This is a genomic window from Streptomyces sp. NPDC088157 (assembly GCF_044741545.1).
Classification (GTDB): Bacteria; Actinomycetota; Actinomycetes; order Streptomycetales; family Streptomycetaceae; genus Streptomyces.
The window spans coordinates 1-56,099 of sequence record NZ_JBIUSU010000014.1 but is presented as its reverse complement, the minus strand read 5'-3'; the positions used below and the strand labels follow the sequence as shown (position 1 = coordinate 56,099).

Annotated in this window: 49 protein-coding genes and 5 tRNA genes (1 of these 54 running past the window's edge); 21 read left to right on the top strand and 33 right to left on the bottom strand. The window is 70.9% G+C overall.

All coding sequences use genetic code 11. The annotated features are described in order from the left end of the window. The 5 genes from ACIPFH_RS39785 to ACIPFH_RS39765 all read right to left on the bottom strand — a co-directional run. Positions 1-295, bottom strand: partial view of a YceD family protein gene (locus ACIPFH_RS39785; RefSeq protein WP_401834394.1) — the beginning only. It extends 359 nt beyond the left edge of the window; the window shows 295 of its 654 coding nt (coding positions 1-295); it begins with the start codon at positions 293-295; its stop codon lies beyond the left edge, outside the window. A gap of 184 nt (positions 296-479) precedes the next feature. Continuing rightward, positions 480-1,547, bottom strand: a complete 1,068-nt coding sequence (locus tag ACIPFH_RS39780) for an ATP synthase F0 subunit B (RefSeq protein ID WP_401834391.1) — start codon at positions 1,545-1,547, stop codon at positions 480-482. A gap of 111 nt (positions 1,548-1,658) precedes the next feature. Next, a complete protein-coding gene (gene coaD / locus ACIPFH_RS39775) occupies positions 1,659-2,138 on the bottom strand; it encodes a pantetheine-phosphate adenylyltransferase (RefSeq protein ID WP_401834548.1) in 480 nt (159 codons plus the stop codon). A 26-nt stretch (positions 2,139-2,164) separates the two neighbouring features. Next, positions 2,165-2,749, bottom strand: coding sequence for a 16S rRNA (guanine(966)-N(2))-methyltransferase RsmD (gene rsmD, locus ACIPFH_RS39770; protein ID WP_401834389.1), 585 nt, complete (start codon positions 2,747-2,749; stop codon positions 2,165-2,167). A 452-nt stretch (positions 2,750-3,201) separates the two neighbouring features. Then, positions 3,202-6,363 (bottom strand): helicase-related protein, encoded by a 3,162-nt coding sequence (locus tag ACIPFH_RS39765; RefSeq protein ID WP_401834387.1) that lies wholly within the window; start codon positions 6,361-6,363, stop codon positions 3,202-3,204. A gap of 167 nt (positions 6,364-6,530) precedes the next feature. On the opposite strand from ACIPFH_RS39765, the gene ACIPFH_RS39760 reads away from it, so the two are divergent. Both ACIPFH_RS39760 and ACIPFH_RS39755 read left to right on the top strand, forming a co-directional pair. Continuing rightward, positions 6,531-8,387: an HSP90 family protein gene (locus tag ACIPFH_RS39760; RefSeq protein WP_401834384.1), complete on the top strand. Its 1,857-nt coding sequence runs from the start codon at positions 6,531-6,533 to the stop codon at positions 8,385-8,387. After that, the gene (locus ACIPFH_RS39755; RefSeq protein WP_401834381.1) at positions 8,387-11,371 is read left to right on the top strand and encodes a tetratricopeptide repeat protein; all 2,985 of its coding nucleotides are present in this window, start codon (positions 8,387-8,389) and stop codon (positions 11,369-11,371) included. The genes ACIPFH_RS39760 and ACIPFH_RS39755 overlap by 1 nt, the downstream gene beginning before the upstream one ends. A 160-nt stretch (positions 11,372-11,531) precedes the next feature. Here the strand turns inward: ACIPFH_RS39755 and ACIPFH_RS39750 are convergent, their stop codons facing one another. Further along, a complete protein-coding gene (locus ACIPFH_RS39750) occupies positions 11,532-13,238 on the bottom strand; it encodes a DAK2 domain-containing protein (protein WP_401834379.1) in 1,707 nt (568 codons plus the stop codon). 280 nt (positions 13,239-13,518) lie between these two features. Between ACIPFH_RS39750 and rpmB the strand changes: the two genes are divergently transcribed. Further along, on the top strand, positions 13,519-13,704 hold the full coding sequence (rpmB, locus tag ACIPFH_RS39745) for a 50S ribosomal protein L28 (protein WP_013000438.1): 186 nt from the start codon (positions 13,519-13,521) through the stop codon (positions 13,702-13,704). A gap of 296 nt (positions 13,705-14,000) precedes the next feature. Then, positions 14,001-14,213: a hypothetical protein gene (locus ACIPFH_RS39740; RefSeq protein ID WP_401834377.1), complete on the top strand. Its 213-nt coding sequence runs from the start codon at positions 14,001-14,003 to the stop codon at positions 14,211-14,213. On the opposite strand, the gene thiD is transcribed toward ACIPFH_RS39740, so the two are convergent. Next, complete coding sequence (gene thiD / locus ACIPFH_RS39735; RefSeq protein ID WP_356254668.1) at positions 14,194-15,003, bottom strand: bifunctional hydroxymethylpyrimidine kinase/phosphomethylpyrimidine kinase; 810 nt, start codon at positions 15,001-15,003, stop codon at positions 14,194-14,196. The two genes, ACIPFH_RS39740 and thiD, sit on opposite strands and share 20 nt — an antisense overlap. Beyond that, positions 15,000-15,965: a thiamine-phosphate kinase gene (locus ACIPFH_RS39730; protein WP_356254665.1), complete on the bottom strand. Its 966-nt coding sequence runs from the start codon at positions 15,963-15,965 to the stop codon at positions 15,000-15,002. Before ACIPFH_RS39730 ends, thiD begins: the two co-directional genes overlap by 4 nt. A gap of 206 nt (positions 15,966-16,171) precedes the next feature. Between ACIPFH_RS39730 and ACIPFH_RS39725 the strand changes: the two genes are divergently transcribed. Together ACIPFH_RS39725 and ACIPFH_RS39720 are read left to right on the top strand one after the other, a co-directional pair. Next, positions 16,172-16,405, top strand: a complete 234-nt coding sequence (locus ACIPFH_RS39725; RefSeq protein WP_020128743.1) for an Lrp/AsnC family transcriptional regulator — start codon at positions 16,172-16,174, stop codon at positions 16,403-16,405. A gap of 20 nt (positions 16,406-16,425) precedes the next feature. Beyond that, a complete protein-coding gene (locus ACIPFH_RS39720) occupies positions 16,426-16,908 on the top strand; it encodes a DUF3515 domain-containing protein (protein WP_401834375.1) in 483 nt (160 codons plus the stop codon). A gap of 31 nt (positions 16,909-16,939) precedes the next feature. Here the strand turns inward: ACIPFH_RS39720 and ACIPFH_RS39715 are convergent, their stop codons facing one another. The 3 genes from ACIPFH_RS39715 to ACIPFH_RS39705 are packed head-to-tail and all read right to left on the bottom strand — an operon-like array spanning position 16,940 to position 20,054. Continuing rightward, positions 16,940-18,094 carry a D-alanine--D-alanine ligase family protein gene (locus ACIPFH_RS39715; RefSeq protein WP_401834373.1) on the bottom strand — a complete coding sequence of 385 codons (1,155 nt, stop codon included), beginning with the start codon at positions 18,092-18,094 and terminating at the stop codon, positions 16,940-16,942. Positions 18,095-18,153: 59 nt separating this feature from the next. After that, entirely contained in the window at positions 18,154-19,164 is a 1,011-nt protein-coding gene (locus ACIPFH_RS39710; RefSeq protein WP_401834370.1) for an NAD(P)H-dependent glycerol-3-phosphate dehydrogenase, read from the bottom strand. Next, on the bottom strand, positions 19,161-20,054 hold the full coding sequence (locus tag ACIPFH_RS39705) for a lysophospholipid acyltransferase family protein (RefSeq protein WP_401834369.1): 894 nt from the start codon (positions 20,052-20,054) through the stop codon (positions 19,161-19,163). Before ACIPFH_RS39705 ends, ACIPFH_RS39710 begins: the two co-directional genes overlap by 4 nt. 164 nt (positions 20,055-20,218) lie before the next feature. Between ACIPFH_RS39705 and cofC the strand changes: the two genes are divergently transcribed. Together cofC and ACIPFH_RS39695 are read left to right on the top strand one after the other, a co-directional pair. Beyond that, complete coding sequence (gene cofC / locus ACIPFH_RS39700; RefSeq protein ID WP_401834366.1) at positions 20,219-20,857, top strand: 2-phospho-L-lactate guanylyltransferase; 639 nt, start codon at positions 20,219-20,221, stop codon at positions 20,855-20,857. Positions 20,858-20,866: 9 nt separating this feature from the next. Then, a complete protein-coding gene (locus tag ACIPFH_RS39695; RefSeq protein WP_356254647.1) occupies positions 20,867-21,070 on the top strand; it encodes a hypothetical protein in 204 nt (67 codons plus the stop codon). Between the two features lie 71 nt (positions 21,071-21,141). On the opposite strand, the gene ACIPFH_RS39690 is transcribed toward ACIPFH_RS39695, so the two are convergent. The 4 genes from ACIPFH_RS39690 to leuC all read right to left on the bottom strand — a co-directional run bounded on the left by ACIPFH_RS39690 (position 21,142) and on the right by leuC (position 24,483). Continuing rightward, positions 21,142-21,807 (bottom strand): HU family DNA-binding protein, encoded by a 666-nt coding sequence (locus tag ACIPFH_RS39690; RefSeq protein WP_356254644.1) that lies wholly within the window; start codon positions 21,805-21,807, stop codon positions 21,142-21,144. Positions 21,808-21,944: 137 nt separating this feature from the next. Further along, positions 21,945-22,175 carry a hypothetical protein gene (locus ACIPFH_RS39685; RefSeq protein WP_356254641.1) on the bottom strand — a complete coding sequence of 77 codons (231 nt, stop codon included), beginning with the start codon at positions 22,173-22,175 and terminating at the stop codon, positions 21,945-21,947. Between the two features lie 277 nt (positions 22,176-22,452). Continuing rightward, positions 22,453-23,046, bottom strand: coding sequence for a 3-isopropylmalate dehydratase small subunit (leuD, locus tag ACIPFH_RS39680; RefSeq protein ID WP_401834362.1), 594 nt, complete (start codon positions 23,044-23,046; stop codon positions 22,453-22,455). A 6-nt stretch (positions 23,047-23,052) separates the two neighbouring features. Then, positions 23,053-24,483, bottom strand: coding sequence for a 3-isopropylmalate dehydratase large subunit (gene leuC / locus ACIPFH_RS39675; RefSeq protein WP_401834360.1), 1,431 nt, complete (start codon positions 24,481-24,483; stop codon positions 23,053-23,055). A 189-nt stretch (positions 24,484-24,672) separates the two neighbouring features. Between leuC and ndgR the strand changes: the two genes are divergently transcribed. Beyond that, positions 24,673-25,389 carry an IclR family transcriptional regulator NdgR gene (ndgR, locus tag ACIPFH_RS39670; RefSeq protein WP_007384919.1) on the top strand — a complete coding sequence of 239 codons (717 nt, stop codon included), beginning with the start codon at positions 24,673-24,675 and terminating at the stop codon, positions 25,387-25,389. 155 nt (positions 25,390-25,544) lie between these two features. Here the strand turns inward: ndgR and ACIPFH_RS39665 are convergent, their stop codons facing one another. Further along, the gene (locus ACIPFH_RS39665) at positions 25,545-26,039 is read right to left on the bottom strand and encodes a DUF4188 domain-containing protein (protein ID WP_401834357.1); all 495 of its coding nucleotides are present in this window, start codon (positions 26,037-26,039) and stop codon (positions 25,545-25,547) included. Positions 26,040-26,077: 38 nt separating this feature from the next. Here ACIPFH_RS39665 and ACIPFH_RS39660 point away from each other — a divergent pair, with 38 nt between their 5' ends. Further along, on the top strand, positions 26,078-26,722 hold the full coding sequence (locus tag ACIPFH_RS39660) for a MerR family transcriptional regulator (RefSeq protein WP_401834355.1): 645 nt from the start codon (positions 26,078-26,080) through the stop codon (positions 26,720-26,722). A gap of 105 nt (positions 26,723-26,827) precedes the next feature. Here ACIPFH_RS39660 and ACIPFH_RS39655 read toward each other — a convergent pair. The 9 genes from ACIPFH_RS39655 to ACIPFH_RS39615 all read right to left on the bottom strand — a co-directional run bounded on the left by ACIPFH_RS39655 (position 26,828) and on the right by ACIPFH_RS39615 (position 30,857). After that, a tRNA-Glu gene (locus ACIPFH_RS39655) sits at positions 26,828-26,900 on the bottom strand. 28 nt (positions 26,901-26,928) lie between these two features. Continuing rightward, positions 26,929-27,000, bottom strand: a tRNA-Gln gene (locus tag ACIPFH_RS39650). Positions 27,001-27,020: 20 nt separating this feature from the next. Next, positions 27,021-27,093 (bottom strand) — tRNA-Glu (locus tag ACIPFH_RS39645). 62 nt (positions 27,094-27,155) lie between these two features. After that, positions 27,156-27,228, bottom strand: a tRNA-Glu gene (locus tag ACIPFH_RS39640). 42 nt (positions 27,229-27,270) lie between these two features. Continuing rightward, positions 27,271-27,342, bottom strand: a tRNA-Gln gene (locus tag ACIPFH_RS39635). Positions 27,343-27,434: 92 nt separating this feature from the next. Next, complete coding sequence (locus ACIPFH_RS39630; RefSeq protein ID WP_401834352.1) at positions 27,435-28,163, bottom strand: HAD family hydrolase; 729 nt, start codon at positions 28,161-28,163, stop codon at positions 27,435-27,437. A 96-nt stretch (positions 28,164-28,259) separates the two neighbouring features. Then, the gene (gene gltX / locus ACIPFH_RS39625; protein ID WP_401834351.1) at positions 28,260-29,744 is read right to left on the bottom strand and encodes a glutamate--tRNA ligase; all 1,485 of its coding nucleotides are present in this window, start codon (positions 29,742-29,744) and stop codon (positions 28,260-28,262) included. Further along, complete coding sequence (locus ACIPFH_RS39620) at positions 29,737-30,522, bottom strand: fumarylacetoacetate hydrolase family protein (RefSeq protein WP_401834349.1); 786 nt, start codon at positions 30,520-30,522, stop codon at positions 29,737-29,739. The genes gltX and ACIPFH_RS39620 overlap by 8 nt, the downstream gene beginning before the upstream one ends. Positions 30,523-30,668: 146 nt before the next feature. Next, positions 30,669-30,857: a hypothetical protein gene (locus tag ACIPFH_RS39615; RefSeq protein ID WP_356254617.1), complete on the bottom strand. Its 189-nt coding sequence runs from the start codon at positions 30,855-30,857 to the stop codon at positions 30,669-30,671. A gap of 602 nt (positions 30,858-31,459) precedes the next feature. Here ACIPFH_RS39615 and ACIPFH_RS39610 point away from each other — a divergent pair. From ACIPFH_RS39610 to ACIPFH_RS39575, 8 genes are all read left to right on the top strand, one after another. After that, positions 31,460-35,215: a nitrate- and nitrite sensing domain-containing protein gene (locus ACIPFH_RS39610; protein WP_401834346.1), complete on the top strand. Its 3,756-nt coding sequence runs from the start codon at positions 31,460-31,462 to the stop codon at positions 35,213-35,215. Positions 35,216-35,224: 9 nt separating this feature from the next. Continuing rightward, positions 35,225-35,638, top strand: a complete 414-nt coding sequence (locus ACIPFH_RS39605) for a roadblock/LC7 domain-containing protein (protein ID WP_020128762.1) — start codon at positions 35,225-35,227, stop codon at positions 35,636-35,638. A gap of 112 nt (positions 35,639-35,750) precedes the next feature. Beyond that, a complete protein-coding gene (locus ACIPFH_RS39600) occupies positions 35,751-36,149 on the top strand; it encodes a DUF742 domain-containing protein (protein WP_009190816.1) in 399 nt (132 codons plus the stop codon). Further along, a complete protein-coding gene (locus ACIPFH_RS39595) occupies positions 36,130-36,708 on the top strand; it encodes an ATP/GTP-binding protein (RefSeq protein ID WP_356254611.1) in 579 nt (192 codons plus the stop codon). Before ACIPFH_RS39600 ends, ACIPFH_RS39595 begins: the two co-directional genes overlap by 20 nt. A gap of 376 nt (positions 36,709-37,084) precedes the next feature. Beyond that, positions 37,085-40,411 carry a nitrate- and nitrite sensing domain-containing protein gene (locus tag ACIPFH_RS39590; protein ID WP_401834344.1) on the top strand — a complete coding sequence of 1,109 codons (3,327 nt, stop codon included), beginning with the start codon at positions 37,085-37,087 and terminating at the stop codon, positions 40,409-40,411. 10 nt (positions 40,412-40,421) lie between these two features. Next, complete coding sequence (locus ACIPFH_RS39585) at positions 40,422-40,835, top strand: roadblock/LC7 domain-containing protein (RefSeq protein ID WP_037737006.1); 414 nt, start codon at positions 40,422-40,424, stop codon at positions 40,833-40,835. Positions 40,836-40,931: 96 nt separating this feature from the next. Then, positions 40,932-41,519 (top strand): DUF742 domain-containing protein, encoded by a 588-nt coding sequence (locus ACIPFH_RS39580; RefSeq protein ID WP_401834341.1) that lies wholly within the window; start codon positions 40,932-40,934, stop codon positions 41,517-41,519. Further along, positions 41,500-42,081: an ATP/GTP-binding protein gene (locus ACIPFH_RS39575; protein WP_026248371.1), complete on the top strand. Its 582-nt coding sequence runs from the start codon at positions 41,500-41,502 to the stop codon at positions 42,079-42,081. The genes ACIPFH_RS39580 and ACIPFH_RS39575 overlap by 20 nt, the downstream gene beginning before the upstream one ends. A gap of 322 nt (positions 42,082-42,403) precedes the next feature. On the opposite strand, the gene ACIPFH_RS39570 is transcribed toward ACIPFH_RS39575, so the two are convergent. Next, positions 42,404-42,595 (bottom strand): acyl-CoA carboxylase subunit epsilon, encoded by a 192-nt coding sequence (locus ACIPFH_RS39570; RefSeq protein WP_401834338.1) that lies wholly within the window; start codon positions 42,593-42,595, stop codon positions 42,404-42,406. Positions 42,596-42,662: 67 nt separating this feature from the next. Continuing rightward, positions 42,663-44,267 (bottom strand): acyl-CoA carboxylase subunit beta, encoded by a 1,605-nt coding sequence (locus ACIPFH_RS39565; RefSeq protein ID WP_401834335.1) that lies wholly within the window; start codon positions 44,265-44,267, stop codon positions 42,663-42,665. Positions 44,268-44,657: 390 nt separating this feature from the next. Between ACIPFH_RS39565 and ACIPFH_RS39560 the strand changes: the two genes are divergently transcribed. Both ACIPFH_RS39560 and ACIPFH_RS39555 read left to right on the top strand, forming a co-directional pair. Further along, positions 44,658-45,263 (top strand): YceI family protein, encoded by a 606-nt coding sequence (locus tag ACIPFH_RS39560; protein WP_401834333.1) that lies wholly within the window; start codon positions 44,658-44,660, stop codon positions 45,261-45,263. 93 nt (positions 45,264-45,356) lie between these two features. Further along, on the top strand, positions 45,357-45,995 hold the full coding sequence (locus tag ACIPFH_RS39555; protein WP_401834330.1) for a hypothetical protein: 639 nt from the start codon (positions 45,357-45,359) through the stop codon (positions 45,993-45,995). 343 nt (positions 45,996-46,338) lie between these two features. On the opposite strand, the gene ACIPFH_RS39550 is transcribed toward ACIPFH_RS39555, so the two are convergent. Next, positions 46,339-47,634: an MFS transporter gene (locus tag ACIPFH_RS39550; protein ID WP_401834327.1), complete on the bottom strand. Its 1,296-nt coding sequence runs from the start codon at positions 47,632-47,634 to the stop codon at positions 46,339-46,341. Then, complete coding sequence (locus ACIPFH_RS39545) at positions 47,631-48,167, bottom strand: ArsR/SmtB family transcription factor (protein WP_401834325.1); 537 nt, start codon at positions 48,165-48,167, stop codon at positions 47,631-47,633. Before ACIPFH_RS39545 ends, ACIPFH_RS39550 begins: the two co-directional genes overlap by 4 nt. A 383-nt stretch (positions 48,168-48,550) precedes the next feature. Between ACIPFH_RS39545 and ACIPFH_RS39540 the strand changes: the two genes are divergently transcribed. Then, complete coding sequence (locus ACIPFH_RS39540; protein ID WP_356261857.1) at positions 48,551-49,336, top strand: serine protease; 786 nt, start codon at positions 48,551-48,553, stop codon at positions 49,334-49,336. 102 nt (positions 49,337-49,438) lie between these two features. Here ACIPFH_RS39540 and ACIPFH_RS39535 read toward each other — a convergent pair whose 3' ends face one another. The 4 genes from ACIPFH_RS39535 to ACIPFH_RS39520 form a co-directional block, all read right to left on the bottom strand. Next, entirely contained in the window at positions 49,439-50,815 is a 1,377-nt protein-coding gene (locus ACIPFH_RS39535) for a hypothetical protein (protein ID WP_401834323.1), read from the bottom strand. Positions 50,816-50,898: 83 nt separating this feature from the next. Then, positions 50,899-52,503, bottom strand: coding sequence for a citramalate synthase (gene cimA, locus ACIPFH_RS39530; protein ID WP_356261852.1), 1,605 nt, complete (start codon positions 52,501-52,503; stop codon positions 50,899-50,901). 566 nt (positions 52,504-53,069) lie between these two features. Further along, positions 53,070-54,158: a branched-chain amino acid aminotransferase gene (locus tag ACIPFH_RS39525; protein ID WP_401834321.1), complete on the bottom strand. Its 1,089-nt coding sequence runs from the start codon at positions 54,156-54,158 to the stop codon at positions 53,070-53,072. 321 nt (positions 54,159-54,479) lie between these two features. Continuing rightward, positions 54,480-55,523: a 3-isopropylmalate dehydrogenase gene (locus tag ACIPFH_RS39520; protein WP_356261846.1), complete on the bottom strand. Its 1,044-nt coding sequence runs from the start codon at positions 55,521-55,523 to the stop codon at positions 54,480-54,482. Positions 55,524-56,099 lie beyond the last annotated feature (576 nt).

Below are 56,099 nucleotides of genomic sequence, written 5' to 3'. Positions count from 1 at the left end.
TCTCCTGGAAGTCCGCTTCGAGCTCCAGCTCAAGCGGCTCCAGACACCTTACGCACTCCCCCTCGGCCTGTGCACGGGCGGTGCCCGTGACGAGCACCCCTTCCATGACCGACTCGAGTCGGAGCTCGAGCTCGACCGGGGCGCCTTCCGGCACTCCGATCACTCCCTGGATCCCGAGATCCCTGGGAGCGTCGATCTCACGGGTCAGGCGCTGCAGCGCACCGGGCCGCCGCCCCAGCTCGTGCGTGTCGAACACGAGAGGCTTGCGGTGGTCGAGGCGGGCGTTCAGGGCCATTCCTGCTTTCGATCTTCTGAGCTCGGGGGCACTGCCCCTTGGTGTTGCGGGCAGCTTTGATCACGGACGTACACGCGACCGAAGAGCCAGGATACTGGAGCTTTCGCCCACAGCCCAATCCGGTCCCCGCCCCGGCCTCCGCGGGCACGACGGGCGGGTTCCGCCGGCGGGTTCCGCGGCGGTTCTACAGCCCGCGTCCCTGCTCGTAGGCGCGCAGCTGCTCGGCACTGATCATGCCGGTGTCGAAGAGGCTGGTCTCGTCCAGGGCGTACCCCTGCTGAGCCTCCTGGGGCTGCTGGGGCTGCTGCACGGCCTGGTTCGGGTCGTAGGGGGCCTGCTGGGTGTCGTAGCCCTGGTATGCGTACGGGTCGGCCTGCTGCTGGTAGCCGTACGCGTCCTGTCCGCCGTAAGCCTGCTGCTGTTGCTGCTGATAGCCGCCATAGGGGTCCGGCTGCTGCTGGTAGCCGTACGCCGACTGCGGTTCCTGCTGGTCGTACGGCTGCTGGAGGGGCTGCGCGGCCGCGGCGTCCTGCTCCGCGAGGGCGGTCAGGTCGGCGAGGTAGTCGGCGTCGGAGGAGTGCTGGAACGTCGTGGCGTCGTCGGCGAGGGCGCCGAGGTCGTCCGAGGCGATGCGGCCGTGCAGCTTCTGGCGGCCGCGGCCGACCGCGTCCAGGGTCTTGGCGAGGACGGCCTCGAAGGCGCCCAGCTTGGTGTCCACGTAGGCGTCGGCGTCGCGGCGCAGGGTCTCGGGGTCGTGGCTGCGCTCGGGGGCGTCCTCGTCCTCGTAGCCGTTCTCGTCGATGCCGGGTCCGGTGCCGAGGAGCTTCTCGCGGCCGCGGCCGACCGAGCCGAGGGTCTTGGTGAGGACGACCTCGAAGTTCGCGAGCTTGGAGTCGACGTAGTCGTCGGCCTCCGCGCGCACCTCCTCGGCCTCCTTGCGGGCCTCGGCGAGGATGCGGTCCGCCTCGGACTGGGAGCGGCGCGCGATCTCGGTCCCGGAGATCAGGGAACCGCGTTCGGCGTGCGCGGTGGAGATGATCCGTTCGGCCTCCTGGCGAGCCTGCTCGACCATCTGCTCACGGCCGCCGATCAGCTCCTCGGCCTGGGCGAGGGAGTCGGGAAGGGCCGCGCGCACCTCTTCCAGCAGGGCGAGCAGATCCGCGCGGTTGACCACACACGAAGCCGACATCGGCATCGACCGGGCACTGGAGACCGCCGTGACGATCTCGTCGAGCTTCTTCTGCACGTCCACCGGTTGCTCGCCACTCTCTACAGCTGTGTTGGAGACGGACGGGACGACTGTACGGCCATGCGGTGTCCGCGGGACACCGGGTGACGGGCCGTCAGGAAGCCGGTCCGGGGGTCAGTCCTGGCGCAGCCGCTCGCCGAGTGCCGCCAGGACCAGCGGCGGCACCAGGTGGGAGACGTCGCCGCCCCAGGTGGCGACCTCCTTGACCAGGGAGGAGGAGAGGAAGCTGTACGTGGGGTTGGTGGGCACGAACAGCGTCTCGACGCCCGAGAGGCCGTTGTTCATCTGGGCCATCTGCAGCTCGTAGTCGAAGTCGCTGACCGCCCGCAGCCCCTTGACGATGGCCGGGATCTCGCGCTGCTTGCAGAAGTCGACGAGGAGGCCGTGGAAGGCCTCGACCCGGACGTTGCCGTACTCGGCGGTGACCTGGCGGATCAGGTCGATCCGCTCGTCGATCTCGAACAGGCCCTTCTTGGACTTGTTGATCATGACCGCGACATAGACCTCGTCGTACAGACGAGAGGCGCGGGAAATGATGTCGAGGTGTCCGTTGGTGATCGGGTCGAACGACCCGGGACAGACGGCACGGCGCACTTGTGGTCCCTCGCTCTCCAGTCCGGTCATCGTGCGTCTTCGCACGTAGAGGCGGCGCGACCGTACCAAAACGTTCCCTCGCCGTAGCGACGGGCCCGAAGTGCTTCGAAACCGTCCGGCCAGGGGAACTCCCCGCCTCTGGTGCTGCGCTCCACGGTGACGAGGGCATCGGCCGCGAGCCAGCCCCCCGAGCGGAGTGTGAGCAGGATCTCCCGAAGATCGTCGTTGGAGACGGCGTACGGGGGGTCGAGGAAGACGAGGTCGTACGGGGCTGCCGGCGATGTCTCGATGATCTGCCGGGCCTTGCCGGCCCTGACCTCGGCGCCGGGCAGGCCCAGGGTCTTCACGTTCTCCCGGATCGTGCGGGCCGCTCGCGCGTCGGCCTCGACGAGGAGGGTGTGGCCCGCGCCCCGCGAGAGGGCCTCCAGGCCCACGGCGCCGGAGCCCGCGTACAGGTCGAGGACGCGTTCGCCGTCGAGGGGGCCGCCCAGCAGGGACTGCCAGGTGGAGAAGAGGCCCTCGCGTGCGCGGTCGGAGGTGGGGCGGGTGCCGGTCCCTGGCGGGACGGCCAGGCGACGTCCACCGGCTGCGCCGGCGATCACGCGGGTCATCTCGGGGTCCTTGTTCGGGGGCGGGTACGGGTACCGGTCCAGTTTGGCAGGCGCGGATATGAGGGCGCTCTGTGGCGGGGGCCTGTGGACGGTCCATCGCGGCCGGGCTCTGCCCCTGGAGCGGCTGCCCGCCGGCGAGCCGCACGGTCCGGTGGCGGCAGGGCGCGGACAGCGCCGACGGGACGGGACGGCCGGGACGGGCAGGACGGGTGCGAACGGGGCGGGGCGGGTGCGGCCGGGGCGGTGCGAACGGGGCGGGGCGGGTGAGAACGGGGCGGGTGAGAACGGGGCGGGGCGGGTGAGAACGGGGCGGGTGAGAACGGGGCGGGTGAGAACGGGGCGGGACGGGACAGGGCAAGGCAGGTGTGGACGACGCAGGTGCGGCGCGGCGCGGACAGCGCGTCGGAGGGAGGGGGTCGGCAGCTGCTTTCCTCCGCGCCCGGGTCATCCCTTCAGCCCTTGTCCAGGTACTGCTCCCTCTCCTCGTCCAGGAGGGCGTCGAGGGCCGTGCGCAGGCCGGGCAGGGTTTTCAGTTCCGGGTCGGCGGCGACCAGGCGGGCCGCCTCCTCCCTCGCCTCCGCGATGACCTCCTCGTCCTCGATGACCGCGAGCACCCGCAGGCTGGAGCGGGCGCCGGACTGGGCCTGGCCCAGGACGTCGCCCTCTCGGCGCTGCTCGAGGTCGATGCGGGAGAGTTCGAAGCCGTCGAGAGTAGAGGCGACGGCGTTGAGCCGCTGGCGGGCCGCGCTCGCCTCCGGCATCTCGGAGACCAGGAGGCACAGGCCGGGTGCCGAGCCCCGGCCGACCCGGCCACGCAGCTGGTGCAGCTGGGAGACGCCGAAGCGGTCTGCGTCCATGATCACCATCGCGGTGGCGTTCGGCACGTTGACGCCGACCTCGATGACGGTCGTGGCGACCAGGACGTCGAGGTCGCCCGCGGCGAAGCGGCGCATGACGGCGTCCTTGTCGTCCGGGGGCATACGGCCGTGCAGGACCTCGACCCTGAGGCCGTGCAGCGGGCCCTTGGCGAGTTGGTCGGCGATGTCGAGGACGGCGAGCGGCGGCCGTTTCTCGGCCTCGTCCTCCGGCGACTTCTTCTTGGCCCGGCCGGCCTTCTTCTCCTCTTCCTCGTCGCCGATGCGGGGGCAGACGACGTACGCCTGATGGCCGTTCGCGACCTCCTCGCGGACCCGCTCCCAGGCGCGGGCCAGGAAGTGGGGCTTGTCGGCGGCCGGGACGACATGGCTGGCGATGGGCGAACGGCCGGCCGGGAGCTGGTCGAGGACGGATGTCTCCAGGTCGCCGAAGACGGTCATGGCGACGGTGCGCGGAATGGGCGTGGCCGTCATGACGAGCAGGTGCGGGGGCTGCTTGCCCTTGCCGCGCAGGGCGTCGCGCTGTTCCACGCCGAAGCGGTGCTGTTCGTCGACCACGACCAGCCCGAGGTCGTGGAATCGGACCTTGTCCTCGATCAGCGCGTGGGTGCCGATCACGATGCCGGCCTCCCCGGTGACCAGGTCGAGCAGTGCCTGCCGGCGGGCGGCCACGCCCATGGACCCCGTCAGCACCACGACCTTGGTGGCCTGGTCGGACCCGCCCAGCATCCCGCCCTGGGCCAGCTCGCCCATCATCTCGACGACGGAGCGGTGGTGCTGCTGGGCGAGGACCTCGGTGGGGGCGAGCATGGCGGCCTGTCCGCCGGCGTCGACCACGGCGAGCATGGCGCGCAGGGCCACCATGGTGTTGTGGGTGACGGTGAAGTTGTCGGTGACGTAGGCATGGCTGGGGTGGGCGACGCTGATGCACTGGACCTGCTTGCGTCCCACGTACTCGACCGCGTGGATCGCGCGGCGGACGCTGTCGTGCTCCGGCCCGGGCGGCGTGTGGCCGGTCCCGTGGGTCCCGCCGGGCGGGAAGTGTTCCTCCGGCAGGACCAGGGAGACGTGGAACAGGTCTCCCTCCGGCCGGATCCGCGCCCAGCCGCCCAGTGAGCGCACGATCCAGGCGAGGTCGTCCGCCGGCCTTCGTGACGGTGAGCGGAACGACGTGCGCGTGCCGTACGCGTCGACGGAGCCGTCGGCCCCGTCGCTGACGTGGGCCCCGTCGCTGACGTGGGCCCCGTCCGTGCCGTCGGCCCGGTCCGTGCCGTCGGCTTCCAGGAATCCCTGCAGCAGCGCGAGCCGGTTCTTGATCGACGTGTTCTTGAACTCGTCGGGTACGAAGGCGTCCGCACCGCCCTGACGGATGCCGCCGTCGCTCATGGTCGAGCCCGGCTCGCGCCGGGACGAGGCGTTGCGCAGTCCCCGGCCGAACAGGCGGGGATCCGAGGGCAGCGCCGAGTCGCCCCCGAGGTCCACGGGAGTGGGTGCCGGGAGGTACCACTTCGGGGATCCGTCCCCCTCGAGCCGGTCCAGGCGGATCTCGCGGGCGGTCATGACCTTGGGTGCTCGACCGTGCTGCCGGTCGGAGTCCGTGTGGACGATCCAGAGATGCTCGTCGTCGCACTCGACGGAGCTCCCGTCGGAGAGCGTCAGGCGCCAGACCTCCCGCTCTCCTTGCGGGAAGACGCCGTCGACAAGGGCGATCTCCCCGTCGGGGACGACGACTTCGTCCCCCACCGCCATGTCCCCCATCCGGCGGAAACCGGCGGGGGTGAGCACGAGGGAGTCGAGCGGCTGGGCCTTGCCCGATCCCACTTCTCCCTGGAGCAGCCGGTGCATCGGATGGTCCGTCGCCAGGTCGTCGAAGATCTCCTTGGAGACCTTCTGCTGGCCTTCGGTGAGGGTGAAGGGCAGGCGGGCGTCGAAGGAGGTGAGGAGGCCGTCGGGGGCGGGCACGCGGGGGACGGCCGGGAGTTGGGCGTCGGCGTGGCGGCGGCGGGCGAGGGCGACCTGGAGGACGAACGCCTCGTCCCACTTCAGGCGGGCGCGGGCGTCGGCGATGTCCGCCTTGGTGTGCGGGCGGTGGATCTTCAGGAGGGCCTCGGGGAGGGAGACGAGGCCGCGGCCGTCACGCAGGGAGTCGGGGAGGGGGTCCAGCACCTCCTGCGCGCTGGGCAGGACGGTCTGGATCGCCTTGCCGATCTTCCAGGACTCCAGTTTCGCGGTGGCGGGGTAGAGCGGGATGAGCGCGCCGGCCCAGGTCTCGACGGATTCGTCGGTGTCGGCCCGCAGCAGTTCGTAGGCCGGGTGGGCGAGTTGGAGGCGGCGGTTGAAGACCGAGACCTTGCCGGCGAACATCGCGCGCGTGCCGGGCAGGAGGTCCTTGTGGGGTTTGTGGACGCCGCTGCCGAAGAAGACCAACTGGAGCCGGCCGCTGCCGTCGGTGATGGTCACCTCCAGGCGCTGGCCCTTGCCTCGGGGGGCCTTGGCCGAGGCGAAACTGTGCAGGCGGGCGTCGGCGACCTGGGCGACCACGGTGACGTGCTCGTCCATGGGGAGGTCGGCGAGGTGGGTGAGCTGGCCGCGCTCCTCGTATCTGCGGGGGTAGTGGTGCAGGAGGTCGCCGACGGTGTGCAGGCCGAGGTGCTCGGCCATCACCTTCGCGGTGGCGGGGCCGAGCACTGACTTCAGTGGCTGTTCCAGTGGTTCTTTCAGCGCGGGCACGAGATCCATTGCACACCACGCCACTGACATTGCCGTATACGTGTCCCGAAACCCCTGGTCAGGCGGCTCGTTCCGGCTCTAGGATGGCGCGCTCCGGCCATCATCCGCGGTTACCGCCCCACCGGGACCGCCCGACCCCGCGCCGTGCTCCTCCCCCAGCCCGCGGCGCTGCAGCGATGGACTCCCAGACCTCACAGTCATCCCAGGCATCCCAGCCGCCTCACACGTTCCAGGTCGACCTGCGTGGTCTGGTGGACCTGCTGTCCCATCACCTCTATTCCAGTCCCAAGGTCTACCTGCGCGAACTGCTCCAGAACGCCGTGGACGCGATCACCGCCCGGCGGGCCGAGGAGCCCGACGCCCCGGCGCGGGTGCGGCTGTTCGCCGCGGACGGCCGGCTGCGGGTGGAGGACTCCGGCATCGGTCTCACCGAGGCGGACGTGCACAGCCTGCTGGCGACGATCGGGCGCAGTTCCAAGCGTGCCGAGGGGCTCCAGGACGTCCGTTCCGACTTCCTCGGGCAGTTCGGCATCGGACTGCTGGCCTGTTTCGTGGTGGCCGAACGGATCCGCGTGGTCAGCCGCAGCGCCCGTACCCCCGACGCGCCGCCGGTGGAGTGGACGGCGCGCGACGACGGCTCCTACACCGTGCGGACCCTGCCCCACGAGGAGCGCCCCGAGCCCGGGACCACCGTGCATCTGGTGGCGCGGGCCGGCGCCGGGGAGTGGCTCACGGAGCCGCGGGTGCTGACGCTGGCCCGGGACTTCGGGTCGCTGCTGCCTTACGACGTCCGGGTCGGCGACGAGGCGGTCACGGACCTGCCGGCGCCCTGGAACCGGTCCTACCCCTCCCCCGTCAACCAGCGGGTGGCGCTGGCCCGGCACTGTCACGAACTGTTCGGGTTCACGCCGTTGGACTCGGTCGAGCTGGACCTGCCGGTGGCCGGGGTGCACGGGGTGGCGTACGTGCTGCCGTCGGCGGTCAGCCCGGCGCAGCGTGGCGGTCACCGGGTGCACCTCAAGGGGATGCTGCTGACCGAGCGGGGCGAACAGCTGCTGCCCGACTGGGCGTTCTTCGTGCGCTGCGTCCTGGACACCGACAGTCTGCGGCCGACGGCCTCACGGGAGTCGCTGTACGAGGACGAGACGCTGGCGGCGGTACGGGAGGCGCTGGGGGAAAGGATCCGGTCGTGGCTGACGGGTCTGGCCGCCGGTGATCCACAGCGGCTGGCGGCCTTCCTGGAGGTGCATCACCTGGGCGTGAAGTCCCTGGCGCGGCACGACGAGGAGATGCTGCGCACGATGCTGCCGTGGCTGCCCTTCGAGACGACCGACGGGCGGCTGTCGCTGGAGGAGTTCGCGCAGCGGCACCCGGTGGTGCACTTCACGCGGACGGTGGAGGAGTACCGCCAGGTCGCGCCGATCGCGTCCGCGCAGGGCATCGGGGTCGTCAACGGGGGTTACACGTACGACAGCGAGCTGGTCGAGGCGTTGCCCTCGGTGCGGCCGGGGACCGTGGTCGCCGAGCTGGACGCGGACACCGTGACCGCCCACCTGGACGCCGTCGCCCCGGCCGACGAGCTGGCGCTCGCGGGCTTCCTGGCGGCCGCGCGGGCGACGCTCGAGCCGCTGGGCTGTGACGTCGTCCTGCGGGCCTTTCATCCGTTGTCGGTGCCCGCGCTGCATCTCGACGACCGGGGGGCCCGGCACGAGCAGGCACGCGCGCAGGCCGAGGCGCAGGCCGACGACCTGTGGGCGGGCATTCTGGGTTCGCTGCGCGGAAGCGCCCCACGCGCGCGTCTGGTGCTGAACCATCTCAACCCGCTGATACGGCGGATCAGTTCGTTGAACGATCCCGAGCTGATCGGCACCGCCACGGAGTCGCTGTACGGGCAGGCGCTGCTGATGGCGCAGCGTCCGCTGCGGCCCGCGGACTCGGCGCTGCTGAACCGGGCGTTCATCGGCCTTCTGGAATGGGCCACGCACGGGGAGTCGGCGCACGGCGAGCCGACAGAGGAACAGGGCGGTCACTGATGAGTGGGATCACGGACTTCGACTCACTCCGCCGGGCGATGGCGGAGAACGGCGAGCAGCCGGAGGGCCCGGCCCGCAACGCGCGCGCGGAGCAGCTCCTGGTGGAGGCCGAGAGGCTCGGTGTCCCGCTCGCCGTGATCGAGGCGCTCGGACACCAGCTGAAGGTCTACAACTACAGCTCCGAGAAGGCGAAGATGTTCGTCCCGTTCGCGCGGCTGCTGCGCCTGTGGGACGAGCGGCCCGAGGACTTCGACGAGTACGAGACGCACTCGCTGCACTGGGTCTTCAAGTGGGTGTCGGCCGGGATGCTCGACCAGCCGCACGTGCCGCTGGCGTCGGTGGAGAAGTGGCTCGGAGAGATGGAGCACCGCTACCGGCTGGCCGGGCACTCCGCTCGGGCGGTGCGCAGCGCCGAGTTCAGCGTGGCCGCGCACGTGGGCGATGTGGAGCGGGCCGAGCGGGCGTTCACCGCCTGGCTGGCCGCGGACCGGGACACCATGGCCGACTGCCACGCGTGCGAGTTGCACGGGCAGGGCTGGTGGCGCGCGGAGCGGGGCCGGGACGCGGAGGCGCTGGAGCTGTGGGCGCCGGTCCTGGAGGGCGAGTACACGTGCGCGCACGAGCCGCACACCGTGCTCGCGTCGTCCCTGCTGCCGCTGCTGCGGCTGAGCCGCGTGGAGGAGGCCCGCGCCCACCATCTGCGAGGCTTTCGGCTGGTGCGGTCCATGGAGAGCATGCGGGGCGCCTACGCCGACCATGTCGAGTTCTGCGCGCTGACCGGGAACGAGGCGCGGGGCCTGGAGCTGCTCGCGGAGCGGCCGGCGTACTTCACGGACGACGGGCACCCGCAGAGCAGGCTGGAGTTCCTGAGCGTGGTGGTACTGCTCCTGGAGCGCCTGTCCGAGCTCGGTCTGGCCGGGCAGCGGGTGCCCGGGCCGGCCGGCCGGGAGTGGACGGCCGGGGAACTCGCAGCGCACGCGCGCGCGGAGGCACTCGCGCTGGCCGCACGCTTCGACGAACGCAACGGCACGTCGTACGTCAGCGAGCGGGCACGCGCGCGTATGGCACAACAACCCCTGGTGGAGCGGCTGCCCCTGGGTGTACGGACGGCTCGCCCCGCTTCCGCCGCGGCCGCGGCGGCGCCCGCGGCTCCGGCTCCGGTCCCGGGGTCCGGTGAACCGGACCTGTCGGTCCTGATCGCCGAGGCCCGGCAGCTGTCCGACACCCTCCAGCCGCATGCCGTCGAGGCGTGGGCACGCGTGGCACGGCTGGCCGAAGGGGCGGAGGGCGTCGAACTGGAGGCGCGTGACCGTGCGGAGATCGCCGACCACGAGGCGATCGGCCTCGGCCCCGAGGGCGCCGAAACGTTCGAGCAGGCCGCCGAGCTGTACGCGCTGGCGGGCGACCCCGGAGAGGCTCTCGCCGCACGCGCGCGTGCGGCGTACATCCGTGCGCTGGCAGGCGAGGTGGACGAGGCGCTCGCGGCGGTCGCCGACCCGTACGACCGGGTTCTCGCGCTGTACGCCGAGGGCGGCACGGAGGTGCCGCAGGCGGCGGGCGTGCTGATGGGACGCGCGCGGATCCTGATGCGGCGCGTCCACGAGGCCGAGGAAGCCGTGGAGGAGTCGGTTCTGGCGGAGGCGGAGGCTGCCGTCCGGGAGCTGCTGGCCCTCGTGGAGGGGCGGGCGGGGAACGACGTACGGCTCACCGCCCGGGTCGCCGAGGGGCACGCGATGCTGGCCGAGCTGGCGACGCACTCCGGGAACCCGGAGGCGGGCGCGGAGCTGTTCGCGCGGGCCGCGGCGGAGTTCGTCGAGACGGGGCTGCCGTGGTTCGCCGTGGAGTACGAGGCCCGGCTGGCCGGCCTCGCCCATCAGCTGGGCGACATGCGGGAGGCGGAGCGGGCCCTGCGGGCGGCCCTGGAGCACGGCGGGCCGTACCTGGAGGCCGTCGGGCGGGCGCAGCTGCACCTCCAGCTCGCCGAGGTCGTCGGGGGCCGTGGACAGGCCGACGAGGCCGCGGAGCACGCCCTGGAGGCCGCGCACTGGGCGGACGAGGCGGGCGCGGGCCCCACCTTCGGCGCGTGGGCGCGGCACCAGCTCGGCGGGTTCCTGGTGCGCCTGGGCCGCTGGGCCGAGGCCGCCGAGGTGCTGGAGTCCGCGCTGGCGGACCTGACCGCCGAGACGCACGGCGACGGCGCGGTCGTGCAGACGCAGTGGTGGCTGGGTGACTGTCTGAGCGAGCTCGGGGAACACCGGGACGCCGCCGAACGCCGGCTCCAGGCCGCCGAGATCGCCCGGCACTGGCCCGAGCAGCACGACCACGCGACCCTCGCCCACCTGGCCGCCGAATCGCTAGGCCAGGCAGGCCTGCATACCGAGGCGGACCAGGCCTACGCGCGCGCGGGGGAGCTGTGGCGCGGCCTCGGCAACGTCCACGGTCTCGTCCGGTCCCTGCGCGCCCGCGCGTGGCTGGCGTTGCGCACGGAGGACGACGGGACGGGCGCGGCCCGCGACTTGATGGCGAGTGCCGTGGAGGAGTGCGCGGACGCGTTCGGCGCGGCGGACGACGACGAGGCGCGCCTGCGGCTCGTCGCCGAACTCGGCCACACGCACCGCCAGTTCGGGGACCTGCTCGCCCGTTCCGCCGCCGAGGACGCGGACGACGACTCGATCCGGGCCACCCTGGACGAGGCGCTCTCCCAGATGGCCGAGGCCGTCGCGGTGTTCGTCGCCCTGGGCGAGGACGCCCTGGACGCCCGGACCGGCGCGGAGCTGGCCGCCGGCTGGCTGGAGACCGACCTGGGACGTCCCGTGGAGGCGGCGGCACGCGCGCGTGCGGTGCTGAGGGCTTACGCCGATGCCGGCCACGACGACGATCCCGACGCCGTCGGCGGCGAGCAGGGGGAGGACGACACGGTGGAGGCGCGGCGGGCCGAGGCGGAGCAGCTGTTGCAGGCGACGAAGGAACAGAAGGATCGTTGAACGATCCCCGGAGGTAAGGCCGGAGCAAAGGGGCGGCGCTTGGCGTGCGGTGCGGTGCGGTGCCGTGCCGTGCCGTGCCGTGCCGTGCCGTGCCGTGCGCAAGGATTGTTGAACAATCCCTCTGCCCCCGAATTGCCCCCGAACCCCTCCCCCTCTTCCGCTACTCCACCCCGATCAACAGCAACGCACCCTGCCGTCCCCCCCGGTACACCACCGTGTCCACGGCGAGGTACGCCTCCCGCACCCGCGACTCCAGGTGCTCGGCGACGCCCTCCGGGGCCTCGTCGCCGAGCACCAGGGTGACGAGTTCGCCGCCCGCCGCGAGCATGCGGTTCAGGACGGTCTCGGCGGCGGCGGTGACATCGGAGCCGATGACGGCCACGTCGCCGTCGATCAGTCCGAGGACGTCACCGGCCTGGCAGATGCCGGCCATGGTCCACGACTGGCGTTCGGCGACGGTGACCTCGGCGTACCGGGTGGCACCGGCCGCCGAGGTCATGGAGACGACGTCCTCGTCGAAACGGCGGTCCGGCTCGTGCACGGCCAGCGCCGCGATCCCCTGGACCGCGGAGCGGGTGGGGATCAGGGCCACCCGGATGCCCTCCGTACGGGCCTGCTCGGCGGCCGCGGCGGCGGTGTGCCGCAGGTCGGCGTCGTTGGGCAGCAGCACGACCTCGCGCGCGTGGGCCCGTCGCACGGCCTCGACGAGCTCCCCGCTGGCGGGCGGCTCCCCGGGACGCGCGAGCACGGTGGTCGCTCCCGCCTCGGTGTACAGCCCGGCCAGGCCCTCGCCGGGCACCACGGCGACGACCGCCCGCTGGACGCGCTCGCGCGGCGGACGCTCACCACCGCGCGTGTGCGCGTCGTCGACGCCGAAGTGGGTGATGCGGATCCGGTACGGCCGGCCCGCCTCGACGCCCGCCTCGACGGCGGCGCCCGCGTCGTCCACGTGCACGTGCACGTTCCACAGGCCGTCGCCGCCGACCACGACGAGCGAGTCGCCCAGGGCGTCCAGCCGCCGACGCAGCCGCACCACCGCCGTGTCCTCGGCCTCCAGGAGGTAGATCACCTCGAAGGCGGGGCCACCTTCGCCGTCCGGCCCGTCGGCGCAGTCCTCCACGGGCGCGGGATCCACCACCCGAGCGGGTTCCACGCGCGCGTGGGCTGCGGGCACGGCACCGGAGAGCCCCGGCACCTCCCCCGTGAACGTCCCCACCAGAGCCGCCAGGACCGCGACCAGCCCCCGGCCGCCCGCGTCCACCACTCCGGCGTGCTCCAGGACCGCCAGCTGGCCCGGGGTCGCGGCCAGCGCCACGCACGCCCCCTGGTAGGCCGCCCGGGCGACCGTCCCGCAGTCCCCTTCCGCCTCCTCCGCCGCGTCGGCGGCGGCCGAGGCGACCGACAGCACGGTGCCCTCGACGGGATGGGCGACGGCCTGGCGGGCGGAGTCGGCCGCGTGCCGCAGGGCCAGGCGCAGCCCGTCTCCGTCGGCGTGAGGGGTCTCGCCCCCGGCGGCGAGCACCTGGGCCATACCGCGCAGCAGTTGCGCGAGGATCGTCCCCGAGTTCCCGCGCGCCCCTATGAGCGCGCCGTGCGCCATCGCGCGCGCGGCGTCGGCGAGGGAGGGCTTCCCGGCGGGCACGGAAGCGGCACCGGAACCGGCCTCGTACCCGGCGAACACCGCCTCGACGGCGGTCGCCGCCGACTCGGCGGTCAGGTACAGGTTGGTGCCGGTGTCCCCGTCCGCGACCGGGTAGACGTTGATCGCGTCGATCTCCTCGCGCGCCCGCCCCAGCGCCGCGAGGGTGAGGCCGCACCAGGTGCGCACCGCGAGAGCATCGAAGAATGTCTGCGGCACCTGCGCCACCTGCGCCTCCTTGAGCTGCTGGACTGGACGCAGCGTAGACCCCGGGCCGGTGTCCGCCGGAAAGCGGGCCGGACCGGAGCGGACGGGGGCCGACCGGGGCGGGGGGCCGGGCCCCTGAGCAGCCATGGTAGTTTCGTTGTACTGGCGCAGTCGTTGTATGCTGCTCCGGTTGCCCGATCCGCATCGGGCCATCCCCCTGGCACCGCCACTCAGATCCTAGATCCTGATCCCGGCATGCCGGGATCATCCGTAAGTGCATCTGAAGTCTTTGGAGTGACCCGTGGCTGCCAACTGCGACGTCTGTGGCAAGGGGCCGAGCTTCGGCAACAACATCTCGCACTCGCACCGCCGTACGTCCCGTCGCTGGAACCCCAACATCCAGCGCGTCCGTACCGTGGTCGGCGGGACGCCGAAGCGCGTGAACGCTTGCACCTCGTGCATCAAGGCCGGCAAGGTCTCGCGCTGACGCACATCCCCCCACTCTCGACTTCGCTCGAGCCGGGGGGACCCCCATCGCGCGCGGCCACTGCTGGTTCGCTGCATAGAGCCGGTCCACCTCGGTGGGCCGGCTTTCTGCTGTGCCCGAGCTGCCGGCCCCTGACGGCCTCCGGGCAACACGGCTTCGCCATCCTGGGCCGTGCGGACCCGGGCGGCCTGCCGTACCCGGAAACGGCCGACCGTCCCGAGGCGGCCGGCAGCCCCGGGACAGTCCGTGGCCCCGGGACAGTCGGCAGCCCCGAGGCGGCCGAGGGCCGCTACCGCATGCTGGAGACGATTCGCGTGTTCGTCGCCGGGAAGCGCGCCGGTGAGCCGGCCCTGCGGGACGCGCACGCTGGGTACTTCCTGGGACCGACGGAGCGGGCTGAACCGTATCCGCCAGGCGGGGGCCAGGGCACACGCCCGACGGCAGGCCTCTTCAAGCGGCTCACCGAGAAGGCGGCGACGGGCATCAAGCTCAGGCCGTACCCCGGGTGAGGTCCCACCCGTGGTCCACGGGGCCGATGCCGGCGCCGAGTGCGAACCCGGCGGCGATCGCCCCGGTGACGTAGCTCTTCGCCGCCGCCACCGCCTCCGGCACGGAACTCCCCTTGGCCAGCTGTGCCGCGATCGCGGAGGCGAGGGTGCAGCCCGTGCCGTGCGTGTGCCGGTTGTCGTACCTCGGCGCCCGCAGCCAGTGCTCCTCGCGGCCGTCCGTCAGCAAGTCCACGGCGGCACCGGGGAGATGGCCGCCCTTGATGAGCGCCCACCGCGGTCCGTAGGCCAGCACGGCGGCCGCCGCGTCCCGTAGCTGTTCCTCCGACTCGACCCGCAGGCCGGTCAGTTGGGCCACCTCGTCGAGGTTCGGGGTGGCGACGGTGGCGACCGGCAGCAGTCTCGTCCGCACGGAGTCCAAGGCGGAGGCGGCCAGCAGCGGGTCCCCGTGCTTGGAGACCCCGACCGGGTCGACGACGACGGGAGCGCCGGTGCCGGCGAGCAACTCGGCGACCGTCTCGACGAGTTCGGCGGAGGCGAGCATGCCCGTCTTGACCGCCTGGACGCCGATGTCGTCGACGACGCTGCGGTACTGGGCCCGGACCGCCTCCACCGGGAGCTCCCAAGCCCCCTGCACCCCTTGTGAGTTCTGCGCGGTGACCGCCGTGATCACGCTCATGCCGTGCACGCCGAGCGCGAGCATCGTCTTCAGGTCGGCCTGGATCCCGGCCCCGCCACCGGAGTCGGAACCGGCGACCGTGAGCACCCGGGGCGGGGTCCTGAGCGCGCTCACGACTCCATGTCCCCGAAGTGGTCCCAGCCGCCCTTGCTGGTCCAGGGCGCCCCGTCGACCGTCACCTGGGGCAGGGCGGACGGGTTGAGGACCTCGCCGATCACCTTCCAGCGGGCGGGCAGTTTCACGTCCGGCGGGAAGGTCGCCACGATCGCGTGGTCCTCTCCCCCCGTGAGCACCCACTGGATGGGGTCGACGCCTACGGCCTGCCCGATGTCGTTCATCTGGGTCGGGATGTCGATGGCGCCGGAGCGGATGTCGATGCGGACCTTGCTGGCCTCGGCGATGTGCCCGAGGTCGGCGATGAGCCCGTCGCTGACGTCGCACATCGCCGTCGCGCCGAGCCTGGCGGCCGCCGGACCCGCGTGGTACGGCGGCTCGGGGCGGCGGTGGGCCTCGACGAAGGCGCGGGGCGAGCGGAAGCCGCGGGAGAGGACCGCGTATCCGGCGGCGGACCAGCCCAGCCAGCCGGTCACCGCGACGAGGTCACCGGGCTGGGCGCCGCCCCGGGTGACCGGCTCCTGGTTGCGCAGGTCGCCGAGCGCGGTGATCGACACCATGATCGTGTCCCCCCGTACGACGTCGCCGCCGACCACGGAGGCACCGGCGACCTGGCACTCGTCGCGCAGGCCGTCCATCATCTCGGACGGCCAGGTCACCGGTAGTTCGGCGGGTACGACGAGGCCGAGCAGCAGGGCCGTCGGCACCGCGCCCATGGCGGCGATGTCGGCGAGGTTCTGCGCGGCGGCCTTGCGGCCGACGTCGTAGGCCGTGGACCAGTCGCGCCGGAAGTGCCGGCCCTCCAGCAGGATGTCGGTGCTGGCCACGACCCGGCGGTCGGGCGCGGCGACCACCGCGGCGTCGTCGCCGGGGCCGACCCGGACCGCGGGGGTGGTGGTGAGACGGGAGGTGAGCTCCCTGATGAGCCCGAACTCCCCGAGCTCACCAACAGTGCCCTTCATTGCCCTTTCGCCCCTTCTGTACCTGTCTGTGCCCGGTCGCGCGTAACCAGTGTCCTCGATACGGTCGAGTCAGCCGTCAACTTCTGTCGGGCTCGCACCCCGGCGCGCGAGCCGTGGTTCCCGCAGGTCTCCCCGCGGCGAGCGGCGACGCGATACCGTGGCGTTCCTTTTCCCCACATGATCCTCGTGGCCGCCCTGGAGGTTCCGTGGTACAGGCGTACATCCTGATCCAGACGGAGGTCGGCAAAGCGTCGACCGTCGCCGAGGAGATCGGCAAAATCCCTGGCGTCGTCCAGGCCGAGGACGTGACGGGACCCTATGACGTGATCGTGCGGGCCCAGGCCGACACGGTGGACGACCTCGGCCGCATGGTGGTCGCCAAGGTCCAGCAGGTGGACGGGATCACCCGCACCCTGACCTGCCCGGTCGTGCATCTGTAGCCCCCGTCTAACCTTGGCCGGTGAACCTTTTCCGTCACCGGCCCGTCGGCCTGCCCACGCTCGCCCTCCTGCTCGCTGCGGTGGGCTGCTCCTCAGCAGACGGTGACACGTCGGCGGCGGTTCCCAGCCCTGCGGCATCGGTCACGAAGCTGTGCCGAAACCTGGACGAGGCGCTGCCGTCGACCGTGGACGACCTGGGCCGCCGGGATCCCTCACCCGCGTCCGCGCTGACCTCGGGCTGGGGGAACCCGGCGATCATACTGCGCTGTGGTGTCGAACGACCCGAGAAGATGAGCGACCCCGAGGCCGACGGGGTCGAGGTGGACGGGGTGGGCTGGCTGCTGGAGAAGCGGGACGACGACTCGTTCCGCTTCACCACCACCCTGCGCAGGGCGTATGTGGAGGTGACGATCCCGAAGGACCGCACGGCGGACGGCATGGCGCCGCTCGTCGACCTGGCCGCCCCCGTCAAGAAGGCGATCCCCGAGGGGATCGCCGACTAGCCACGGGACAGCCCTTGGGACGGGTCGTGGATCAACGCAGGCCCGTGGACCTGCGCAGGGCCGCCTGCACCAGGCGGTCCACCAGCTCGGGATAGCCGATCCCGGTCGCCTGCCACATCTGGGGGTACATCGAGATCGGGGTGAAGCCGGGCATCGTGTTGATCTCGTTGATGACGAACTCGCCCTCGTCCGTGAGGAAGAAGTCCGCCCGGACCAGGCCCTCGCAGGACGCCGCCTCGAAGGCGTCCACCGCCAGGCGCCGCACGTCCGCCGTCTCCTCGGGCGTCAGCGGAGCGGGAACGATCCCGGGGGTCGAGTCGATGTACTTCGCGTCGAAGTCGTAGTACGCGTGCGCGTCCGGCGGCGGGATCTCGGCCGGGACGGAGGCGCGGGGGCCGTCCTCGAACTCCAGGACGCCGCACTCGATCTCGCGGCCCCGCAGCGCCGCCTCGATCAGGATCTTAGGGTCGTGGCGCTGGGCCTCGGCGATCGCCTCGTCGAGCCCGGAGAGGTCGTCGACCTTGGTGATGCCGATGGACGAACCCGCGCGCGCGGGCTTCACGAAGAGCGGCCAGCCGTGCTCGCCGGCGAAGTCGACGATCTTCTTGCGGGCGGCCGCCTCGTCCGCCCACTCGCGCGGCCGGATCACCACGTACGGGCCGACCTTGAGCCCGAAGGAGGTGAACACCCGCTTCATGTACTCCTTGTCCTGGCCGACGGCCGAGGCGAGCACGCCCGCGCCCACGTACGGGACGCCGGAGAGCTCCAGCAGACCCTGAAGGGTGCCGTCCTCGCCGTACGGGCCGTGCAGGACCGGGAAGACGACGTCGACCTCGCCGAGCGCCTTCGGCACCGATCCCGGCTCGTAGTAGACGACTTCGCGGTTGGCGGGGTCGACGGAGAGCACCACGCCGCCGTCCCGCGACTCGGCGAGTTCGTCGACGTCGGGCGTACGGCGGTCGGTGATCGCCATGCGCTCGGGTTCGTCGGCGGTGAGGAACCAGCGGCCCTCCCGCGTGATGCCGATCGGCAGGACCTCGTACTTGGTCCGGTCGATGGCCCTGAGGACCGCGCCGGCCGTGACCACGGAGATCCCGTGCTCGGAGCTGCGGCCGCCGAAGACAACGGCCACCCGCGGCTTGCGGACGGGCTGCTGAGGGCTCTGGGGGAGGTTCTCGGTGCTCATATCGGGTTGAGAGTACCCGGTGGTAGGGCCGGGAGTCAGCGTCCGCCCACCGGGTTCGCTCAGCGTCGTTCGGGCTTCGCGCTGCGCGACATCAGCTCCTTGAGAGCGACCACCGGAGGCTTGCCCTCGTGGACGATGCCGACGACCGTCTCGGTGATGGGCATGTCGACGCCGTGCCGACGGGCCAGATCCAGCACCGACTCACAGGACTTGACGCCCTCGGCGGTCTGCCGGGTGACCGCGATGGTCTCCTGGAGGGTCATGCCCCTGCCCAGGTTGGTGCCGAAGGTGTGGTTGCGGGAGAGCGGCGAGGAGCAGGTCGCCACCAGGTCGCCGAGCCCGGCGAGTCCGGCGAAGGTGAGCGGGTCCGCGCCCATCGCCAGGCCCAGCCGGGTGGTCTCGGCGAGGCCGCGCGTGATCAGCGAGCCCTTGGCGTTGTCACCGAGGCCCATGCCGTCCGCGATGCCCACCGCGAGGCCGATGACGTTCTTGACCGCGCCGCCCAGCTCGCACCCCACCACGTCGGTGTTGGTGTACGGCCGGAAGTACGGCGTGTGGGAGGCGGTCTGGAGCTTCTGGGCGACGGTCTCGTCGGTGCAGGCGACCACGGCCGCGGCCGGCATGCGGGAGGCGATCTCCTTCGCGAGGTTGGGCCCGGTGACGACGGCGATCCGGCCGGGGCCCACCTTGGCCACGTCGTCGATGACCTCGCTCATCCGCATGGTCGTACCGAGTTCGACACCCTTCATCAGCGACACCAGGACGGTGTCCGGGGCGAGCAGCGGCGTCCAGTCCGCGAGGTTGGCGCGCAGGGTCTGCGAGGGGATCGCGAGGACGGTGAAGTCGGCGTCCCGGGCCGCCTCGGCCGCGTCGGCGGTGGCGCGCAGGTTGCGCGGGAGTTCGACGCCGGGGAGGTAGTCGGGGTTCGTGCGCGTGGAGTTGACCACGTCGGCGAGCTCGGCGCGGCGCGCCCACAGCGTCACCTCGCAGCCCGCGTCGGCGAGGACCGTACCGAAGGCGGTCCCCCATGATCCGGTACCGAAGACGGCCGCCTTCACGGACTTGCTCACTTCCCGATCTCCCCCTTGTGGCTGGTCTTCGCGCGGCCGGTCCGCGCGCGGCCGGACTCCGCGCCGTTGATCTCGGTGCCGATATCGGCACCGGTCTCGGCGCCGTCCGCGCCGACGGATGCGTCGGCGGACTCCGCGGCGGCTTCCGCGGCTGCCTCCGCCTGGCTGCGGCGTCGCTGCTCGATCCGCTCGCGGCGCGGGTCGTAGGGCGTCTCGGGCGCCTTCTCGCCGCGGATCTCCTCCAGCTGGCCGGTGACGGCCGCCATGATGACCTCCGTCGCCTCCTTCAGGAGCTCGGGGGTCATCTCGTGGCCGTAGAACCGGGTGAGGTCCACGGGCGGGCCCGCGAGCACGTGGTGGGTCTTGCGCGGAAGGAGGTTGGGCTTCTTCGCGTAGGGCGGCAGGAGTTCGTTGGCGCCCCACTGGGCGACGGGGATCACCGGGCACCTGGTCTGCAGGGCGACGCGCGCGGCACCGGTCTTGGCGGTCATGGGCCAGCCGTCGGGGTCGCGGGTCAGGGTGCCCTCGGGGTAGAACGCGACGCACTCACCGCGCTCCACGGCGTCGATCGCGGCCCGGAAGGCGCTCAGCGCGTCCGTGCTCTCGCGGTAGACGGGGATCTGTCCGGTGCCGCGCATCGCGGCACCGACGAATCCCTCCTTGAAAAGCCCGCTCTTCGCCAGGAATCGCGGTACTCGTCCGCTGTTGTACTGAAAGTGTGCGTAGGCGAAGGGATCGACGTGCGAATTGTGGTTCACCGCGGTGATAAAACCGCCCTCGGCCGGAATATGCTCCATTCCGCGCCAGTCCCGCTTGATCAGAACCACCAGCCAGGGTTTGCAGAGGACCGCAGCGAAGCGGTACCAGAAGCCGATTCTGCGGCGGGGCACGCGGACACCTTCCTCTAGGACTTTCCCAAGGCCTGCTGCGTGGCCTGGGGCCGCACAAGTGTCGCCCCGGGCCGCCGGTCTGTCGAGAACACGGTACGCCCGCCCGCCCGACGGGCGGATGAGCCGGGTGACAATGGCGGCGACACGAGAGGGACGGTACGCCGGTGCAGTGGACCTTGGTCATACCCCTGAAGCCCTTGGCGCTGGCCAAGAGCAGGCTCGCGGACACCGCCACCGACGGGCTGCGCCCGGGCCTCGCCCTCGCCTTCGCCGAGGACACCGTGGCGGCCGCACTGGCCTCACCTGCGGTGCGGGATGTGGCAGTAGTCACGGACGACGCGCTGGCCGGGCGCGTCCTGGCGGCCCTGGGCGCCCGGATCGTCCCCGACGAGCCGCGCGCGGGCCTCAACGCCGCCCTGGCGCACGGCGCGGCCGCCGTACGCGCCTCGCGACCCGAGGCCCCGCTCGCGGCCCTCAACGCCGATCTGCCGGCTCTGCGTCCGCCGGAATTGGCCCGGGTCCTGGACTCGGCCGGGGAATTCCCCCGCTCTTTCCTCCCGGACGCGGCCGCGATCGGCACCACGCTGCTCGCCGTCGCCGCAGGCCTTGAATTGCTTCCCGCATTCGGCACGGATTCCCGCGCCCGGCACCGGGCCTCCGGTGCCGTGGAACTCCGTTTGGAGGCAGTGGATTCCGTTCGCCAGGACGTGGACACCGGCGAGGACCTGCGTGCGGCGCTGTCCCTGGGCGTGGGCCCCCGGACGGCCGCCGCCGCGGCGCACTTGTTGATTCCGGGGCAGTAGGCTGCCGCCATGCAGGCGACCGCATACACGTACGACCCCGACACGCGCAGCGGACAGGTGCTGCTGGACGACGGCACGCCGGTGCCCTTCGACGGACCGGCGTTCGACGCGGGCGGGCTGCGCCTGCTGCGGCCCGGACAGCGGGTGCGGATCGAGGTGGAGGGGCCGAAGGAGAGTCCCCGGATCACCCTGGTGACGCTGCAGACTTTCTGAATTCCGCCGGACAGGCCGCGGGCCGGGCTCCGAGAGGGAGTCCGGCCCGGCGCGTGAGCACCCCTGTGCCGTTACTTGTTGCGGGCGGTGGCCCTCTTGGCGGTGGTCTTGCGCGCTGTCGACTTCGCGGCGGGGGCCGACTTGGCCGTCGCCTTCTTGGCCGGGGCCTTCTTGGCCGTCGTCTTCTTGGCGGTGGCCTTCGTGGCCGTCGTCTTCTTGGCGGCCGTCGGCTGGGCGGTGGTCTTCTTCGCCGCCGCCGTGGTCTTCTTCGCGGTCGTCTTCTTCGCCGCCGCCGTGGTCTTCCTGGCGGTCGTCTTCTTCGCCGCCGCCGTCTTCGTCGCGGTCGCGGCCTTCTTGGTGGCGGCCTTCTTGCCCGCCGCCTTCGCGATGGTGGCCTGCGGGCCGGAAAGGCTGCCCTTGGGGGCCTTCTTGACGGCGACCTCGCCACCGCGCGGGAGCTTCTTCGAGCCGCTCACCAGGTCCTTGAAGCCCTGACCGGCGCGGAAGCGCGGCACGGACGTCTTCTTGACCCGAACCCGCTCTCCCGTCTGAGGGTTGCGAGCGTAACGGGCGGGCCGGTCGACCTTCTCGAACGAACCGAAGCCGGTGACCGAGACCCGGTCTCCGGCGACGGTCGCGCGGACGATGGCGTCCAGGACCGCGTCGACCGCGTCGGCGGCCTGCTGGCGGCCGCCCACCTTGTCGGCAATCGCTTCTACGAGCTGCGCCTTGTTCACGTCTTCCCCTTCGGAGACATTAGCCGGAACGAAAGTGTTCAAGCTTTTCGCACGTTAGGCAGATATATACCGCAAATCAAACACGAAACGGGCTAATCACCCTTGTGCCGCAACGAAATCGGCTGCTCCGGAGACGATCAACGCTCCCCTCCGGGCATTCGCCCCTCGTCGAGGTCCGCCATGAACCGCTCCAGACGCCTTGTCGCATCGGCGAGATCGTGCTTGGCCGCGGCCGTAATGACCAGCAGCTTCCGGGTCAGCGCCATCCGTACGCCCTCCGGGACTTGCAGTGCGCGCACTCTTGTGTGCGCTTCCTTGAGCTGGTTCGCGACCGCCGTATAGAGCTCGAGTTGGCCGTCGTGTTCCATGCACAGATTGTGCCATCTGGGGCGAGTTGTCGCCCGCCCAGGGGGCAACTGCCGCCTCGAACGGCCGCCCCGGCGCCTCCGGCGGTCGCGTCCACACAGGTCGCGTACCCCGGCAACAACCGGCTTAACGTGGGAAGTTGGGAGGAAGAGCGAAGATTCACGGGGCCGAACGGGTACAGACACAGCCGTACCCCCGATCGGACCGATCGGGGGTACGGCTGGGGGTGTCGCGGTGGCCGAAACTCGACCTGCTCAGGGCCTTTCCCGGGCTCCGGGGTCAGACCTGGAGCGTCCTCGGCTTGTACGACGGGCGCTTGGCCTCGTAGGCGGCGATGTCGCCCTCGTTCTGGAGGGTGATGGAGATGTCGTCGAGCCCGTTCAGCAGCCGCCAGCGGGAGTTCTCGTCCAGCTCGAAGGCGGCGGTGATGCCCTCGGCCCGTACCTCACGCGCCTCGAGGTCCACCGTGATCTCGGCCTGCGGGTCCTTCTCGGTGAGCTCCCACAGCGCGTCCACGATCTTCTGCTCCAGAACCACCGTGAGCAGGCCGTTCTTCAGCGAGTTGCCCCGGAAGATGTCGGCGAAGCGGGACGAGATCACGGTTTTGAAGCCGTAGTTCTGGAGCGCCCAGACGGCGTGCTCACGCGAGGAACCGGTGCCGAAGTCGGGGCCGGCGACCAGAACGCTCGCGCCCTGCCGCTCGGGGCGGTTGAGGATGAACGTCTCGTCCTTGCGCCAGGCCTCGAACAGCCCGTCCTCGAACCCGTCCCGCGTGACCTTCTTGAGCCAGTGAGCAGGGATGATCTGGTCGGTGTCGACGTTGGAACGGCGCAGCGGGACGGCCCGGCCGGTGTGCGAGATGAATGCTTCCATGACTGATCAGACTCCAGCGGGCGTACGGGTCTCGGCGTCGGACAGGTCGGCCGGGGAGGCCAGGTGGCCCAGGACGGCCGTGGCGGCCGCGACCTGCGGCGACACCAGGTGCGTACGACCGCCCTTGCCCTGCCGGCCCTCGAAGTTGCGGTTGGAGGTGGACGCGGAGCGCTCGCCCGGGGCCAGCTGGTCGGGGTTCATGCCGAGGCACATCGAGCAGCCCGCGTGCCGCCACTCGGCGCCGGCCTCCTTGAAGACGACGTCCAGACCCTCGGAGACGGCCTGCAGACCGACCCGCACCGAGCCGGGGACGACCAGCATCCGTACGCCGTCGGCGACTTTGCGGCCCTCGACGATGGCGGCTGCGGCCCGCAGGTCCTCGATGCGGCCGTTGGTGCACGAACCTACGAAGACGGTGTCCACGTTGATGGAGCGCAGCGACTGCCCCGCCTCCAACCCCATGTACTCCAGGGCCTTTTCGGCGGCGAGGCGCTCCGAAGCGTCTTCGTACGAGGCAGGGTCGGGGACGGCGGCCGAAAGCGGCGCGCCCTGACCGGGGTTGGTGCCCCAGGTGACGAACGGTGACAGTGCGGCACCGTCGATGACGACCTCGGCGTCGAACTCGGCGTCCTCGTCCGTCCTCAGTGTCTTCCAGTAGTCGACCGCAGCGTCCCAGTCCGCACCCTCGGGGGCGTGGTCGCGGCCCTTGATGTACTCGAAGGTGGTCTCGTCGGGGGCGATCATGCCCGCGCGGGCGCCGGCCTCGATCGACATGTTGCAGATGGTCATCCGGGCCTCCATCGAGAGCTTCTCGATGGCGGAGCCCCGGTACTCCAGGATGTAGCCCTGGCCGCCGCCGGTGCCGATCTTCGCGATGATCGCCAGGATCAGGTCCTTGGCGGTCACGCCGTCGGGCAGCTCGCCCTCGACCGTGATCGCCATGGTCTTGGGGCGGGCCAGCGGCAGCGTCTGGGTGGCCAGCACGTGCTCGACCTGCGAGGTGCCGATGCCGAACGCCAGCGCGCCGAACGCGCCGTGCGTGGAGGTGTGGGAGTCACCGCAGACGACGGTGGTGCCGGGCTGGGTCAGCCCCAGCTGCGGGCCGACGACGTGCACGACGCCCTGCTCGACGTCGCCGAGCGGGTGCAGCCGCACGCCGAAGTCGGCGCAGTTCTTGCGCAGTGTCTCCAGCTGGACGCGCGAGACCGGGTCGGCGATCGGCTTGTCGATGTCGAGGGTCGGGGTGTTGTGGTCCTCGGTCGCGATGGTGAGGTCGAGACGGCGCACCGGGCGGCCGTTCTGCCGGAGTCCGTCGAAGGCCTGCGGGCTGGTCACCTCGTGCAGGAGGTGCAGATCGATGAAGAGGAGGTCGGGCTCGCCCTCGGCGCGCCGGACGACGTGGTCGTCCCAGACCTTCTCCGCGAGTGTCCTACCCATCGCTTTCCCTCCGGCCGGCAATGACGCACCGGCCCAACTAGAGATCCTGTGGAGGCGACGCCCTCTGCCCCTGTTTCCGGGCACCCGCCGCCAGGCCCGTTGGTCCGCGGGCCACCATGTGTCCAAGGGTTGCGCGTCTCACGGGAAAATGAACTTGCGTTTCACAGAGTGAGACGGGAGTATCGTTGCATGGACAACAGTAGCGGCGTCGGCGTCCTGGACAAGGCAGCCCTTGTCCTGAGCGCCCTGGAGTCCGGTCCGGCCACCCTCGCAGGCTTGGTCGCTGCCACCGGACTCGCACGACCCACGGCTCACCGGCTGGCCGTGGCTTTGGAACACCACCGTATGGTGGCGCGCGACATGCAGGGCCGTTTCATCCTCGGCCCCCGGCTGGCCGAGCTGGCCGCGGCCGCCGGCGAGGACCGTCTGCTCGCCACCGCCGGCCCGGTGCTCACGCATCTGCGGGACATCACGGGCGAGAGCGCGCAGCTCTACCGCCGCCAGGGCGACATGCGCATCTGCGTGGCCGCGGCGGAACGCCTGTCCGGCCTTCGGGACACGGTCCCGGTCGGTTCCACGCTCACGATGAAGGCCGGCTCCTCGGCCCAGATCCTGATGGCCTGGGAGGAGCCCGAGCGCCTGCACCGCGGCCTCCAGGGCGCCCGCTTCACGGCGACGGCCCTGTCGGGCGTACGGCGTCGCGGCTGGGCCCAGTCCATCGGCGAGCGCGAGCCGGGCGTCGCGTCCGTGTCGGCTCCCGTGCGCGGCCCCTCCAACCGCGTGGTGGCCGCCGTCTCCGTCTCGGGCCCCATCGAGCGCCTGACCCGCCACCCGGGCCGCATGCACGCCCAGGCGGTCATCGACGCGGCGGCCCGCCTGTCGGAGGCACTGCGCCGCACCGGCTGACACCGGGGGGAGGAGCGGGCCTCAACGCCGCGGCAAGCTCGTTCCCCACGGCAGGACAGCCGACTCCGTGACACGGGACCGTATCGGGATGCGGCTCCGCCGCGCGGGCGCGACAGGCCACGACGGACCCAGCACCCGGCAGACGGCGGAAGCCCTTACGGCGCGGACCGATAAGAGAGTCGGTCCTTCGCGTACCGCCCCCGCTCCCCCAACGGAACCTGCCCGTGCGCGGCGGCCAGCCCGAACGCCGGCATGTCCCCGTAGATCGACTCGTACGACCCCTCCGGCACGACATAGGTCTCGTGCCAGATCCCCACGTGCCCCCGCACCTTCCCGCCGCGCTCCAGGCGGTTGATCTTCGCCCACGCCTCATGGTGGAACGCGTCGGGCGCGCTCGCGTAGGCGTACAGCTTCTCCTTCGACTCCCAGTACTGGACGACGTAGTACGTCCGTGGCGAGGCCGTCAGCAACACCCGGGAGAGCAGGCCACGCCCCGGATCCTTCTTCAGCTCCGCCAGCATGCGGAACATGGCCAGCATGACCGGCACCCACTGGTGCACGGCCCAGAAGTGGTTGACGCGCATCCCGATCAACAGGACGACCACGTCTCCCCGGGCGTCCGCGGTGGTACGAATGGGTTCGACAGACATGCTTGGATAGTGCCGCTGACCAAGGAAGGGCGCAAGGCATGCGGCTGGCCGAACTGAGCGAACGCAGCGGTGTGTCCACCGCGACGATCAAGTACTACCTGCGCGAGGGGCTCGTGCCGCCCGGCCGCCAGCTCAACGCCACGACCGCCGAGTACGACGAGGAGCATCTGCGCCGGCTGCGTCTGGTGCGCGCGATGATCCAGGTGGGGCGACTGCCGGTGGCCACGGTCCGCGAGATCCTCGGCCATGTCGACGACGACTCCCTGGGCCGCACGATCCGGCTCGGTGCGGCCCTGTGGGCACTGCCGCAGGTCCCGGAGCCGGATGCGGAGGACGAGTACGTACGCGCCGCGCGCCAGGAGGCGGACGAACTGCTGCGGACCCTGGGCTGGTCGAACGCCCGGCTGCTGACGACCATCTCCCCCGCCTACCGCTCACTGGTGGTGGCGGTGGCCTCGCTGCGCCGGCTCGGCTACGAATGGAACGCCGAACTTCTCGTTTCCTACGCCCAGTTGATGCACCGGGCGGCCGTGCTGGACCTGGACTTCGTGGAGAGCCAGGAGTCGGAGGCGGAGCGGGTCGAGGCGGCGGTGCTGGGCGCGATCCTCGTCGACCCGATGCTTCAGGCGCTGCACCGGTTGGCGCAGGAGGAGGAGTCGGCGCGGCGGTACGGCTTCGAATGAGGCGCGGCGGTACGGCTTCGACGAGGCACGGCCGAACGAAGCGCGGCCGAACGAGTCCGGACATGCGGAAAGCCCTCCGCCGAAGCGAAGGGCTTTCCGATCACGTACCCCCGACCGGATTCGAACCGGCGCTACCGCCTTGAGAGGGCGGCGTGCTAGGCCGCTACACAACGGGGGCCTAAATCATGCGTTTCCGCAGATCAGAGCTGGTCTACCAGGACTCGAACCTAGAATGACGGTACCAGAAACCGTAGTGTTGCCAATTACACCATAGACCAAGGTCATTCAATGAAAAGCGTACCCCCGACCGGATTCGAACCGGCGCTACCGCCTTGAGAGGGCGGCGTGCTAGGCCGCTACACAACGGGGGCCCTAGCGATCCTGCATCGAAGTGAGGGGGAGCTACCCGAACTCTCCTCGCGGGAAGGATCAGTACCCCCGACCGGATTCGAACCGGCGCTACTGCCTTGAGAGGGCAGCGTGCTAGGCCGCTACACAACGGGGGCTTCGTGGAGTTGATCTCCACATGCACAGATGAGCTCTGCGAGCTGGCCTACCTGGACTCGAACCAAGACTAACTGAACCAGAATCAGTCGTGCTGCCAATTACACCATAGGCCACTGGAACGCAAACCCCGTCGGGGTTCTTGTTCTAGCGTTGCTCCTCCGGCTTCCGGCCTTTCGGCCCGCTCCCCGGCGGCGCAGGAAGAACATTACCCGAAGGTGGACCGGGCTCCAAAACGGGTATCGGGGCCGAGGATCGCGGGCAGTTCGGCGAGCGAGACGATCCGGTGGCGTCCGGACGGAAGCTCGACGGTGGCCGTGCCGTGGCGGTCGATCCACACGGAGAGCAGCCCGGCGTCGGCGGCGCCCCGTCCGTCGATCTCCGGATGGTCGCCGACGTAGGCCACCTGGTGCGGGGCCAGCGACAGGGCCTCGCAGGCCGCGAGGAAGGCGCCCGCCTCCGGCTTGGAGACGCCGAGTTCCGCCGCGCACAGGATGACCTCGAAGCGGTCGTGCACACCGAGGACGCGCAGCTTGTGGTCCTGGACGTGGATGCTGGAGTTGGAGAGCACCGCGTGGCGGTGGCTGGAGGCGAGGGCGTCGAGGACGGGGAGGACGTCCGGGAAGAGCGACCAGGCCGCCTCGTAGTGGGAGAAGTACCGCTGGAGCCAGGCGTCGGCCTCCGCGTCGGTCATCTCGCGGCCCAGGAACACCCGTACCCGGTCCCGGCGCTGGTCCTCGAAGGTGATCCCGCCCGCCGAGAACCGGGCCCACTGCTGGTCGGTGACCTCCCGCCACCGCGCGAGGGCCTGCTCCGCGGTACCGAACCGGTCGAGCAGCCTCTCGGCCGTCAGATACGACCGCATGCCCTCGCGGTCGGCGGTCGTGTAGTCGAAGAGGGTGTCGTCCACGTCCCAGACCACGGCGAGGATGCTCATGATCCAACGGTAACGCGGAGGCGGCCGCCCTGTCCGGGGGATGGCGAAGGGGCGGCACCCGGGTCGCCGGGTGCCGCCCCTCGGGCGCGGGTGCGGCTACGCCGCGAGCTTCGCCAGGGCCGCGTCGACGCGGGCCAGCGTCCTCTCCTTGCCCAGGACCTCGAGGGACTCGAAGAGCGGCAGGCCGACGGTGCGGCCGGTGACGGCGACGCGGACCGGGGCCTGCGCCTTGCCGAGCTTGAGACCGTGGGCCTCGCCGGCGGCCAGGACGGCTTCCTTCAGGGACTCGGCCGAGGTCCAGTCGGCCGCCTCCAGCTTCTCCTTCGCCGTGGCCAGCAGGGCGTCGCTGCCCTCCTTCATCGCCTTCGTCCAGCTCGCCTCGTCGAAGACCGGCTCCGGGAGGAAGAGGAAGTCGACGTTGGCGGTGATCTCCGACAACACCTTCAGACGGGTCTGGGCGTGCGGGGCGATCGCCTCCCACCTGGCCTCGTCGAAGTCCTGCGGGGACCAGGGGGCGTAGGGGGCCTTCAGCCAGGGCGCGCAGCGCTCCGTGAAGTCCTTCACGTCCAGCAGGCGGATGTGGTCGGCGTTGATCGCCTCGGCCTTCTTGAGGTCGAAGCGGGCCGGGTTGGGGTTGACGTCGGCGATGTCGAAGGCCGCGATCATCTCGTCCATCGTGAAGATGTCCTGGTCGGCCGAGAGCGACCAGCCGAGCAGCGAGAGGTAGTTGAGCAGGCCCTCGGGGAGGAAGCCGCGCTCGCGGTAGAGGTTGAGCGAGGACTCCGGGTCCCGCTTCGACAGCTTCTTGTTGCCCTCGCCCATCACGTACGGCAGGTGGCCGAAGTGCGGGGTCCGCCGGGCGATGCCCAGTTCGGTCAGCGCCTTGTAGAGGGCGATCTGGCGGGGGGTCGAGGAGAGCAGGTCCTCGCCCCGCAGCACGTGCGTGATCTCCATCAGCGCGTCGTCGACCGGGTTGACCAGCGTGTACAGCGGGGCGCCGTTCGCGCGGACGATGCCGAAGTCCGGCACGTTCTCCGCGGTGAACGTCAGCTCGCCGCGGACCAGGTCCGTGAAGGTGATCGTCTCGTCGGGCATGCGGAAGCGGACGATCGGGGTGCGGCCCTGGGCCTTGTACTCCGCCACCTGCGCCTCGGTGAGGTCACGGCAGTGGCCGTCGTAGCCGGAGGGCCGGCCGGCGGCGCGGGCGGCGTCGCGGCGGGTGTCCAGCTCCTCCTGGGAGCAGTAGCAGCGGTAGGCGTGGCCGGCGTCCAGCAGCTTCCGGGCGACGTCCTTGTAGAGGTCCATGCGCTGCGACTGGCGGTACGGCGCGTGCGGGCCGCCGATCTCGGGGCCCTCGTCCCAGTGGAAGCCCAGCCAGCGCAGCGAGTCCAGGAGCTGGTCGTAGGACTCCTCGGAGTCGCGGGCCGCGTCGGTGTCCTCGATGCGGAAGACCAGCGTGCCCTGGTGGTGCTTGGCGAACGCCCAGTTGAACAGGGCGGTGCGGACCAGGCCCACGTGGGGGTTACCGGTGGGCGAGGGACAGAAACGGACGCGTACGGGGGAGCCGGGTGCGCTAGCCACGCTTGACAACCTTGTTGGTGAGAGTGCCGATGCCTTCGATGGTGACGGCGACCTCGTCGCCGACAGCCAGGGGGCCCACCCCTGCCGGGGTGCCCGTGAGGATCACGTCGCCGGGGAGCAGCGTCATGGCCTCGGTGATGTTGACGATCAGATCCTCGATCGAGTGGATCATCTCGCTGGTACGGCCCAGTTGCCGCTGTTGTCCGTTGACCGTCGCCTGGACGGTCAGGTCGCTCGCGGTCTCGAGGTCCAGGCCGGTCTCCACCCAGGGGCCCAGCGGGCAGGAGGTGTCGAAGCCCTTGGCCCGGGCCCACTGCTTCTCGCGCTTCTGGACGTCGCGGGCGGTGACGTCGTTCGCGCAGGTGTAGCCGAAGATCACGTCCTTGACCCGCTCGCGCGGGACCTCGCGGCACAGCCGGCCGATGACCACGGCGAGCTCGGCCTCGTGGTGGACCTCTTCGGAGAAGGCCGGGTACTGGATGGCGTCGCCGGGGCCGATCACCGAGGTGGACGGCTTGAAGAAGGCGAACGGGGCGTCCGGCACCTCGTTGCCCAGCTCGCGTGCGTGCTCGGCGTAGTTGCGGCCGAAGGCCACGACCTTGTTGGGCAGGACGGGCGGGAGCAGCCGGACCTTGCTCAGCGGCACCTTGGTGCCGGAGAGCTCGAAGTCCGTGAACGGGATGCCCTTGATGATGTCGAGGACGAGCTCGTCCTGCTTGTCGCCCTCGACCGCGCCGAAGGCGACGTTCCCGTCGATGGAGAACCTGGCGATGCGCACGGGTTGGTTGGCCCCTTGACTGAGCTGGCTGGAGTGTGACGCCCCAGGCTAACGCGGAAGGGCGCCCCCGGCCGGGGACGCCCTTGACATCCGTGGTGGCCGCTTTGAGCATTCGGCGGCCGGTGCCCGTATCTCCGCTCGAAGATCTACTCCACGACGGAGGCGGTGACCGGCGCCTCCATGAGGATGGTGCGCTTGGGGTTGGCGGTCTGGGCGGGGAGTTCCACGGAGTGCTCCGGCTGCTCCGGGAGCTGGAGTTCGTCGGCGTCCTTGAGGTGCGCCAGGGTCGTGCGCCGCGGGTTGGCGATCTTGTGGAACATCGTCGTCGTCTTCACTGTTGTACGTGACCCTGTCGTGTCCGGGCGTCCGGGAAGCCCCCAAAGGCCTCCACGCGGACGCGGTTTGTCGGATGTGCCATCCCTGTAAAGCGTCAGGCTAAACACGCGATTCCCGGTGAAGACGTGAAGGTCGCATGATCGGCGTGTGAGTTTGCTCACGAATCAATGGGCAAAACGGTCATTTCAGTCCACCAAAAGACCGACACGAAACGGACATTGACCACCTGAAGCCCTCATTCCGCTCCTGATCATGGCGACTGGGACACCGTCCGGCCGCCACCGCTTCACACCCTTATGTCCGCCTTATGTGGGATGACTTTCTACATCCCGTAACTTGACCCTCACGTCGTGTCACGGATGTCACAGCCTGGCCAACGGGCCTTGTTCGAGATTCTGCACTGTGCTGGAATTCCTCGGACCGCCGCGGGATCGAGCCGGCGCACAGAGGGCGCTCAGGAGCGCCCGGTGGCGGCGAGATCAGGGGGAGCCAGCGCCGGTACTCACGACGACGAGGGGGCGTATTCAGGGCGCCCCTCAACACGCCGACACCGTCCTTCCGTTCACGCGGAGGGGCGCCTGGTCCAGAGGTTGCGACGCTAGTGCAGGGACGTTTCAAGAGGGATGGCAGCGCTTCGGCCGAGCCGGAGCCGCACGGCGGGACTGGCCCGATGGCAGTCGGCTCCTCGCCCCAGCACGCCCAGAACCCGGGCCAGGCTCCGTCCGGCGACGGCGGTGAGCGCTCCGGGCGTTCCGGCCCGTCCGCTTCGACGAGCTCGGCTCCCCCGACTCCGAAGAAGTCGCCCAGCGGCCCCGGTCCGCGCGTGGCGCTGCGCAACTGGCGCATCTCCACCCGTCTGGTGGCGCTGCTGACGCTCCCCGTGGTCGCGGCCACGACGCTGGGCGCGCTGCGCATCAACCAGTCGATGGACGACATCCAGCAGCTCGACAACATGAAGCTGCTGACGGACATGACCAAGCAGGCCACCGACCTGGCCGTCGCGCTGCAGGACGAGCGCGACCGCTCGGCCGGCCCGCTGGCGCACAACGGCAAGGCGACCGACCCCGGCATCGTGGGCTTCCGCGAGAAGACGGACCGTGCGCTGAGCACGTTCCAGGACGCGTCGGAGGAGATCGACGGCGCCACCGCGGACGGCAACCTCGAAGGCGTCCGGGACAGCCTCGTCGGCCTGCTGAGCGACCTGAGCAACCTCGCCAAGGTCCGTTCGACGGCCTACGCGGAGAAGAACAACTCCACCCAGACGGTGGAGGCGTACCACCGCCTCATCACCGGCCTGCTCGACCTCTCGCAGGACATGGCGCAGGCCACGAGCAACCCGGAGATGATCCAGCGCACGCGTGCCCTGGCCGCCTTCTCCTCCGCCAAGGAGTACGCCTCCGTCCAGCGCGCCGTGCTCGCGGCGGCGCTGCCGGTGAGCAACACCGTCTACGGCGACCTCTCCGAGAACGACCGGCAGTACGCCGAGGCCGCGCTCGAGAACGAGGAGTCCGAGCTCGCGAGTTTCCGCAGCATCTACGGCGACGGCGGCGCCGAGGAGCTGCTGTCGCCCATCGACAAGGGCAACCCGGTCATCGAGGACGCCGACTCCTTCGCCGGCCGGGCGCTCAGCTCCGCCAACGGTCTGAAGTCGCAGGACAAGCAGTCGTACCGGGACTGGCTCGACGGCAGCTCCACCAAGATCAAGCAGATGAACAACATCGAGCTCACGCTGCTCGAGGACATGGAGCAGAAGGCGCGTGAGCTGCGCGCCGAGTCGGAGCGCGAGGCGATCATCTCCGGTGCGCTCATCCTGCTCGTGCTCGGTGTCTCGCTGGTCGGCGCGTTCGTCGTCGCCCGGTCCATGATCCGTTCGCTGCGCCGCCTCCAGGAGACCGCCACCAAGGTCGCCCAGGACCGGCTGCCCGAGCTGGTCAAGCAGCTGTCCGAGTCCGACCCGCAGGACGTCGACACGTCCGTGGAGTCGGTCGGTGTGCACTCCCGGGACGAGATCGGCCAGGTGGCCGCGGCCTTCGACGACGTGCACCGCGAGGCCGTCCGCCTCGCCGCCGAGCAGGCCCTGCTGCGGGGCAACGTCAACGCGATGTTCACCAACCTCTCGCGCCGCTCCCAGGGCCTCATCCAGCGTCAGCTCTCGCTCATCTCCGAACTGGAGTCCCGCGAGGCCGACCCGGACCAGCTGTCCTCGCTCTTCAAGCTCGACCACCTCGCGACCCGCATGCGCCGTAACGGTGAGAACCTCCTCGTCCTCGCGGGTGAGGAGCCCGGCCGCCGCTGGACCCGTCCGGTCCCGCTGGTCGACGTGCTCCGCGCCGCCGCCTCCGAGGTGGAGCAGTACGAGCGCATCGAACTGGCCTCCGTGCCCACCACCGAAGTGGCCGGCCGGGTCGTCAACGACCTCGTGCACCTCCTCGCCGAGCTGCTCGAGAACGCCACCTCGTTCTCCTCGCCGCAGACCAAGGTCAAGGTCACCGGTCACGCGCTGCCCGACGGCCGCGTCCTGATCGAGATCCACGACACCGGCATCGGCCTCTCCCCCGAGGACCTCGCCGCGATCAACGAGCGGCTCGCCTCGCCGCCCACCGTGGACGTGTCGGTCTCCCGACGCATGGGTCTGTTCGTGGTCGGTCGTCTGTCGCAGCGGCACGGCATCCGCATCCAGCTGCGCCCTTCCGACTCCGGTGGTACGACCGCGCTGGTCATGCTGCCCGTGGACGTCGCCCAGGGCGGCAAGAAGCCTCAGCCCAAGCCCGGTCAGAGCAGCGTCGCGGGCGGTCCCGCCGCCGCGCAGGCCGCTGCGGGCGTCGCCGCCGCGCGTCGCCAGAACGGTTCGCAGAACGGCTCGCAGGGCGGTGCCCTGGGTGCCGGCGCCGGCGGCAGGCTCGCCGCGGGCCAGGGTCCCCGGGCAGCGCTGCCCGGCCGTGACGGCGGTGGCCGTCCCGGTGGCCAGCCGCGCGGGCCTCAGCAGCCTCCGGCCTCGCCCCCGCAGGGCCGACCGGCCCCGGCCGGCGCGGGCGCCGGGTTCGGCGGCCAGGCGCCGGGAGCTCCGCAGGGTCTCCAGGCGGCCGGTTCGGGTTCGCAGGGCACGGACATGTTCGGCGGACGTCCGCCGCAGCGCGGCAACAAGCCCGAGCAGGGTGGCCGCGGCCGTCAGCCGCAGCTGCCGCCGCGCGGTGGGCCGCGCGCCGAGCTGCCCGGTGGCAACCCGCAGCCGCGCGTGACCAGCTGGGGCGACGAGAACGCCCAGCCGCCGGTGCCGCGCAGCCCGCTGGACGCCCCGCGCGGTCACGAGGAGCCGGACGTCGCCCAGACGTCGCGCATGCCTCGTTTCGACGACCGGCAGGGTCCCGGCGCCACCTCCGAGATACCGGTGGTTCCGCGCGTCGACGACCGCCAGGGCCCGGCGGGTCCGGCCGACTTCGGCCGTCCCGTCACGAACGGTGTCCAGAGCACGGGCCAGTTCCCGGCCGTGGGCAACTCCCAGGCGGACCTCAACGGACGTCAGGACACCGGCCAGTTCCAGCGCCCCGGTACCAGCGCCCAGCAGGACGACAACGGCTTCACCCGGTCCGACGTGTTCGGCGCCCCGGGCGGGCAGAACGCTCCGGCGGCCCCGAACCAGTTCGCCCCGCAGGCCTACGACAACGGCTCCACCGGCCAGTTCGCCGCATCCGGCTTCGACGGCTCCTCGACCGGTCAGCACTCCCTGCCCGGCCGCCAGGACCCCTCGTCCACCGGCCAGTTCCCCGCTCCGCAGACCGGTGGCTACGGCACTCCCTCGCAGCCTTCGGTCCCGCCGCTCCCCGCCGGGCGCCCGGAGCCGGAGAGCAGGGGCGCCCAGCGGCCCGACACGGGACGTGGACCGGGCGACGGGTGGGCCCTGCCGCCGGCCTCGGGACCCGGTGACGGGCGCACGCCGCTGTACGACACGCTGGAGACCAACTGGTTCCACGGTCAGCAGGCGGGCGATTCGGCCCCGGCCCCTCAGCAGCACCAGCAGCAGCCGCAGACACCGGCTGCCCCCCAGCGTCCCGCCGCCGCCAATGCCTCCTGGCGCACCTCGCCGAACGACGAACTCGTCCGGCAGGCCGAACGGGTCAGGCAACCGGCCGCGGGCGGCGTCACCACGTCCGGCCTGCCGCGCCGGGTGCCCAGGGCGAACCTCGTCCCGGGCACGGCTCAGCAGCAACAGCACCAACCCGGTCCGCAGGTCTCGCGTGCGCCTGACGACGTACGCGGCCGACTGACCAATCTCCGTCGGGGCATCGCGCAGGGTCGTCAGGCCGGCAACGGTCAGACCGGCAGTTTCCCGAGCCCCACTCACCAGCAGGAGCGTTAGTTGAGTCAGATGAGCCAGGCGGCACAGAACCTGAACTGGTTGATCACCAACTTCGTGGACAACACCCCCGGGGTGTCCCACACCGTTGTCGTGTCCGCCGACGGGCTCCTGCTCGCGATGTCCGAAGGGTTCCCGCGCGACCGTGCCGACCAGCTGGCGGCCGTCGCGTCGGGGCTCACCTCGCTGACGGCCGGCGCCTCCCGGATCTTCGAAGGCGGCAGCGTGGCACAGACCGTCGTCGAGATGGAACGAGGGTTCCTCTTCCTCATGTCCGTCTCGGACGGCTCGTCGCTCGCCGTTCTCGCGCATCCCGAGTGCGACATCGGCCTCGTCGGCTACGAGATGACGCTCCTCGTCGACCGCGCGGGCGCGGTCCTCACACCCGATCTGCGCGCTGAGCTCCAGGGCAGTCTGCTCCACTGACCCGCCCCAGCACTACCCACCTCACGAAATCACCGTCCGGCCGACACAATCCCCCCACCGGCCTCGACGGACGGCACGACTGACCGCGAATGCTGTCCCGCCCGGAGGATCCATGACCCCGCCCACCGCCCATCATGATCCGTACGCGGAGCCGTACGGGGATGAGGGCGACCAGCCGCTGGTGCGTCCGTACGCGATGACCGGTGGCCGGACCCGGCCGCGCTATCAGCTCGCCATCGAGGCGCTGATCAGCACCACGGCCGACCCCGCAGCGCTCATGGGGCTGCTCCCGGAACACCAGCGCATCTGCCACCTTTGCCGTGAGGTCAAGTCGGTGGCGGAGGTCTCGGCGCTCCTGGCCATGCCGCTGGGGGTGGCGCGGATCCTGGTCGCGGACCTCGCCGAGGCCGGACTGGTGGCCATCCACCAGCCGGGCGGCGACGAGAACAACGGCGGCGCTCCGGACGTGACGCTGCTCGAAAGGGTGCTCAGTGGACTTCGCAAGCTCTGACGGAGGCGGTCGGGCGACCACCTCCGCGAAGATCGTGGTGGCCGGCGGCTTCGGCGTCGGCAAGACCACGTTCGTGGGCGCCGTCTCCGAGATCAACCCGTTGCGCACGGAGGCCGTCATGACGTCCGCGAGCGCGGGCATCGACGACCTGACCCACACCGGGGACAAGACCACCACCACGGTGGCCATGGACTTCGGCCGTATCACGCTCGACCAGGACCTGATCCTCTACCTGTTCGGCACGCCCGGCCAGGACCGCTTCTGGTTCATGTGGGACGACCTGGTGCGGGGCGCCATCGGCGCGATCGTCCTGGTCGACACGCGCCGTCTCGCCGACTGCTTCCCGGCGGTCGACTACTTCGAGAACAGCGGTCTGCCGTTCGTCGTCGCCCTCAACGGCTTCGACGGCTCGCAGCCCTACCAGCCCGAAGAGGTGCGCGAGGCGCTCCAGATCGGACCGGACACCCCGATCATCACGACGGACGCCCGACACCGCTCGGACGCCAAGAGCGCGCTGATCACGCTGGTCGAGCACGCGCTCATGGCTCGCTTGCGGTAACTTTCAAGCATCCGGTGCCGTACGACAGTTGTCGTAGACGCCCTGGAGCCGACTGTGGCCTTTGACACGGTCGGCTCCGGCGTTCATAACGTTTCGGCAGAGGAATCCAGTGGTATTGCAACGCGTCGCGGTCGCTTGGTCTCACTGCGCGCACGACAGCCCCGCCTTTTGGCGGGGCTCGTTCTTTTTGACCGTTTTATGTGGGGCTTACATCACGTCGAACCAGCTCTTTCCCATGTTTGGAAGAGCGCTGGTCGTCATGCTGGAATGCCTGAACTGCCCAATAGTCAATGACGTACACATGGTCGATGGCTGACCGGGCTCTGAGACACTGCGGCACGGAGAAGGTGCCGACCGCCGAGAGGTTGTTGGTCGAGTGAGGCGAAGCAAGCAAAGTCCCGAGCCGGCGGCCCGGGGCAACTTCACCCCGCCGCCGCGCGGAGCGGCGCCCGCCCCCCTGTCCGGTTCGGAGCCGACGGCCGCGCCCGCCAAGAGCGGCGGCCGTCTCTCTCCGCGCAACTGGCGGGTACCGACCAGGCTGAACGCGATCCTGCTCATACCCGTGGTCGTCGGCCTGGTCATGGGCGGCTTCCAGGTGAAGAACTCGATCGACACCTGGCAGGAGGCCCGCGACGCCGAGAAGGTCGCGAAGATCGTGGCCTCCGCCAGCGAGTACGCCGAGGCCCTTCTCAACGAGCGGGACATCAGCGCCCAGCCGCTGCTCCAGAACAAGAAGGACGACGCGGTCGTCAAGCAGGCCCGCGCCACCACCGATGCCGCGGCCACCGCCTTCCACGACGAGGTCGTCGGGATGCCGGACACGGAGGGCCTGAAGCGCCGTCTGAAACTGGTGGAGGAGGCCGAGCCGACGCTGACGAAGATTCGCGCGGTCGCCTTCACCAAAGCCCTGGACCCGGTGAAGACCGAAGAGGGCTACGTCCAGGTCGAACACCTCCTGGTCGAGTTCTCCAACGAGCTCGGCCTCGGCACCGGCAACATCACGGCCTATGGCCGCACCGTCTACGCCGTCGCCCTCGCCAAGGGCGCCGAGTCCCTCCAGCGCGCCATCGGCATGCACCTGCTGGTCCGGCCCAGCCCCGACAAGCAGGTCTACCGGCAGCAGCTCACCGCCTTCACCTCGTACGCCTATCTCGAGGGCATCGCCCAGCAGGAGTACGTCTCCGGTGGCACCGTCGAGGACGCCGCGCGCCTGGTCCAGGTCATGAAGGAGAAGACCGAGGAGGGCGCGAAGCAGGCCGCCGACGCCCAGGCGAAGGCCGAGGCCGCGGGACAGGAGTTCACCGCGCCGCCCGCGATGGACAAGATGATCCAGGCGATCGCCAGCGGGCAGGAACCGGCCCAGCTCGCCAAGCAGGGCATCACCGCGGACGCCTGGATGGCGGCCTCGACGCTGAAGTTCCAGGGCTACAGCCAGGTCGAGAACGAAATGATCGGCCGCGCCGTCACCGAGGCCGGCCAGATCGCCTCCGACGCGCAGCGCGACGCCATCATCAACGGCGCCATCGTCATCATCGCCCTGCTCGCGGCGTTCATCGTCGCCAGTCTCATGGCCCGCCAGATGAGCCAGGCCATGCGCCAGCTGCGCAACGCCGCCTTCGGCATCGCCGAGCAGCGCCTGCCGATGCTCGTCGACCAGCTCTCGCGCACCGACCCCGGCCGGGTCGACACCCGTGTCCAGCCCATCCCGATCAACACCAGGGACGAGATCGGCGAAGTCGCCCGCGCCTTCGACCAGGTCCACCGCGAGGCCGTCCGGCTCGCCGCCGAGCAGGCCCTGCTGCGGGGCAACATCAACGCGATCTTCACCAACCTCTCGCGCCGCAACCAGTCCCTGATCGAGGGCCAGCTGACCCTGATCACCGAACTGGAGAACAACGAGGCCGACCCGGACCAGCTGGAGAACCTCTTCCGCCTGGACCACCTCGCCACCCGTATGCGCCGCAACGGCGAGAACCTCCTGGTCCTCGCCGGCGAGGAGCCCGGCCGCCGCTGGGACCAGCCGGTCCCGCTGGTCGACGTCCTGCGCGCCGCCTCCTCCGAGGTGGAGCAGTACGAGCGCATCGAGCTGTCCGGCGTTCCCGAGGCCGAGATCCACGGCCGTGCCGTGACCGACCTCGTGCACCTGCTCGCCGAGCTTCTGGAGAACGCCACGACGTTCTCCTCCCCGCAGACCAAGGTGCGGGTCACGGCCACTCGTCTCCCCGACGGCCGGGTCATGATCGAGATCCACGACAAGGGCATCGGCCTCACCGCCGAGGACTTCGCGGACATCAACCACAAGCTGGCCAACCCGCCGACGGTGGACGCCGCGATCTCGCAGCGCATGGGCCTGTTCGTGGTCGGCCGGCTGTCCGACCGGCACGGTATCCGCGTCCAGCTGCGCCCCTCGGGCGAGCAGGCGGGCACCACCTCGCTGGTCATGCTGCCGGACGCCATCACCCACGGTGGCGGCGGCGAGCAGCAGCAGCCGGAGCGCGACGAGTTCACGGTCTCGCAGATCATCCCGGAGCAGAACTACGGCACCGGCGAGGACTTCAACAACGGCCTGCCGATGCGGACGGCCGCGGAGCTCGGCTTCGACGACAGTCAGTACGAGGTCCCGGACGACATCCGCGATCTGGACCCGGTGGGCCGCTCCCTGATGCGCGAGGAGCGCCGTGCGGCCCTGGAGTCCCAGTCGGGGCCGGGACAGCCGACCGGGCAGCAGCAGCCCGCCGAGGCGTCCGCGTTCGGTGAGGGCTTCGACACGGCCGGCCGGCAGCAGGCGTACGACGCCGGCCGCAACGGCTACGACCCCGCCCAGCAGGGCGCCGGGGGCGGCTACGACAACGGCGCGACCGGGTACGTCGAGCAGCCCGCCACGTTCGACCAGCAGACGCCGTACGGGGAGCAGCAGCGCCCGGCGTACGACGATCAGTACTTCACGTCGAACGGCGGCCACCCGCAGGGCGAATCGTTCACCGCGAACGGCGGACCGCCGCAGAACGACGGCTACTCGCCGAACGGCGGCTACCCGGACCCCGCGTATGCGGAGCCCGCCCAGGAGGACCGGACGGCGGCCCCCGCCACGGGCTCCGAGGGCTTCCAGCCCTACCAGGAGCAGCAGTCCTACCAGGACGACTGGCCCCAGCAGAACGGTCACACGAACGGTTACCAGAACGGCTACCCGGACCAGTACGCTCCGGAAGCGGAATCCACGCAGGCCGCTGACGCGGCTGAGCAGAACCGCGTAGGCTTCGACCGTCCGGGACCCACCTCCTCCGCCTCCCACGCGCTGACCGACGCCGGTCTTCCCCGCCGCGGATCCGCCGCGAGCGGTGCGAACGGCACGCGGCCCGCGAAGCAGGAATCGACGGCCTCCCCCGCGGAGAACAAGGGCGGCAGCGACATCTGGCGCTCGGCGAACGACGAGCGCTGGCAGCAGGCCTCCGCTCTGAAGAAGCCCAAGGCGGGCGGGGTCACCTCCTCCGGCCTGCCGCGGCGGGTGCCCAAGGCCAATCTGGTCGAGGGCGCCGCCGAGAGCACCCCCCAGGGAGGCCCCCAGGTCTCCCGCGCCCCGGAGGACGTCCGAGGCAGGCTGAGCAACCTGCGTCGGGGCGTCCAGCGCGGACGCAGCGCAGGCAGCAGTGAAACGAACGGCCAGGGCTTCGGTCCTGACAGCACCTACAACCAGGAGCGTTAGTGTGAGCCCGATGAGCCAGGCGGCACAGAACCTGAACTGGGTGATCACCAACTTCGTGGACAACACCCCGGGGGTGTCCCACACCGTGGTGGTCTCCGCCGACGGACTCCTTCTGGCGATGTCCGAAGGCTTCCCCCGCGACCGGGCCGACCAGCTCGCGGCCGTCGCCTCCGGTCTGACGTCCCTGACGGCAGGCGCCTCCCGGATCTTCGAGGGAGGCAGCGTGAACCAGACGGTTGTGGAGATGGAGCGGGGATTCCTCTTCCTGATGTCCATCTCCGACGGTTCCTCGCTCGCGGTTCTCGCTCATCCCGAGGCGGACATCGGCCTCATTGGGTACGAGATGGCCCTTCTGGTGGACCGAGCCGGTTCGGTCCTGACCCCCGATCTGCGAGCGGAGCTTCAGGGAAGCCTTCTCAACTAACAGACGGACGGTGCGTTTTGGCGTCCCGAGGCCGTAGGGTTTCGGGACGCGGTTTCCACGTGACGGGTGCCAGGCGCAGTCGGAGGAGGAGAGAGAGTGGCAACACCCCCAGGCGGTTCGAATTCGGGTAACTGGTCGTACGGCCCTGCCCAGGGCCAGGGCGACGGTTCCCAGAACCCGAACCGTTACAACTTCCCCTCCGCGCCCAGCCAGCAGCGGCCGTACACGCCCCAGGGTCCGCAGGGCCCCGGGCCGTCCCCGTACGACCAGCCGTCGGCCCCGCGCATCCAGCCCGTGCAGCCACATCGCCGCACCCCGGAGCCGGCGCCCGCCGGGGCGACGAACAACCCGCTGGTGCGTCCGTACGCCATGACCGGTGGCCGGACCCGCCCGCGTTACCAGCTCGCCATCGAGGCGCTGGTGCACACCACTGCGCAGCCGCACCAGATGCAGGGCCAGCTGCCCGAGCATCAGCGGATCTGCAACCTCTGCCGAGAGATCAAGTCGGTCGCCGAGATCTCGGCACTGCTGACCATCCCTCTCGGCGTGGCCAGGATCCTCGTCGCCGACTTGGCGGAGGCGGGACTGGTCGCCATCCATCAGCCCGGCGGCGACGAGAACGCCGGCGGCCAGCCAGACGTGACACTGCTCGAAAGGGTGCTCAGTGGACTTCGCAAGCTCTAGCGGGGGTCCCTCCCGCTCCACCACTTCCGCGAAGATCGTGGTGGCGGGCGGCTTCGGCGTGGGCAAGACCACGTTCGTCGGGGCTGTTTCGGAGATCAATCCGCTGCGCACCGAGGCCGTCATGACGTCCGCGTCGGCGGGCATCGACGACCTCACCCACACCGGGGACAAGACGACCACCACGGTCGCCATGGACTTCGGCCGCATCACCCTGGACCAGGACCTGATCCTGTACCTGTTCGGCACGCCCGGCCAGGACCGCTTCTGGTTCATGTGGGACGACCTGGTGCGCGGCGCGATCGGCGCGATCGTGCTGGTCGACACGCGCCGTCTCGCCGACTGCTTCCCGGCGGTCGACTACTTCGAGAACAGCGGTCTGCCGTTCGTGATCGCCCTCAACGGCTTCGACGGCAACCAGCCGTACAACCCGGACGAGGTGCGCGAGGCGCTCCAGATCGGCCCGGACACCCCGATCATCACGACGGACGCGCGGCACCGTGCGGACGCCAAGTCGGCGCTCATCACACTCGTGGAGCACGCGCTGATGGCGCGCCTGCGGTAGCCCGACGGAGTGACAGGTGGGCGGCCCCTCCCGACTCGGGAGGGGCCGCCCACCTGTTTCCGGGGCGCCGACGGAACGCGCGACGGCGGGACACGAGACGGCGCCCGGCGACGGCGGCGGGCCGGCCGCGCCCTCGACGGACGCACGAAGAAGGGGCCCCTCTGCTCAGAGGGGCCCCTTCTCGGTGCCGCGGCGGCTGAAGCAACGCGGCGCCTGGGGTCTTTCGTTGGATCAGGGCGGATCAGGGAGCGGGGTCCGGTGCCGTGCATCGGCGAGGTGCGGTGCCGGGGCTCGCGAGCCCGGCCTGATCCAAACGAGAGGCCTAGTGCCAGCTGTGCGGGGCGCGGAAGCCGCCCTCGCGCTCCAGGCGGCGCCAGCCGGCCTTGGGGCGGCCTCGGCGGGTCTCGGTCGGGGACGACTGGGCGGCCGCGCGGGCCAGGAGGACCGCCGTGATGGCGGCGACTTCCTCGGGCTCGGCGTGGCCCTTCTCGACGCGGATGTCGGGAGCGTTCATGGTTCAAGTCTCCGTGGATGAGGTTTCCGCAGGGGATCCAGTGGGTTACCCGTGGGATTGCGCCGGGTTACTGCGGGGGGTTGCCGTGCTTGCGCGAGGGCAGGTCCGCGTGCTTCGACTGGAGCATGGCCAAAGACTTGATGAGGACCTCGCGGGTCTCGGCGGGGTCGATGACGTCGTCGACCAGGCCGCGTTCGGCCGCGTAGTAGGGGTGCATCAGCTCGGACTTGTACTCCTTGACCATGCGGGCCCGCATGGCCTCGGGGTCCTCGGCCTCGGCGATCTGACGCCGGAAGATGACGTTGGCGGCACCTTCGGCGCCCATCACGGCGATCTCGTTCGTCGGCCAGGCGTAGGTGAGGTCGGCGCCGATGGACTGGCTGTCCATGACGATGTAAGCACCTCCGTAGGCCTTGCGCAGGATCAGCGAGATCCGCGGGACGGTCGCGTTGCAGTAGGCGTAGAGCAGTTTCGCGCCGTGCCGGATGATGCCGCCGTGCTCCTGGTCGACGCCCGGGAGGAACCCGGGGACGTCGAGGAAAGTGACGATCGGAATGTTAAAAGCGTCACACATCTGGACAAAGCGTGCAGCTTTTTCCGAGGCCTCGATGTCCAGGACCCCGGCGAGGGCCTGCGGCTGGTTGGCCACGATGCCGACGACCTGGCCGTCCAGGCGGGCGAGCGCGCAGATGATGTTGCGGGCCCAGCGCTCGTGGATCTCCACGTACTCGCCGTCGTCGACGATCTCCTCGATGACCTTGGTCATGTCGTACGGACGGTTGCCGTCCGCCGGGACCAGGTCGAGCAGGACGTCGCCGCGGCGGTCGGCCGGGTCGGTGGACTCGGTCCGCGGGGGGTTCTCACGGTTGTTCTGCGGGAGCAGCGACAGGAGGTAGCGGACCTCCGCGATGCAGGTCTCCTCGTCGTCGTAGGCGAAGTGGGCCACGCCGGAGGTCTCGGCGTGCACGTCGGCGCCGCCGAGGCCGTTCTGGGTGATCTCCTCGCCGGTGACGGCCTTGACCACGTCCGGCCCGGTGATGAACATCTGCGAGGTCTCGCGGACCATGAAGACGAAGTCGGTCAGGGCCGGGCTGTAGGCCGCGCCGCCCGCGCAGGGGCCCAGCATGACGCTGATCTGCGGGATGACCCCGGACGCCCGGGTGTTGCGCTGGAAGATGCCGCCGTAGCCGGCGAGGGCGGAGACGCCCTCCTGGATGCGGGCGCCGGCGCCGTCGTTGAGCGAGACCAGCGGGGCGCCGGCCGCGATGGCCATGTCCATGATCTTGTGGATCTTGGTGGCGTGGGCCTCGCCCAGCGCGCCGCCGAAGATCCGGAAGTCATGGGCGTAGACGAAGACCGTGCGGCCCTCGACCGTGCCCCAGCCGGTGATGACACCGTCGGTGAACGGCTTCTTGGCCTCCAGGCCGAACCCGGTCGCGCGGTGCCTGCGCAGCTGCTCGACCTCCTGGAAGGACCCCGGGTCGAGGAGCAGCTCGATCCGCTCCCGGGCGGTCAGCTTGCCCTTGGCGTGCTGCGCCTCGGTCGCCTTCTCGCTCGGGCCGGCCAGCGCCTGGGCACGGATCCCGTGCAGCTCGGCCACCCGGCCGCGCGCATCCGTGGGCTCCGCAGGCTCCGTGGTCGGCTCACCCGTCGTCTCTTCCAAAACGGTCATGTAGCGACCTTACGAAGCCCACCAAGGAAAGAGGGACGTCGACTCCGTACAGTCTCCGGCGCGTTTTCCTGGTACCCCTGAACAGAACCCGGTCGACATGCAGCCGTTCCGACTGCTCAGAGGGCCTGGGGCTTGTAGAGGTCACACAAACAGGGAGGCTGAGACCCGCCTCACATTCCCGCCGGGCACATGCCCTCCCCGGAGTGAAACGGAGAGCCCGGACGGCGGTTCACAAAGAGCCCGGACGGCGGTTCGCGCCCCGGATTCCGGCGGCGTACCGACACCCCACCCGAAGATGTTGAACATTGAACGGAATAGGTCTACGGTCGTTCCTGTTGACCTCGTTGAAGATTAAACAGCCCCGATCTTCTCGTCCCCAAGGAGCACGCCATGAGCATCTTCGGCCGCAAGAGCACCGACGAGACCGCCACCGCCGTCGCCACGCAGAGCCCCGAGCTTGCCGCCCTGACCGGTGACTACACGATCGACCCCTCGCACTCGACGTTCGGCTTCGTCGCGCGCCACGCCATGGTCACGAACGTCAAGGGCAAGTTCAACGACTTCACCGGCTCACTGCACCTGGACGGCACCGACCCGTCGCAGTCCACCGCCTCCATCGACATCAAGATGGACAGCATCGACACCGGGTCCGCCGACCGCGACGGCCACCTGAAGACCGCCGACTTCTTCAAGACGGACGAGTTCCCGACGATGACCTTCCGCTCCACCTCGGCGCAGGCCCTGGGCGGCGACGACTACCGGATCACCGGCGATCTGACCATTCTCGGCGTCACCAAGCCGCTCTCCATCGACCTGGAGTTCAACGGCGCCGCCAAGGACCCGTTCGGCAACGAGCGCGTCGGCTTCGAGGGCAAGGCGGAGATCCTGCGCTCGGACTGGGGCCTGACCTGGAACGCGGCGCTGGAGACCGGCGGCGTTCTGGTCTCCGACAAGATCAAGCTGAACTTCGACATCTCTGCGATCAAGAACGCGTAAGCGCACGGCCGAATTCGGTGGAAAGCGGCGAAAAGGGGTCGGAAGCGAAGAGCTTCCGGCCCCTTTGTGTGTTCCGTGTCACAGTCACGAGACATGAGCACCAGGACCGGACCCCAGCACTACCCCGGCGCGAACCGTGACCACTGGTACCAGGACGACTTCGGCGGTGACCGCATGGAGGTCAACGTCGTCGTCCTGCACACCACGGAGGGGCGCTCGCTTCCCGACTACCAGGGCGGCTCCGCCGCGCCCAACCTGACGGCGGTGCCCGACTTCGCCGCCAGAAAACTGAAGTGGTACCAGCACTTCGAGATCGACGTCTCCTCGCGCGCGCTGGTGAACAAGCGCGGTGGAGTCGAGACGAACACGCTGAACGTCTGCCAGGCGGAACTCGTCGGCACCTGCGACCCCGACCTGCACGCCAAGTGGAAGGCCCGCGACCAGGCCCACATCTACTGGCCGAAGGCGCCGGAGTGGGCGCTGCGCTCCCTCGCCGAGTACCTGGCCTGGATGCACATCCACCACCACGTCCCCCTGCGCGGACCGACCCTGTGGCCCGCCTACCCGAAGTCCGCCGGCAACGGGGGCGGTCAGCGGATGGGTGGCGAGCGCTGGAACGCGTTCAAGGGGGTGTGCGGGCACATGCACGTGCCGGAGAACGCGCACGGCGATCCGGGGGCGATCGACTTCGAGGGGCTGCTCGGCTTCGCCAAGGCGGCGGTTCAGGACTGACCTCGCACAGCGAGGCGCCGGCGGCCGACTCCATCGGGGGGTACGGCCGCCCGTCCGGTGTGCGGGGCCGCGTGCGGACGGTGCGGTGGAGGGGCGCGGTCGTGGACCGGGCGTGAGTGATTGAGAACCGGGTGCTGCTGCCCGTGGGTGTCGGTGCCGACCCCGCCAGGTGTCGCAGGCCCGTACGGCGGCCGGCGGTCCTGCGCGGCTCGGGCACGTCCTCGCCGGCGAGCGCCGACTGTACGAGGCGGTGGCCCGTGCCGCGCACCCGGCCGACCCGGCTACTCGTTGCGCCCCGCGGGGGCCTGACACCCGACGTGTTGTGACGCCTTGGCGGCAGGCGTCACAACAAGCCGGGCGCGCTCTCCTGGGCGGGATCCTTGGCTGCCGGGTGATCTGGACCGCCGGCCGGGGCGGTGGCACGCAGCGCCGCTTCGACCCGGCGGTTGCTGGTCATGGATGCCGTGACGGCCGTCATCGCCAGGAGGAGGACGGCGGCGGCGTAGAGCGGGGTGCGGATGTCGTAGGCGGTGGCCAGCCAGCCGCCGAGGAAGGCCCCGGTGGGGGCGGCACACATGGCCAGCATGCGGGAGGTGGAGGCGACCCGGCCCATGAGGTGGGCCGGGACGATCGCCTGCCGGAGGGAGGGCCCGAGCACCATCGTGGCGCCCATGCCGGCCCCACAGACGGCGAGCGCCAGCCCGGCCACGTACGGGTTCGGGGCAGCGGCCAGGCCCAGGATGGCAAGCCCTTCGACGACGGCTGTGCAGGTCAGTGCGGTGCCGGTGCCGAGCCGTCGGCCAAGGTGGGAGGCGATGCCCGCGCCTAGCAGGCCGCCGGTGGCCTCCGCCGTGAGGAGCAGGCCGAAGCCGTAGGTGTCGATGCCGAGGCGGTCGTGCGCGAAGAGGGCGAGGACGGTCTCCACAGCGAGGAAGGCGACGTTCCCGACCGCCGGGCGGAGCGCGAGCCCGAGCAGCAACCGGTCCCGGAAGACGTACGAGGCCCCGGCCCGCGCCTGCCGAAGCAGCGACTCTCGAACCTCCGGCACGGGCCGGGGCATGCCGGGAAGCGACCGTACGAGCAGTGCGGAGAGCATGAACGACACCGCGTCGGCGAGCAGCGGAACCGCCCGCCCGAGCGCGAGCAGCGCACTGCCCGCAGGCGGCCCCGCGAAGCCGGACATGGCGGTCTGGGCTCCGCGCAAGCGAGAGTTGGCTCGCTCCAGGAGTGCGGGGTCGCGGCCGAGCAGATCCGGCAGATAGGCCGTGGCGGCCGTGTCGAAGAAGAGTCCTCCGAGGCCGAGCAGGAAGGCGACGGCCGCGAGCAGCGGAATGCTCAGCACGTCGAGCGCGGCCGCTGCCGCCGGTATCGCGAGCAGCACCGCACGCGCCGCGTCCATGACCCACATCGTGCGCCGGCGGTCCCAGCGGTCCACCAGCGCACCGCCGAGCACCCCGAAGAGCAGCCACGGCAGCGTCCCGGCGGCCGTGACGACGGCGAGCGCCATCGGATCCCGCGTCAACGTCAACGCGAGCAGCGGCAGCGCGGCATGCGACACCCCGTCACCGAGCGAGGACACCGTCTGCGCGGTCCACAGCCGTCCGAACCCGGCCGGCAACTTCCGGACGTCCGAGGTCACTTGGCGTCCCCCTCGGCCTGCTCGCGCGGTGCCGGGTGGAACAGTGCGAAGACGAGTGACGCGTCCGGCAGCGACGGATCGGACAGCTCCCGGTACTCGTCCGCCAGTGCCTGCAGCCGCGCCCCCAGCTGCGCGAACTGCTCCTCGGTGAGCCGCAGATGCGCCATCCGTACGTGCCGCTCGTCCACCGGCGACGCCTCCAGGTCCGCCACCGCATGGCGCATCAGCACATCCGGCCCTCCCTCACCCGGATCCGGCAGCGCGATCGCCCGCGCGGCCATCGCGTAGTACCGCTCGGTGACCCCCCGCACCTTCCGCGTCCGTACCACCTTCACCAGGCCGGCCCGCTCCAACAGCCGTACGTGATAGCTGGAACTCCCCTTCGCGAGGCCCACCCGCTCGGCGATCTGCGTGATCGTCGCGGGCTCGAAGCGGAGCAAGGCCATGATCCGGTGACGCGTGAGATTGGAGACGGCGCGCAGCTGTTCGTCAGTGGTGACGTGAAACGTCTCGGGAAGATCATCGGTAGGCATACGAGCAATGGTCAACGATTCTTGACCATTGAGCAAGGGGGTTTCGCGCGGTCGGGCGGCGGAGGGGCGCGAATGGCGGTCGGGCGGCGACGGGCGCGATCGCGGACGGGCGGCGGATGGGTGCGGTCGGTGGTCGGGCGGCGAAGGGGCGCGGTCGCGGACGGGGCGGCGGAGGGGCGCGGCCACGGACGGGGCGGCGGAGGGGCGCGGGCGGCGGTCGGGTGCGTGTGGCTGAATCAGCCCCCTTGTGTGAGGCCTTGCGGGCTTCCCATAATCCAGCAACGGATTTGACCTGACCATGTCAGCGCATGGACATCCCTTTGCGTTGTGCACGAAGTGTTGACATGCCCTCGTCAAACCAACCCCCCACGGAAGGCAGCACCTTGAAGCAGCTCCTCACAGCACTCAAGAGATTCGCCGCCGTCGGCGCCGCCGCCCTCGCGATCGCCAGCCTCCAGCCCCTGTCGTCCGCGCAGGCCGCGCCCTCGCCCGTCGTCGGCGGCACCCGGGCCACGCAGGGCGAGTTCCCGTTCATGGTCCGGCTCTCCATGGGCTGCGGAGGGGCGCTCTACACCCAGCAGATCGTGCTCACCGCCGCGCACTGCGTCAGCGGGACCGGCCCCAACACCAGCATCACGGCCACGGCCGGCGTCGTGGACCTCCAGTCCACCACCGGCCGGGTCCAGGTCAAGTCGACCTACGTGTACCGGGCCCCCGGCTACAACGGCAACGGCAAGGACTGGGCGCTCATCAAGCTCGCCTCGCCCATCACCACCCAGTCCACCCTGAAGATCGCCACCACCACGCAGTACAACACCGGCACCTTCACCATCGCCGGCTGGGGCTCGGCCACCGAGGGCGGCGCCCAGCAGCGCTATCTGCTCAAGGCCACCGTGCCGTTCGTGAGTGACGCGACCTGTCGTACGTACAGCGGCTACAGCGGCCTCGTCGCCAGTGACGAGATCTGCGCCGGATACACGGCCGGCGGCACCGACACCTGCCAGGGCGACTCGGGCGGCCCGATGTTCCGCCGGGACGCCAACAACGCGTGGATCCAGGTCGGGATCGTGAGCTGGGGCATCGGCTGCGCCCGGGCCAACGCCCCCGGCGTCTACTCCGAGGTCTCCACCTTCGCCTCGGCCATCGCCTCGGCGGCTGCCTCGCTCTGACGCACACTCCGCCGTCGTACGAAGTCCACGGGCCCGGCGCCGTCACGCGCCGGGACCGTGGCGTGTGGGGTACCGCCCTGGGGACGGTACCGGGACGGGGCTTCAGAAGCCTCCGCCGAAGTCACCGCCGCCGCCCCCGCCGAAGTCCCCTCCCCCGCCGTCCCCGAAGCCGCCGCCGAAGTCACCGGGGTCGAAGTCGGCGCCGGAGACGTCGCCGCCCTCGTAGCCCCCGCCGAAGTCGCCGTAGCCGGCGCCGTAGTCGGAGGCGTAGGACGGGGCGGCCATGATGCCGCCGAGCATCGTGCCGACCAGGAGGCCGGGCAGGATGCCGGCGCCGAAGTAGCCGCCCGCCCAGGGCCCGTAGGCGGGGCCCGCCTCCCAGTACGGGCGGCGGCCGTAGTCGCTGTCGACCTCGCGGATCACCGGGTCGCGCCCGTCGGCCAGCCGGGTCGCGTCCGCCGCGCAGACCGGGACCTCACGCGTGGCCCCGCCGGGTGGCGTCCAGGTGGCGTCGCTGACGGACGGGCCGTGGCGGGGGTCGAAGAAGCACGGCGGACGGCGTTCGGGCAACGGCCCTCCGGTGCGGCGGGCGGCCAGCTGGGCGAGGGAGAACCGGCCGTCCTCCAGAGCCTGGGTGACGGCGCGGACGTCCTCGGGTCTCGCCGCCGCCGCCATGGACGACTTCGCCTGCTCGTAGGCGTCCAGGGAGCGTTCGTAGTCGGCGCGCATGGCGTCGTCGGCTCCCGGTTCGGACGGGTGGAAGTCCAGGCGGTCGAGTTCCTCTCCGAAGGCCGTGATGTCCTCGTCCACGACGACCCGCAGCCGGTCGAGGGCGGCCCGCCGCTCCTCCGCCCGCCGCCGGCGGTTGCGCCGCACGACGGTGTACGCGCCCGCCCCGCCGACGACCAGCACCACACCCGCCGTGATCAAACCGGTGGACGAGATCCCGTCGCCACCCGAGGAGGAGCTCCAGCTCTCGGGGGCCGAGCCGTCCATGTTGGCCAGAGCACGGTCGGTGAAGTCGGCCAGCTGGGTCTTCGCGTCGCTCTCGTCCTGGACACTGGCGACCAGATTGCGGACGGCCGTGCGGGACAGGACCGAGGAGTCGGCGCGGGCGTCGAAGCGGTCGCCCAGGCGGATCGCGTACAGGCCGGTGACACCGGTGGCCGTGCGCAGGTTCGTGAAGAGGTCCGCCGTGGGGTATCCGGCCGGCAGCACGGCGACGAACAGGGGTTTGCCGGCCTCCTCGACCTGCTGCTGGAGCGCGTGCGCGTCCGCCTGGGAGAGCTGGCCGGACGCGTCCGGGTCGACGTAGACCGGGCTCTCGCGGAGGGCCTCGGCGATGGCCGAGACGCCGGTGGCCGCGGAGGCGCGCGGGGCGCCCGCCGACGAGACCGTGAGGATCGTCAGGACGGCGAGCACCAGCACCGGCAGCAGTCGGACGAGATGGGTGGCACGGGTCGGGGTCGCGACCTTCATACCTCGAAGCTACCCGAATCCTCACCAAACCGGACAGCGGGTCGGGCCGGGACCCCTACCGCCGGACCCCTCGGCCCGGGGACCTACTCGGCCGGGTCCACCCCAGCCCGCAGCAGCCCGTACGTGTAGGCGTCCTCGAGGGCCTGCCAGGACGCGGCGATCACGTTCTCCGCGACGCCCACCGTGGACCACTCCCCCGCGCCGTCGGTCGTGGAGATCAGGACGCGGGTGGTGGACTGGGTGCCGTGGACGCCCTCCAGGATGCGGACCTTGTAGTCGACCAGGTCGAGCTTGGCCAGCTGGGGGTAGATCTTCTCCAGGGCCACGCGCAGGGAGCGGTCCAGGGCGTTGACCGGTCCGTTGCCCTCCGCTGTCGCGACGATGCGCTCGCCCTTGGCCCACAGCTTGACCGTGGCCTCGTTGGCGTGGGTGCCGTCGGGGCGGTCCTCGACGATGGCGCGCCAGGACTCGACCTCGAAGTACTTCAGCGGCCTGCCCTCGACCTCGGCCCGGAGCAGGAGCTCGAAGGAGGCGTCCGCGGCCTCGTAGGTGTAGCCCCTGAGCTCGCGTTCCTTGACCCGCTCCACGACCCGGCCGACCACTTCACGGTCGCCGCCCAGATCGACGCCGAGTTCCTTGCCCTTGAGCTCCACCGACGCGCGTCCGGCCATGTCCGACACCAGCATCCGCATGGTGTTGCCGACCTGCTCGGGGTCGATGTGCTGGTAGAGGTCCGGGTCGACCTTGATGGCCGAGGCGTGCAGACCGGCCTTGTGCGCGAAGGCCGAGACTCCCACGTACGGCTGGTGCGTCGACGGCGTCAGGTTGACGACCTCGGCGATCGCGTGGGAGATGCGGGTCATCTCGCGCAGCCGGCCCTCGGGCAGGACCTTCTTGCCGTACTTCAGCTCCAGGGCCGCGACCACCGGGAACAGGTTCGCGTTGCCGACCCGCTCGCCGTAGCCGTTCGCCGTGCACTGGACGTGGGTCGCGCCCGCGTCCACCGCGGCGAGGGTGTTGGCGACCGCGCAGCCGGTGTCGTCCTGGGTGTGGATGCCGAGCCGGGCGCCGGTGTCGGCGAGGACCGTGGAGACGACCGCCTGGATCTGCGCCGGGAGCATGCCGCCGTTGGTGTCGCAGAGGACGACCACGTCCGCGCCGGCCTCGGAGGCCGCCCGGACCACCGCCTTCGCGTACTCCGGGTTGGCGCGGTAGCCGTCGAAGAAGTGCTCGCAGTCGACGAAGACCCGGCGGCCCTGGTCCTTCAGGAACGACACCGTGTCGCTCACCATCGCCAGGTTCTCGTCCAGCGTGGTGCGCAGGGCCAGTTCGACATGCCGGTCGTGGGACTTCGCGACCAGCGTGATCACCGCGGCGCCCGACTCCAGCAGCGCCCTGACCTGTGGGTCCTCGGATGCCTTCGCGCCCGCCCGGCGGGTCGCGCCGAAGGCGACGAGCTGGGCGTGCTTGAAGTCGATCTCCTCCTGCGCGCGGGCGAAGAACTCGGTGTCCCGCGGGTTGGCGCCGGGCCAGCCGCCCTCGATGAAGCCCACTCCGAAGTCGTCCAGGTGCCGGGCGATGGCCAGCTTGTCGGCGACGGTGAGGTTGATGCCCTCACGCTGCGCGCCGTCGCGCAGGGTGGTGTCGAAGACGTGGAACGTGTCGTCGAGTTCGCTGGTTGCGGTCATGGTCTGAAGGCTCCTGTGTTGGATCTCGGTCGTTACCGGAATGACCGGCTCCACCATCCCCCCATGGTCCCTCGCGCTCTCGCTCCCGGCTGTGGGTGGGCCAGAAAAGCGAAAAACCCCTCGCGGGTGCGAGAGGTCTGCGCGCGGGTCGAGGACGACGATGGCCGCTCGTACCTGGTCGTACGGAGCGGTCACTGCGGACCGGCGCGCCTGCTGCCAATAATCGTGGCGAACGAGAGCACGGCGGCAGTCTGGCACAAACCGTCCGTTCGATCACCGGGTGTCTCAGGATGCGAGCAGCGCGTTCTCACGCGATCTGGTGGAGACTCTCGTCCAGGAACTCCCGGACGTGCCCCAGGACCTGTTCGCGTCGGTTCCCAAGAGGCCGGTGGCGACATGCGCGCAGACCGTCGCCGCGATGAGCGCGGTCGCCCAGGGGACGCAGCCTGAGGCCGCGGGGCCGCGACAACGAAGGAGGGGCCGCGCCGGACTGCGAGTCCGATACGGCCCCGACCACGGGTGCGCGCCGACGCGCGGGGCTACGCGCGGGCCGACTTGCGAGCCGGTCAGCCCAGTTCGTGCATCCAGCCGTGCTTGTCCTCGGCCGTGCCGCGCTGGATGTCCAGCAGGGCCCTGCGGAGCCGGAGGGTGACCTCGCCGGGCTCACCGCCCGACTGCCGCCACTCGCCGCCGGTGCGCTTGACCGTGCCGACCGGGGTGATCACGGCGGCGGTCCCGCAGGCGAAGACCTCCTGCAGCGTGCCGTTCTCCGAGTCGCGCTGCCACTGCTCGACGGAGACCCGGCCCTCCTCGGCCTCGTAGCCGAGGTCGCGGGCGACGGTGAGGAGGGAGTCACGGGTGACGCCCTCCAGGATGGAGCCCGTCAGCGACGGCGTGATGATCTTGTCGCCGTACACGAAGTACAGGTTCATCCCGCCGAGCTCCTCGACCCACTTGCGCTCGACCGCGTCGAGGTAGCAGACCTGGGCGCAGCCCTGGGCGGCGGCCTCGGCCTGGGCGAGCAGCGAGGCGGCGTAGTTGCCGCCCGTCTTGGCGTCGCCCATGCCGCCGGGGACGGCGCGGACGTGCTCCTCGGAGACCCAGATGGAGACGGGCTTGACACCGCCCGGGAAGTAGGCGCCGGCCGGTGAGGCGATGACGAGGAACAGGTACTCGTTGGCCGGCTTCACACCCAGGCCGACCTCGGTCGCGATCATGAAGGGCCGCAGGTAGAGGGACTCCTCGCCGCCGTGCGCGGGCACCCACTCCTTGTCCTGGCCGACGAGCGCGTCGCACGCCTCGACGAACGTCTCGACCGGCAGCTCGGGCATGGCCAGGCGGCGGGCGGAGCGCTGGAAGCGCTTGGCGTTCTGGTCCGGCCGGAACGTGGCGACCGAGCCGTCGGGACGGCGGTACGCCTTCAGGCCCTCGAAGATCTCCTGCGCGTAGTGCAGGACCATGGTGGCCGGATCGAGGGGGATCGGCGCGTACGGAACGAGCTGGCCGTCGTGCCAGCCCCGGCCCTCGGTCCACTTGATCGTCACCATGTGGTCGGTGAAGTGGCGGCCGAACCCGGGGTTCGCCAGGATTGCCTGCCGCTCGGTGGCGGAGGTCGGGCTGGCGGAGGGCTTGAGCTCGATCGTGGGCGTCGTCATGAGTAGCTGTCCTTCGCTTCCTGGCGAGCGTCTGGGCCACCCCGCGTCTTTCGGCCGGGGGTCCGGGGGTGTCCCCGGAAGATGCAGCACCGGTTGTAGTGACGGGCCGCGCTCACGCCCGTACGGCCAGTGGCCGGTGCCAGGACGTCCGAGCATTCCCTCATACCGCGGCTCCGCGTTCGATTATCGCAAGCGGCGGACGAGGGCCAAAACGGCGGGAATGCGACCCAGGGATGATGGTGGCACCCGGCGGGGGACATGCGAAAGCCGCCGGGTGCGGATGCGACCCGGCGGCTTCGAGAGGATTCGCGCAGCGCGGGGTCAGCCGGCTACTCGTACGGAGAGCGCGTCACCGATCTCGGAGGTGCTGCGCGCGGGCAGCGAGCCGCGCTCCTCCAGGTCGGCGGAGACGGCGTTCTCGATACGGACCGCCTCGGCTTCGTAGCCGAGGTGGCGCAGGAGCAGGGCGACGGACAGGACCGTGGCGGTCGGGTCGGCCTTGCCCTGACCGGCGATGTCCGGGGCCGAGCCGTGCACGGGCTCGAACATGGACGGGAACTCGCGGGACGGGTTGATGTTCCCGCTCGCGGCGACGCCGATGCCGCCGGAGACGGCTGCGGCGAGGTCGGTGATGATGTCGCCGAAGAGGTTGTCGGTGACGATGACGTCGAAGCGCGCGGGGTCCGTGACGAGGTAGATCGTCGCGGCGTCCACGTGGATGTAGTCCGTGGTGACGTCGGGGAACTCCTCCGCCACCTGGTTGAAGATGTTCGTCCACAGGTGACCGGCGAAGGCCAGCACGTTGTTCTTGTGGACCAGCGTGAGCTTCTTGCGGGGGCGGGCCTGGGCGCGGGTGAAGGCGTCCCGGACCACGCGCTCGACCCCGAAGGCCGTGTTCACGGAGACCTCGGTGGCGACCTCGTGCGGGGTGCCCTTGCGGATCGTGCCGCCGTTGCCGGTGTACGGACCCTCGGTGCCCTCACGGACCACGATGAAGTCGATCTCGGGCTGTCCTGCCAGCGGGGTGGCGACACCCGGGAGGAGCTTCGACGGACGCAGGTTGACGTGGTGGTCGAAGAGGAAGCGCAGCTTGAGCAGGAAACCCCGCTCCAGGACGCCGGAGGGGACGCTCGGGTCGCCGATCGCGCCGAGCAGGATGGCGTCGTGCCGCTTGAGCGCCTCGGCGTCCGCGTCGGTGAGGGTCTCACCGGTGGCGTGGTAGCGCCGGGCTCCGAAGTCGTACTCCTTGGTCTCCAGCTTCACATCCTGCGGGAGGACGGCGGAGAGGATCTTGAGACCTTCGGCCACGACCTCCTGGCCGATGCCGTCACCGGGAATCACTGCGAGATTGAGGCTGCGAGACATGCGGGAACCCTACTCCCCGTCCCATGGAATGACACGGACCGTCCGCCATACGGACACAGAAGTCGGACGCGGAGGTCGGGCCGGAGATCGGGTCGGAGGTCGGGTCGGAGGTCGGGGCCGGCCCTGAGGGCGACTGGATCACGGAGCCAGGTCGAGGTGCGGACCGTGGATCGGGGTGCGGACGTGCGGGTCGAGGTGCGGACCTACCGGTCGAGGCCCGGACCTACCGGTCGGGGTGCGGGCCTACAGGTCGGGGTGCCGACCTGCGGGTCGGGGTCCGGGCATACGGGCGAGGTCCGGGCATACGGGTCGGGGGGGGGGGGGGGGGGCGCCGGGGCGGGGGGGGGGCCCCCCGCCCCCCCCCCCCCGCGGGGGCGCCGGGGGCGGGGGGGGGGGGCGGCGGGGGGGGGGGGCGGGCCCGGGGGGGGGGGCGGGCCGGCGGGGGGGGGGGGCCGCGGGGGGGGGGGGGGGCGCCGGGGGGGGGGGGGGGGGGGGGGGGGGCAGACGGGGGCGGCACGGGACAGGGCAAGGCAGGTGTGGACGACGCAGGTGCGGCGCGGCGCGGACAGCGCGTCG

What these genes read in the sequence shown, in the direction of transcription:
- leuD (WP_401834362.1), bottom strand. Translation starts at nt 23,046, where the DNA reads ATGGAAGCATTCATCTCGCACACCGGCCGGGCCGTCCCGCTGCGCCGT.
- ACIPFH_RS39605 (WP_020128762.1), top strand. Translation starts at nt 35,225, where the DNA reads ATGAGCCAGGCGGCACAGAACCTGAACTGGTTGATCACCAACTTCGTG.
- ACIPFH_RS39695 (WP_356254647.1), top strand. Translation starts at nt 20,867, where the DNA reads ATGCAGGCGACCGCATACACGTACGACCCCGACACGCGCAGCGGACAG.
- ACIPFH_RS39545 (WP_401834325.1), bottom strand. Translation starts at nt 48,167, where the DNA reads ATGCCTACCGATGATCTTCCCGAGACGTTTCACGTCACCACTGACGAA.
- ACIPFH_RS39760 (WP_401834384.1), top strand. Translation starts at nt 6,531, where the DNA reads ATGGACTCCCAGACCTCACAGTCATCCCAGGCATCCCAGCCGCCTCAC.
- ACIPFH_RS39740 (WP_401834377.1), top strand. Translation starts at nt 14,001, where the DNA reads ATGCTGGAGACGATTCGCGTGTTCGTCGCCGGGAAGCGCGCCGGTGAG.
- ACIPFH_RS39685 (WP_356254641.1), bottom strand. Translation starts at nt 22,175, where the DNA reads ATGGAACACGACGGCCAACTCGAGCTCTATACGGCGGTCGCGAACCAG.
- ACIPFH_RS39755 (WP_401834381.1), top strand. Translation starts at nt 8,387, where the DNA reads ATGAGTGGGATCACGGACTTCGACTCACTCCGCCGGGCGATGGCGGAG.
- ACIPFH_RS39665 (WP_401834357.1), bottom strand. Translation starts at nt 26,039, where the DNA reads ATGTCTGTCGAACCCATTCGTACCACCGCGGACGCCCGGGGAGACGTG.
- ACIPFH_RS39765 (WP_401834387.1), bottom strand. Translation starts at nt 6,363, where the DNA reads ATGGATCTCGTGCCCGCGCTGAAAGAACCACTGGAACAGCCACTGAAG.
- ACIPFH_RS39535 (WP_401834323.1), bottom strand. Translation starts at nt 50,815, where the DNA reads ATGAAGGTCGCGACCCCGACCCGTGCCACCCATCTCGTCCGACTGCTG.
- ACIPFH_RS39520 (WP_356261846.1), bottom strand. Translation starts at nt 55,523, where the DNA reads ATGTCTCGCAGCCTCAATCTCGCAGTGATTCCCGGTGACGGCATCGGC.
- ACIPFH_RS39715 (WP_401834373.1), bottom strand. Translation starts at nt 18,094, where the DNA reads ATGAGCACCGAGAACCTCCCCCAGAGCCCTCAGCAGCCCGTCCGCAAG.
- ACIPFH_RS39525 (WP_401834321.1), bottom strand. Translation starts at nt 54,158, where the DNA reads ATGACGACGCCCACGATCGAGCTCAAGCCCTCCGCCAGCCCGACCTCC.
- ACIPFH_RS39560 (WP_401834333.1), top strand. Translation starts at nt 44,658, where the DNA reads ATGAGCATCTTCGGCCGCAAGAGCACCGACGAGACCGCCACCGCCGTC.
- ACIPFH_RS39565 (WP_401834335.1), bottom strand. Translation starts at nt 44,267, where the DNA reads ATGACCGTTTTGGAAGAGACGACGGGTGAGCCGACCACGGAGCCTGCG.
- ACIPFH_RS39660 (WP_401834355.1), top strand. Translation starts at nt 26,078, where the DNA reads ATGCGGCTGGCCGAACTGAGCGAACGCAGCGGTGTGTCCACCGCGACG.
- ACIPFH_RS39730 (WP_356254665.1), bottom strand. Translation starts at nt 15,965, where the DNA reads ATGAAGGGCACTGTTGGTGAGCTCGGGGAGTTCGGGCTCATCAGGGAG.
- leuC (WP_401834360.1), bottom strand. Translation starts at nt 24,483, where the DNA reads ATGGGTAGGACACTCGCGGAGAAGGTCTGGGACGACCACGTCGTCCGG.
- cimA (WP_356261852.1), bottom strand. Translation starts at nt 52,503, where the DNA reads ATGACCGCAACCAGCGAACTCGACGACACGTTCCACGTCTTCGACACC.
- ndgR (WP_007384919.1), top strand. Translation starts at nt 24,673, where the DNA reads ATGGACAACAGTAGCGGCGTCGGCGTCCTGGACAAGGCAGCCCTTGTC.
- ACIPFH_RS39630 (WP_401834352.1), bottom strand. Translation starts at nt 28,163, where the DNA reads ATGAGCATCCTCGCCGTGGTCTGGGACGTGGACGACACCCTCTTCGAC.
- ACIPFH_RS39570 (WP_401834338.1), bottom strand. Translation starts at nt 42,595, where the DNA reads ATGAACGCTCCCGACATCCGCGTCGAGAAGGGCCACGCCGAGCCCGAG.
- rsmD (WP_401834389.1), bottom strand. Translation starts at nt 2,749, where the DNA reads ATGACCCGCGTGATCGCCGGCGCAGCCGGTGGACGTCGCCTGGCCGTC.
- ACIPFH_RS39555 (WP_401834330.1), top strand. Translation starts at nt 45,357, where the DNA reads ATGAGCACCAGGACCGGACCCCAGCACTACCCCGGCGCGAACCGTGAC.
- ACIPFH_RS39600 (WP_009190816.1), top strand. Translation starts at nt 35,751, where the DNA reads ATGACCCCGCCCACCGCCCATCATGATCCGTACGCGGAGCCGTACGGG.
- ACIPFH_RS39585 (WP_037737006.1), top strand. Translation starts at nt 40,422, where the DNA reads ATGAGCCAGGCGGCACAGAACCTGAACTGGGTGATCACCAACTTCGTG.